At 68.2% G+C, this 57,671-nt stretch carries 34 protein-coding genes (1 of these 34 only partly in view); 24 read left to right on the forward strand and 10 right to left on the reverse strand.

Features of this window, described 5'->3' with window-relative positions; translation table 11 throughout:
- Nucleotides 1–190 precede the first annotated feature (190 nt).
- The 9 genes from ACIRGA_RS19600 to ACIRGA_RS19640 all read left to right on the forward strand — a co-directional run bounded on the left by ACIRGA_RS19600 (nt 191) and on the right by ACIRGA_RS19640 (nt 10,402).
- Entirely contained in the window at nt 191–1,054 is an 864-nt protein-coding gene (locus ACIRGA_RS19600; RefSeq protein WP_400942852.1) for a hypothetical protein, read from the forward strand.
- A gap of 443 nt (nt 1,055–1,497) precedes the next feature.
- A complete protein-coding gene (locus tag ACIRGA_RS19605; RefSeq protein WP_005166545.1) occupies nt 1,498–1,764 on the forward strand; it encodes a hypothetical protein in 267 nt (88 codons plus the stop codon).
- A gap of 9 nt (nt 1,765–1,773) precedes the next feature.
- Entirely contained in the window at nt 1,774–2,250 is a 477-nt protein-coding gene (locus ACIRGA_RS19610) for a hypothetical protein (RefSeq protein WP_125680352.1), read from the forward strand.
- A gap of 3 nt (nt 2,251–2,253) precedes the next feature.
- Entirely contained in the window at nt 2,254–5,220 is a 2,967-nt protein-coding gene (locus tag ACIRGA_RS19615; RefSeq protein WP_400942855.1) for an ATP-binding protein, read from the forward strand.
- Complete coding sequence (locus tag ACIRGA_RS19620; RefSeq protein WP_400942857.1) at nt 5,217–7,382, forward strand: magnesium transporter; 2,166 nt, start codon at nt 5,217–5,219, stop codon at nt 7,380–7,382. The genes ACIRGA_RS19615 and ACIRGA_RS19620 overlap by 4 nt, the downstream gene beginning before the upstream one ends.
- 3 nt (nt 7,383–7,385) lie before the next feature.
- Nucleotides 7,386–7,982 (forward strand): hypothetical protein, encoded by a 597-nt coding sequence (locus tag ACIRGA_RS19625; protein ID WP_400942859.1) that lies wholly within the window; start codon nt 7,386–7,388, stop codon nt 7,980–7,982.
- A gap of 4 nt (nt 7,983–7,986) precedes the next feature.
- Nucleotides 7,987–8,985 carry a C40 family peptidase gene (locus tag ACIRGA_RS19630; protein ID WP_400942860.1) on the forward strand — a complete coding sequence of 333 codons (999 nt, stop codon included), beginning with the start codon at nt 7,987–7,989 and terminating at the stop codon, nt 8,983–8,985.
- 102 nt (nt 8,986–9,087) lie between these two features.
- Nucleotides 9,088–10,170, forward strand: a complete 1,083-nt coding sequence (locus tag ACIRGA_RS19635) for a hypothetical protein (protein ID WP_400942862.1) — start codon at nt 9,088–9,090, stop codon at nt 10,168–10,170.
- 34 nt (nt 10,171–10,204) lie between these two features.
- Entirely contained in the window at nt 10,205–10,402 is a 198-nt protein-coding gene (locus ACIRGA_RS19640; protein ID WP_007035345.1) for a hypothetical protein, read from the forward strand.
- A 428-nt stretch (nt 10,403–10,830) separates the two neighbouring features.
- Here the strand turns inward: ACIRGA_RS19640 and ACIRGA_RS19645 are convergent, their stop codons facing one another.
- Nucleotides 10,831–11,796, reverse strand: coding sequence for an AAA family ATPase (locus ACIRGA_RS19645; protein ID WP_400942864.1), 966 nt, complete (start codon nt 11,794–11,796; stop codon nt 10,831–10,833).
- Between the two features lie 134 nt (nt 11,797–11,930).
- On the opposite strand from ACIRGA_RS19645, the gene ACIRGA_RS19650 reads away from it, so the two are divergent.
- Both ACIRGA_RS19650 and ACIRGA_RS19655 read left to right on the forward strand, forming a co-directional pair.
- Nucleotides 11,931–13,337 (forward strand): RNB domain-containing ribonuclease, encoded by a 1,407-nt coding sequence (locus ACIRGA_RS19650; RefSeq protein ID WP_400942921.1) that lies wholly within the window; start codon nt 11,931–11,933, stop codon nt 13,335–13,337.
- On the forward strand, nt 13,334–14,095 hold the full coding sequence (locus ACIRGA_RS19655) for a helical backbone metal receptor (protein ID WP_400942865.1): 762 nt from the start codon (nt 13,334–13,336) through the stop codon (nt 14,093–14,095). Before ACIRGA_RS19650 ends, ACIRGA_RS19655 begins: the two co-directional genes overlap by 4 nt.
- A gap of 39 nt (nt 14,096–14,134) precedes the next feature.
- Here the strand turns inward: ACIRGA_RS19655 and ACIRGA_RS19660 are convergent, their stop codons facing one another.
- On the reverse strand, nt 14,135–15,565 hold the full coding sequence (locus ACIRGA_RS19660) for an aldehyde dehydrogenase family protein (RefSeq protein WP_400942866.1): 1,431 nt from the start codon (nt 15,563–15,565) through the stop codon (nt 14,135–14,137).
- The gene (gene gabT, locus ACIRGA_RS19665; protein ID WP_400942868.1) at nt 15,562–16,893 is read right to left on the reverse strand and encodes a 4-aminobutyrate--2-oxoglutarate transaminase; all 1,332 of its coding nucleotides are present in this window, start codon (nt 16,891–16,893) and stop codon (nt 15,562–15,564) included. The genes ACIRGA_RS19660 and gabT overlap by 4 nt, the downstream gene beginning before the upstream one ends.
- Nucleotides 16,894–17,003: 110 nt before the next feature.
- On the opposite strand from gabT, the gene ACIRGA_RS19670 reads away from it, so the two are divergent.
- On the forward strand, nt 17,004–18,470 hold the full coding sequence (locus ACIRGA_RS19670) for a PucR family transcriptional regulator (protein WP_400942870.1): 1,467 nt from the start codon (nt 17,004–17,006) through the stop codon (nt 18,468–18,470).
- Between the two features lie 69 nt (nt 18,471–18,539).
- Here ACIRGA_RS19670 and ACIRGA_RS19675 read toward each other — a convergent pair whose 3' ends face one another.
- Nucleotides 18,540–19,274 carry a hypothetical protein gene (locus tag ACIRGA_RS19675; RefSeq protein ID WP_400942871.1) on the reverse strand — a complete coding sequence of 245 codons (735 nt, stop codon included), beginning with the start codon at nt 19,272–19,274 and terminating at the stop codon, nt 18,540–18,542.
- A gap of 32 nt (nt 19,275–19,306) precedes the next feature.
- Nucleotides 19,307–20,050, reverse strand: coding sequence for a FadR/GntR family transcriptional regulator (locus ACIRGA_RS19680; protein ID WP_400942873.1), 744 nt, complete (start codon nt 20,048–20,050; stop codon nt 19,307–19,309).
- A 158-nt stretch (nt 20,051–20,208) separates the two neighbouring features.
- On the opposite strand from ACIRGA_RS19680, the gene ACIRGA_RS19685 reads away from it, so the two are divergent.
- The 5 genes from ACIRGA_RS19685 (at nt 20,209) to ACIRGA_RS19705 (ending at nt 25,755) form a co-directional block, all read left to right on the forward strand.
- Nucleotides 20,209–21,630: a gamma-aminobutyraldehyde dehydrogenase gene (locus ACIRGA_RS19685; RefSeq protein WP_400942875.1), complete on the forward strand. Its 1,422-nt coding sequence runs from the start codon at nt 20,209–20,211 to the stop codon at nt 21,628–21,630.
- Between the two features lie 20 nt (nt 21,631–21,650).
- Nucleotides 21,651–22,748: an ABC transporter ATP-binding protein gene (locus tag ACIRGA_RS19690; RefSeq protein WP_400942922.1), complete on the forward strand. Its 1,098-nt coding sequence runs from the start codon at nt 21,651–21,653 to the stop codon at nt 22,746–22,748.
- A 27-nt stretch (nt 22,749–22,775) separates the two neighbouring features.
- Entirely contained in the window at nt 22,776–23,981 is a 1,206-nt protein-coding gene (locus ACIRGA_RS19695; RefSeq protein WP_400942876.1) for an ABC transporter substrate-binding protein, read from the forward strand.
- Nucleotides 23,982–24,054: 73 nt separating this feature from the next.
- The gene (locus tag ACIRGA_RS19700) at nt 24,055–24,939 is read left to right on the forward strand and encodes an ABC transporter permease (RefSeq protein WP_038518829.1); all 885 of its coding nucleotides are present in this window, start codon (nt 24,055–24,057) and stop codon (nt 24,937–24,939) included.
- Between the two features lie 9 nt (nt 24,940–24,948).
- On the forward strand, nt 24,949–25,755 hold the full coding sequence (locus ACIRGA_RS19705) for an ABC transporter permease (RefSeq protein WP_400942877.1): 807 nt from the start codon (nt 24,949–24,951) through the stop codon (nt 25,753–25,755).
- Between the two features lie 49 nt (nt 25,756–25,804).
- On the opposite strand, the gene ACIRGA_RS19710 is transcribed toward ACIRGA_RS19705, so the two are convergent.
- Entirely contained in the window at nt 25,805–28,795 is a 2,991-nt protein-coding gene (locus tag ACIRGA_RS19710; protein ID WP_400942878.1) for a PQQ-dependent sugar dehydrogenase, read from the reverse strand.
- 486 nt (nt 28,796–29,281) lie between these two features.
- On the opposite strand from ACIRGA_RS19710, the gene ACIRGA_RS19715 reads away from it, so the two are divergent.
- Entirely contained in the window at nt 29,282–38,740 is a 9,459-nt protein-coding gene (locus ACIRGA_RS19715; protein WP_400942880.1) for a polymorphic toxin-type HINT domain-containing protein, read from the forward strand.
- A complete protein-coding gene (locus ACIRGA_RS19720) occupies nt 38,722–39,219 on the forward strand; it encodes a hypothetical protein (RefSeq protein WP_400942881.1) in 498 nt (165 codons plus the stop codon). Before ACIRGA_RS19715 ends, ACIRGA_RS19720 begins: the two co-directional genes overlap by 19 nt.
- A 292-nt stretch (nt 39,220–39,511) precedes the next feature.
- On the opposite strand, the gene pip is transcribed toward ACIRGA_RS19720, so the two are convergent.
- From pip to panB, 3 genes are all read right to left on the reverse strand, one after another.
- Nucleotides 39,512–40,471 carry a prolyl aminopeptidase gene (gene pip / locus ACIRGA_RS19725; protein ID WP_400942882.1) on the reverse strand — a complete coding sequence of 320 codons (960 nt, stop codon included), beginning with the start codon at nt 40,469–40,471 and terminating at the stop codon, nt 39,512–39,514.
- A gap of 89 nt (nt 40,472–40,560) precedes the next feature.
- On the reverse strand, nt 40,561–41,535 hold the full coding sequence (locus tag ACIRGA_RS19730; RefSeq protein ID WP_400942883.1) for a hypothetical protein: 975 nt from the start codon (nt 41,533–41,535) through the stop codon (nt 40,561–40,563).
- Nucleotides 41,536–41,891: 356 nt separating this feature from the next.
- Nucleotides 41,892–42,767, reverse strand: coding sequence for a 3-methyl-2-oxobutanoate hydroxymethyltransferase (panB, locus tag ACIRGA_RS19735; RefSeq protein WP_400942885.1), 876 nt, complete (start codon nt 42,765–42,767; stop codon nt 41,892–41,894).
- A gap of 244 nt (nt 42,768–43,011) precedes the next feature.
- Here panB and lysX point away from each other — a divergent pair, with 244 nt between their 5' ends.
- Nucleotides 43,012–46,329, forward strand: coding sequence for a bifunctional lysylphosphatidylglycerol synthetase/lysine--tRNA ligase LysX (gene lysX / locus ACIRGA_RS19740; protein WP_400942886.1), 3,318 nt, complete (start codon nt 43,012–43,014; stop codon nt 46,327–46,329).
- 68 nt (nt 46,330–46,397) lie between these two features.
- Here the strand turns inward: lysX and ACIRGA_RS19745 are convergent, their stop codons facing one another.
- On the reverse strand, nt 46,398–47,633 hold the full coding sequence (locus tag ACIRGA_RS19745) for a cytochrome P450 (protein ID WP_400942887.1): 1,236 nt from the start codon (nt 47,631–47,633) through the stop codon (nt 46,398–46,400).
- A 459-nt stretch (nt 47,634–48,092) separates the two neighbouring features.
- Between ACIRGA_RS19745 and ACIRGA_RS19750 the strand changes: the two genes are divergently transcribed.
- The 4 genes in view from ACIRGA_RS19750 to ACIRGA_RS19765 are tightly spaced (at most 40 nt apart) and all read left to right on the forward strand, a layout consistent with a single transcriptional unit that may run on beyond the window.
- Nucleotides 48,093–49,739 (forward strand): condensation domain-containing protein, encoded by a 1,647-nt coding sequence (locus ACIRGA_RS19750; RefSeq protein ID WP_400942889.1) that lies wholly within the window; start codon nt 48,093–48,095, stop codon nt 49,737–49,739.
- Nucleotides 49,740–49,779: 40 nt separating this feature from the next.
- A complete protein-coding gene (locus ACIRGA_RS19755) occupies nt 49,780–53,130 on the forward strand; it encodes an amino acid adenylation domain-containing protein (RefSeq protein WP_400942890.1) in 3,351 nt (1,116 codons plus the stop codon).
- Complete coding sequence (locus ACIRGA_RS19760) at nt 53,127–56,705, forward strand: type I polyketide synthase (protein WP_400942892.1); 3,579 nt, start codon at nt 53,127–53,129, stop codon at nt 56,703–56,705. Before ACIRGA_RS19755 ends, ACIRGA_RS19760 begins: the two co-directional genes overlap by 4 nt.
- On the forward strand, nt 56,695–57,671 hold the 5' portion of the coding sequence (locus tag ACIRGA_RS19765; protein ID WP_400942894.1) for an MFS transporter. The gene runs 334 nt beyond the window's last position; only the first 977 of its 1,311 coding nucleotides appear in the window; its start codon is at nt 56,695–56,697; its stop codon lies beyond the right edge, outside the window. Before ACIRGA_RS19760 ends, ACIRGA_RS19765 begins: the two co-directional genes overlap by 11 nt.

Here is a 57,671-nt window from a genome sequence, read left to right on the forward strand (position 1 = left end):
GGGGGGTGGGGGGTGGTGCGGCGTTGGTGGTCTACTACCCCGACACCCCCCCCCCCCACCACCGGGACCCCCTCCCGACCTGCGGAAGTGATAGCAAAGGTCCCTTGCTCCCAGCGCGACCTCACCACGGCTCCGCCCGCCGCCCCTTCGGACGCTGCGCCTCCTCGCTACTTGCCGGTAGGGTGCTCCCATGGGCGAAGCGAGTCGGGTCACGGGACGGTTCCGCGGGACGTTCGATGTACTGCATTCCCTTACCTACTTCGCCCCCGAGACGGAAGCCGCGCTCACCGGCGCGGGTCTCCGCCCGGGGCGCATGACGTACTTCGCGGGCCGCGCGGCGCCGATGGGCGCGGTGGGGCCCGGCGTGGTCGCGGCGACGTTCTACAACTTCAACCCCGAGCTGGTCGCCCGCCACATCCCGCGCGCCTGGACGCTGGCCACGCCCGAAAAGATCATCGACGCCCGGTTCGAAGCCGTCGACGCGGCGCTGACCCGGCTGCTCGGCAAGGAGACCATCGGCTCGGATGAAGTCGCCGAAGCGGCCGAACTCGCCCGCGAGGCGATCGGCGGTTGTCAGGCCGACGGCCGCCCGCTCTACGCCGGACATGCCGGCCTCGACTGGCCGAGCGAGCCGCACCTCGCCCTTTGGCACGCCATCACCCTGCTGCGCGAGCACCGCGGAGACGGCCACATCGCCGCGCTCGTCGCCAACGGTGTCGACGGGCTCGCCGCCCTCGTCTCGCACACCGCCACCGGCAAGGGTTTCCTGCCGGACGCGGCCAAGGCCTCCCGCGGCTGGAGCGACGAGCAGTGGGACGGCGCGGTCGCCAAGCTGCGCGAGCAGGGCATCCTCGATGACCAGGGCGGCCTGACGGAGGCCGGCAACGATCTTCGCGAGCGGCTCGAAGTCGCCACGAACGCGGCGTCGGCGGGGCCTTGGGAGCATCTCGGCGAGGAGAAGACCAAACGGCTTCACGAGCTGTGCGGGCCTTTGAGCCGCAAGGCCGTCGAAGCGGGCGCTTTTCCCGCGAATGTGTTCTCGACGGGCCGATAATCACGCTATGTAGTGAAAATGGTGTCCCCGTTTTCGCTTTGGGTAACGGAAGCGTGACTTTCGCTTGATCGGCACTCATGTCTTTTGTCGAATGCGTGCTCACCCAGCGGACTCGCGAGAAGCCACCGAACGAGTCATGTCACACTGGTCGAGGCCGGATTCTCCTCGGCCGACCCGTACTCACAGTGAGCAAGATGCCTCGCAGGCGAGTGAGGCCGTTCGCACACTGCGAAATACGGGTGGCCGGGGTTAATCCTGACGACCCTTGCAACGATGATGGAGACCGAGGATGGTCGTGGTGCTGTGCCTCGCTCTGTGAACTGTAGACAAAACGACATCTACAGAGCGCGCTTTGACCACTACGCCTCGTGACGCCATGATGTTCGAAGCACCACCGAGCCAGAACCGCGCGAACCCCCTCTCCGCGCACCGGGAGTAATGCGATGATGACCTTGACCACCCTCGACACGCTGGCCGCCGGCGAGCTCGGCACCGGCAACGTCCGCACCTGGCTGATCGACAACATCATTCCCCTGGTGCTGCTGGCCGTCGCGCTCCTCCTGCTGTGGCTGGGCGGTGGCAAAGGGGACAACGCGGGTGTCATGCGCCGACTCGCCGGTGTCGTGATCGCGCTGGCGATCATCGGCCTCGCGGTGAGCGGCGCCGGAGTCAACGTGGGCCAGTGGATCGCCGGCCTCTTCACAGGCTGAGGGCTCGCGTTGCGTATCCGCACCGATGACGAGGTTTACCGGGTCGATGCCGTCTGGCTCGGCCCGCCGAAAGCGACTTTTCCCTGGAGAGCCCGCTACGTCGCGTGGCTCGTCGGTATCCCGGTCTTCCTGCTCGTGCTCACCGTCGAACGGTGGGCGGGCTGGAGCTTCGGGTTCTTCTCGACCGCCTGGGCCTTCGTCGCCACAATTGTGATCACCAGATTGATCACGGCCAAGATCAGCCACGAACGTCCGCTGGGCGCCGTGGCCGCGATGGCGGCGAAAGAGCTCAACACACCAAGAGAACGGACCACGGGCACGGGTGGCGCAGCCAGCGCATCCCGCGTCCGGGTACGGGCGAACCGCCCGCTACCGAAGCACCGCAGGAGACGGCAGTACCAGCACCACGGCTACGGCGGCGGCGCCGGAGCTCAGGGAACACCACGAGCGCGTCGGAGCCGTCCTGCGGCTCAGGCCGGGAGGTAGTCGTTGTTCGGTCGCGGCGGAAGCCGAGGAAAACGTGATCGAGATCTGCACCAAGGGGCCTGGAACCCGCCCCAGCAGGTCCGCTCCGCGCAGCCCAAAAAGGCCGGCAAGGGGAGGCGGCTGCCCGGCGAGGCGGCCATACCTACCTATACCCCGTCGATTGCGGCGCGAAGCATCGACGGGCACCTGTTACGCACCGGTTATGAGGTGTACGCCTGGTACCGGCTCGCGCCGCAGCGCTGGTCGTTCCGGTCGGATTCGCAGCGCCGCGACCTGATCGCGGCCATCGCCGGGCAGTACGCGGAGCTCCAGGGCCGCTGGCTGCACCTGCGCGTGACCAACCGGCCGTACCCGATCCGCATGTGGGCCGAGGCCCACGTGCACAACGCCGTCGGCCGTCCTCAGGACGTCCAGGGCGCGTTGTCCTTCGACGACTACCTCATCGGCGAGCAGCAGCAGCTGATGGGCCGCTCGATGGCCGAAAAAGAGGTCTACCTCGGCGTCCAGGTGCAGACCAGGCGGATGATCGACCGCGCGGTCGAGAGCGCCGCCCCGGTGCTGCGCAAGATCCTGCCGGAGGCCGTCGACGCCGAGCTGGCCGCGCTCGACTCCGAGGTCGAGCACCTCGACCAGGTGATCGGCTCCGCCGGGCTCGAAGGCCGTCCGGTGCACGCCGAGGAGATGTCCTGGCTGATGCACCGCTCGTGCTCGCTGGGCCTGCCCGCGCCGCGGAACATGCCCGCGGTCCCGGGCGCCGCCTGGGAGCCCGAGGATCTCGCCAGCTTCACCGACGCGGCGGATTTCCACGCCGAGCCGTACGCGCCGACGGTCACCGTCCGCGGCCGCACCGGCTCGAACGCCGGGGTCTCGCGGCATCTCGCGGTGCTGACCGTCGGCCAGATGCACGGTCTGCAGATCCCCGAGGTCGACGACCCCTGGATCCAGCACGCGGACCGGCTGCCCGCCGCGGTCGAGGTGTCCGCGCGGATCTACGTCCGGCGGCCGGAAGAGGTCGCCGGCGAGCTGCAGCGCCAGATGAACAAGGTGCGTTCGCAGGTCAAGCACTACACCGACGAGCACGAGCTGGAGCCGCCGCAGTCGCTGGCGCGCCAGGCGGGCCGGGTACTGGAGATCGACGACGAGATGACGTCGGGCTTCACCGCGCTGGCCACCCGTGTGCGGTCGTGGTGGCGGCTGGCGGTGTCCGGGCCGACCGAGCGGGACGCGCTGCGCCTGGCCCAGCAGCTTCTCGACCTCTACAAGCCGAAGATCGCCGTCGAGCATCCCGAAGCCCAGTACGCGCTGGCCAGGGAGTTCATCCCCGGCGAGCCGCTGGCCTCGGCGGCGTACATGCGCCGCGGTTCGGTCGTGTGGGCGTCCTCGGCGGTGCCGACGGCGACGGCCGAGGTGGGCGACCGCCGCGGCATCCTGCTCGGCGAGACCGTGACCGCGACCCGGCGCCCGGTGGCCTGGGACCCGTGGATGGCGCAGGAGATCCGCGACGGTTCCGGCCTGACGGCGATGGTCGCCGGTCTCGGTGGCGGCAAGTCGTTCCTCGGTGGCGGCATCGTCTACAAGACGCTCCGCGCGGGCGCGCACTGGACGATCCTCGACCCGTCGGGCCCGCTGTCGCGGCTGTGCGACCTGCCCGAGCTGCGTCCGTACGCGCGGCCGATCAACCTGCTCAACGCGCAGCCCGGCATCCTCAACCCGTACCGGGTGGTCGCCGAGCCGCAGCTCGAGCACTTCATGGACGAGGACGACCCCGAGCGTTCGTGGCGGCGGGAGAAGGCCCTCGCGGGTGCGACGCGCCGCCGTCTCGTGCTCGACGTCCTCACCGGCGTCCTGCCGTACGAGGTCTCGCGGATGGCGCAGACCCGGATCGTGCTGCTGCGCGCCGTCCGCGCGGTCGGCGGCCGGTTCGACGCCGACCCGGGCCAGGTCATCGACGCGTTGCGCCGGGACTCCAGCGAGCACCACGAGCACGCCGTCGTCGTCGCGGACTTCCTCGACGAGATGCGCGAGCGGATGGCGCTGCTCATCCCGGAGACCGACGCGGACCCGTACGCCGAGACCCGCGACGACCGGATGACCGTGCTGACCATGGCGGGGCTGACCCTGCCCAAGGACGGCGTCCCGCGCGAGTACTGGACGGACGCGGAATCGCTCGGCGTCGAGATGCTGAACCTCGCCGCCTGGCTGACGCAGCGGTCGGTGTACGAGAAGCCGAAGGAACTGCGCAAGGGCGTCTGGATCGACGAGGCGTTCTTCCTCTCCGAGGTCCCGACCGGGCGCGTGCTGATGAACCGCTTCGCGCGTGACTCGCGAAAGTGGAACGTCCGGGTGCTGCTGTCCTCGCAGATCCCCGCGGACTTCCTGAAGATCCAGGGTTTCGTGGCGCTGCTGGACTCGGTGTTCGTCGGCCGTCTCGACGACGACGACGCCCAGGCCGACGCGCTGCGCCTGCTGAAGGTCCCGGTCGGCGTCGGCTACGAACAGGTCGTCGCGGCGCTGGGCCGCCGTCCCGGTTCGCAACGCGATCTCCAGCGCGACGTCGAGCCGCGGCAGTTCATCTTCGGCGACGGAGCCGGCGGCGTGGAGCGGATCCGCGTCGACTTCTCCGGCCCGCACCTGGAACACCTGCGCCGGGTCATGGACACCACGCCCGGTTCGCCCGACGCCAAACCGTCGAGGCCGGGCAACGAGATCGCGGTCCCGCAGGAGAAGCAGTTCGTGGCTTCGCCGCCGGAGGAAGACGATTTCGAGCTCGAAGAGGACCTCGAGCTCGCGGCCGAACTCGAGGTCGGCCTCACCGACGAACAGATGCTCGGCGCCCCGGACCCGTTGGCGGCCGAAACAGGAGAAGTGCAAGGCGCTGTCCAAAACGGACACAGTGGCAACGGGAATGGGAGTCAGGGCGAGCAACACGCGCGCGCCGGCAAGGGTGGCACCGGCAGGGACGCCGCATGAACACGGTGATGACACTGGCGTTCGTGCTCGCGTTCGCCGCCGGCTGGCACGCGCTGCGCCGCCGTCTCAAAGAGGGGCCGCGGCCGGGCAAGACCAGACCCAGCCGCCGCGCGACGATGTTCGTCGTCGTGCTCATCCTGGGGCTGCAGGCCGTGGCGACCGCTCCGGCGGCGTCGGCCGCGGCCTGTGGCGAGGCGCCGAACCCGGAACGGCCGGGCGCGGGCATGGTCGGCGCGCTCGACCCGCCCGCCACCGCCCGAGGTGAAGGCGGCAGCCCGTACAACGTCTATGGGTACGCCGGACACGTCTGGGACACCTTCGAAACCGACTGCGGCCCGCTCGCCGGGATCACCTCGCCCAACTCCACGATCGACACCTGGGCGGGCAACCAGCTGTTCAACATCGGCAAGAACATCGTCGGTGCCACGAACTCGCTGCACTACACCGTGTTGCAGGGCAGCCTGCTCAGCCCGCTGTACAACGCCGTCAAGGCCGGGGCCGAGAAGGTCTACAACAACATCTACGCCCAGCTGTTCGGCCTGGCCGCGCTGATCATGTCGATCATGCTGTTCCGCAACATCTGGCGCGGCGATCTCGCCGCGGTCAGCAAACGGGCGCTGTACGGGCTCGCCGCGGTCTGGCTGGCGGCGTCCTCCTTGGCGCTGTTGCGGTTCCTCGATCCGATCGACAACGCGATCGTGCAGACCACGACCAACATCCAGGCCGGGTTCATCGACGAGGCCAAGACCCCGCCGCCGTCCCAGCCGCAACCGCCCGCGGCGCAACCGTGCCAGGCGACCCCGGAGGCCGTCGCGGCGCGCCAGCCGTGGGACCGGGTCCCGACCGAACTGCATTGCCGGGTCGTCTACGACAACTGGCTCCGCGGGGAGTTCGGCAGCCCGGATTCGCCGCAGGCGATCCAGTACGGCCCGCCGCTTTTGGACGCGCGTGCCTTCACCTGGAGCCAGATCCAGCAGGGCGGAGACGCCGATGCCGCGCTGGTGGACTCCAAGAAGGCGGCGTTCAAGGACATCTCCACGAAACTCGGCCCCGCGACCGGGTACTTCACCGGCGAGGACGGCAGCCGCGTCGGCGCCGGTTTCCTTTCGCTCGGCCAGGGAATCGTCTACTCGCTGTTCCAGTTGCTGGCCAAGGCCACGGTGCTGCTCGCGCAGGTGCTGATCAGGATCTTCGTCCTGACGGCTCCGCTGATCGGGCTGATCGCGTTGCTGCAGCCGCAGATCATGCAGCGCATCCTCAAGGTCGTCGGCGCCGTCGCCTTCAACCTCATGGTGCTTTCGGTGCTGGCGGGCGTGCACACGCTCTTGCTGGAAGCGATCTTCACCGCGGGGAACTCGTTGTCCCTGCTGACGAAGATGGTCCTCGCGGGCATCATCACCGTGCTGTTGTTCATGGTCGGCCGCCCCGTGCGGCGGCTGTGGCAGATGGTCGAGATGTCCGTCGGCATGGTCGGCGGCGCGATGCCCTCGCCACGCGGCGGGCTCTTCTCCCGCTTCCGCAAGAAGAACAACGAACCGACACCGCAGGACGCGTTCTGGCAGAACGTCCGTGACACCGACGACGTCGTCGACGGCGACCTCCGCGGTCCCGTCGGCGCGACCGTCGGCGGCGGGCGGTTCCGGCCCGAGGCGACGATCTTCGCCAGCTCCCAGCGGCTCGACAACGGTTCCGGCGCGATCCGGCCCGCGGCGGCCTGGTCGGGAGCGCCGTGGCCCGGCGCTGTCGGCGGTGGCGGCGGCATGCCCGCGCTTCCCGCCGGTGGCGGCGGAGGCGTTCCGGTGTTCGGCCAGTACAACCCGTCCGCCGGCAATCCGGGCGACTCCATGTTCACCTCGGGCGGGCGGAGCCCGATCCAGGTACCGAGCCGCCGGGTCGACACGTCGCCGGTCGCCGACCGGCGCTGGAGCGACGAACCGGAGCCGGTCGTGGTGCCGTCGCGGATGAACTCCGCGGGTGGCGGCTACACCACTCCGGACTACTCGGGCGCGGTACCGGCGCAGGCCGGGCCGTCCACCCCGCGTCCGCGTCGCGTCGACCCCGAAGTCGTCGCGGGCAAGCCGGTCTTCGTGCTGTACCGGCCGTCGCGCGGGCTGGAAGTCCGCGAGGAAGTCCGGGACACAGACCACGCAGTGGGTCGGTGACCCATGCCGATCCGGACCAACCGCGGGCGTACCGCGGTCTACCGCAGACTGTGGGGCTGGCCGCTGCGCTCGCCCCGTCACCTCGTCGGCACGCTGGTGATCCTCGCGGTGGTGCTCACCGCGGTGGGCATCCTGCTGCCCAAGGCCATCGGAAAACCGGGACAGACGGCCGGCGGGCCGGGTTCTTCGGCGACAGCCACCTCACGCCCCGGCGTCGCGGCGCCGGTGACCGTGACGTCGACGTTGCCGCCGAGGCTGACCTCCCAGCCGCCGCCGTCTTCCGCGCCACCAGACCAGGACGGTGTCCGGGTCGCCAAGGAGTGGGTGACGGCATGGGCGAACCATCCCGACGGCACGACGACCGAGCAGTGGCTGAACGGCTTGAAGCCGTACACCACCGAGGAGTACTGGTCCACGGATCTGAAGACGGTGGACCCCGCGAACATCACCGCGACCAGGGTTTCCGGGGAGCCGCAGGTCGCGTCCTCGTTCGCCGGATCGATGGATGTCGACGTCCCCACGGACGGGCCCAAGGTCCGGGTGACCGTCATCAAGACGAACCCGGGATGGCGGGTCACCAAGTTCACCCAAGCGGGCTGACCCGATGAAGATCGGGATCATCGTCGGCGTGCTGATCGCCGCGGTCTTCGCCGCGGTGGTCACCACGGGCACGGTCACCAAGGTGGTGACCGACCACATGGAGGCCCAGTCGGGCAGCGTCGTCAAGACCTCCTGCGACGCGTCGATCGGGCCGACCTTGCCCGGGCAGACCGATCGCGGTTCTTCGGACATCAACAAACTGGACGAAGAACAAAAGGGGATCGTCGCGCTGATCATCTCGATCGGCAAGCAGCGCACGCTGTCCCCGCGCGCGTGGCAGGTGGCGATCCAGGCCGGGATGACCGAGTCCAAGCTGCGGAACCTGACTTACGGCGACCGCGACTCGCTCGGCATCTTCCAGATGCGGCCGTCGATGGGCTGGGGCACCGTCGCGCAGGTCACCGACCCGCCGTACCAGGTCAACAAGTTCTTCGACGTGCTGCTCGCGGTGCCGGACTGGGAGAACATGCGTCCCGGTGACGCCGCCCAGCGGGTCGAGCGGTCCGGGTTCCCCGACCGGTACCACAGCTGGGAGCCGATGGCGGCTCTCCTCGTGCAGAACGAGGGCCAGATCGTCGACGTCGTCGGCTGTGGTTCGAGCGTCGGCAGCGTGGTGCCGCCGAGCCAGGCGGCCGCGCAGGCCATCAAGTTCGCGCTCGCCGAGCAGGGCAAGCCGTACATCTGGGGCGCCACCGGACCGAACAGCTACGACTGTTCCGGGCTGATGCTGCGGGCCTACGAGTCGGCCGGGATCGTCCTGCCGCGTGTTTCCCGGGACCAGTACAAGGCGGGCGCGATGCTGCCGGTGCGTCAGGCGCAACCGGGTGACCTGCTGTTCCTCGCCACCGTGCCGTCGAACCCGGCGACCATCCACCACGTGATGATGTACCTGGGCGACGGCAAGATCGTCGAGGCGCAGCAGACCGGGGTGCCGGTGCACATCCGCGACTTCTCCTTCGACGAGGCCGAAGTGGTCGCGCAGGCGGTCCGTCCTGGCGTTTAGCATGGTGAGAGCGTGGTATCGCGATCGCGGGACCATCGGATTCACCCGAAGTGGCGGCCTGTCCACCGGCGAGCGGCCGCACACTGGCAGAGGATGAAGAACGTGGCACGGAAATTCGGAAGGCGAGGCAAGCCCCCGGCGGCGAGCGGCCCGGAGGTCGATCCGCGCGATCTCTTCGGCACCGCCCAGCCCGCGCGGCAGGCGGCCCGGCCGGCGTCGAGCACGCCGCTGGCCGACCAGCTGAACCAGGGCTGGCCGGGTGTCGATCCCGGTTACGTCGTGCTGCCGCGTTCGCTGGCCGAAGGGATGTCGCTGCCCTGGCAGCAGCAGATGGCCGCGTTGCTGGCGCAGTTCCACCAGGAGAACGGCAGGCTCGCCTGGCCGATCTACCGGGTCGTTCCGTCGCGCTACGAAAAGCTGGTCGATCTCGACGAGGAACAGCTGGCGGAGGCCGGCTACCTGGTCGAGATGGACACCGAAGGCGAGATGATCTACCGCGAGCGCAGCGGCCGGAAGGTCGAGGATCCGGCGAACACCACGGTGCTCGTGTCGTGCCTTGACCCGATCCCGAAGCCTTCGCCGCCCCAGGCGCCTCCGCCGCCTTCGCAGGCCGCGCCGCCCGCGACCGGGCAGCCGCCGCGCGCTCCGGCGCCGATGAACATCGGGCCCGCGCCGGTGTGGCGCACGGTCGCGCCGCCTTCGGGGCCGCCTGCACCGCCGTTGCCGGGGAATCACGGGGCTCCTGCTGGGCCTTCGCCTGCCGCTCCGCAGCCTCCGCTGCCCCAGCCCACTCGGACGCAGCCGCCGCCGGTGAGCGCCCCTCCGGCCACTTCGGAGGTGCAGTCCGCGGCGCCGAGCCAGGCCGAGCCCGAACCGCCGGTGAGGCAGCCGGGCCCGCCACCTGCCACGACTCCGCCGCCCGCCATGTCTCCGCCGCCGTCAGCGATGCCTCCGCCCGCGCCTCCGGTGACCGGGCCGCCTTCGGGGTCACCCGCTTCGCCTCCTCAGGGCGTTCCCGCGGCGCCGGAACCGGCGACCCCGCCGCGCGGTGTTCCGATGAACCGGGGCTGGTTCGACGAACTCGCCGAGAACGCGCCGGAGAGTTCGAAGGTCGACCAGCCCGAGGGCGGCGAGTTCGGCCCGACCGGCGATCCCACGGAGATCCCGTACCGCTATCGCAAGTGATGACAGGACGTCCGGGTGATGTCAGGCTTGACGTATGTCGAGCGACCCGAACCCGGATCAGGGCTGGTACTTCAACACCAAGACGAACCAGGTCGAGCACCTGGAACGAGGCCGGAGCATCGACCTCCTCGGCCCGTACCCGGATGAGGCGACGGCCAGGCGCGCCCTGGAAATCGCCAAGGAACGCACGAAGCAGGCCGACGCCGAAGACGCCAAGTGGAACGGTGACTGACGCGCCCTAGGTCACCCGCGTGAGTGGTTATCGGGCGGGCCCGTCGGTGCCCCCAATGTGACATTGGGGGCGTTGAACGTCTCCAAGGGCACCTTCGGGACATCACGGCGTGAGCGGAAGGGAGCAAGGGACCTTTGCTACCGCTCGGGGCGCTGACCTGCGGAAAGGGAGCGGGGGACCTTTGCTGCCACCGGGGGTGTGTGGAAATAGGGGCGTTGAGTGTGCCTATTTCCACACACCCTGTACTCCGCGTAGTGGTGCGTAGTGACTGTGTGGATTTTGGTGCGTTAGATGACCCGTAATCCACACGGTCGCCGCGCTGACCTGTGGAAAGAGAGCAAGGGACCTTTGCTATCACTTGATTGTTAAGCGTAAGCAATCAAGTGATAGTAAAGGTCCCTTGCTCTCCCCGCGCGTAAAATAGCAGGTCAGGCGTCTTGTCCGGCGAGCGCCGGCCCCAGCACGAACTCCGGGTCCACCTGCGCCGTGAGATCCTCCCCGGCCCGTCCGCTGCCCCAAGCCCGCGCGTTGCGGAGGTGGAACTCGACGCCCTGCCGCTGGTAGCGAGCCCAGTCGCGCCGCTCGCCGTCGACGGTCGCGAGCATCGCGCCCAGCGTCGCGAGGTTGTGCGCCTCGAGTTCGCCGATCGGGCGCGCGCGGCCGCGTTCGGCGGCGCGGACGTGCCGCGAGTTCTCCATCCAGCCCAGCAGGGCGTCGCCGACCTCTTCGCGCAGGAACTCGATGTCCTCGTCCTCGGTCACCTTGTTGCCCACGACGACCAGCCGCACCCCGAAGTCCCGCGCGTAGTCGGCGTACTGCCGGTACACGCCGACGCTGCGCACGGTCGGCTCGCACACCAGGAACGTCACGTCGAACCGCGTGAACAGGCCGGACGCGAACGCGTCGGCACCGGCGGTCATGTCCATGACCACGTATTCACCCGCGTCGTCGATCATGTGGTTCAGCAGCAACTCCGCCGCGCCGACCTTCGAGTGGTAGCACGCGACGCCGAGGTCGTCCTCGTCGAACTGCCCGGTGACGCCGAGCCGCACGCCACCGAACTCGCGGAAGCACGCCTGGAAGATCGGGTTGTCCTCGAACGGCCGGACCAGCCGCGACCCGCGCCCCGGCGGGGTCGTCTTGATCATCGAGGCCGCGTCGGCGATCCGCGGGTTGTCGCCGCGCAGGTACTCCTTGATCAGGCCCATGTTGTCGCCCAGCGTCGGCCACGCGATGGCCTCCTCCTCGCTCGCGCCGAGCGCGACGGCGAGGTGCTGGTTGATGTCCGCGTCGATCGCCAGTACCGGCTTCCCGTCGCCTGCCAGGTACGCGGTGAACAGCGACGCCAGCGTGGTCTTGCCGCTGCCGCCCTTCCCGACGAACGCGATCTTCACGCCACGGCCCTTCCTGTCGTTTTGAAAAGGGTATCGGTTTTCATTTCGGTTCGTAACGTACACCCGACCGGCCCGCGCCCGAACGGGCGATCCACGGCACCGGATCGGGATAGGGTTGGGTGGTGCCTCCACTCGTGATCAGGACACACGCGGCCGGAGGGGACTTCGGTCACCTGCGGGCCGAGTTCGCGCTGCCGGAGTCGTTCGGGCCCGACGTGCTCGCCGAGGCGGAGGCGGCGGTCGTCGACCCGCTCGAGTCGGCGGGCGACCGTGAAGACGCCACCGGTCTGCCCTTCGTCACCATCGACCCGCCCGGCGCCAAGGATCTCGATCAGGCGGTGCTGATCGAACGCGTCGACGGCGGCTTCCGGGTCCACTACGCGATCGCCGACCTGGCCGCGTTCATCCCGCCGGGTGGCGCGCTCGACAAGGAGGCACGCCGCCGCGGGCAAACGCTCTACCTGCCCGACGGGAACGTCCCGCTGCATCCGCCGGTGCTGTCCGAGGGCGCGGCGAGCCTGCTGCCGGGGGAGACCCGGCCCGCCGTGCTGTGGACCATCGACGTCGACGCGAGCGGCGAGCCGACGGCGACCAACGTCCGCCGGGCACTGGTCCGGTCCACCGAACAGTTCGACTACGAGACCGTCCAAGCCTCGATCGACGCGGGCGACCCGCATCCCTCGGTCGCCGCGCTGCCGGAACTGGGCAGGCTGCGGCGCGAACTCGCGATCCGGCGCGGCGCGGTCGAGCTGCAGCTGCCGGAGCAGGAGATCAGCGGCGACCCCGACGGCGGCTGGGCGCTGATCCAGCGGCCGCGCAACGACGTCGACGCGTGGAACGCCGAGATCTCGCTGCTCACCGGAATGGCCGCGGCCAAGATCATGATCGACGCGAAGATCGGGGTCCTGCGCACCCTGCCGCAGCCGGACGCCGAGGCGGTCGAATGGCTGGGCCGGTCCGCGCAGGCACTGAACATCGACTGGCCGGAAGGCAAGAGCGTGTCGGAGTTCCTGGCCGCGCTCGACCCCGGCCAGCCCGCTTCGATGGCGCTTTTCGCCGACACCACCAGGCTTTTGCGCGGTGCCGGGTACACCGCGTTCGACGGCGAACTGCCGGAGCTGACGACCCACGCCGGGATCGGCGGCGCGTACGCCCATGTCACCGCGCCGATCCGGCGGCTGGTCGACCGGTTCGCCACCGAGATCTGTCTCGCCGTGAGCGCCGGCCGCGAAGTCCCCGAGTGGGTGCGCGCGGCGCTTTCGGAGGTGCCGGAACAGATGTCCGCGTCCGACGCGCTGGCGGCCAAGGTCGAACGCGCCTCCATCGACCAGGTCGAGGCCTGGGTGATGGCTGAGCACATCGGCGGCGAGTTCGGCGCGATCGTGCTGCGCGCGGAGGAGACCAAGGCCGAGATCCTGGTCGAGGATCCGCCGGTGATGTCCAAGTGCACGGGCGAAAAGCTGCCCGAAGGCGAGCGGATCCGCGTCCGGCTCACCGCGGTGGACGTCGACAAGCGGAAACTGTCGTTCGAGCGGGCATGATCGACGACCTCGGCGAAGTGGTCCCGCTGCGCGAACCGGCGTCGCGGGTGGTCTCGCTCGTGCCGTCGCTGACCGAGGCCGTCGAGGTGAGCGCGCCGGGACGGCTCGCGGGCGCCACCGACTACTGCACCCATCCGGTGGAGCTGGACGTCCCGCGCGTGGGCGGCTCGAAGTACCCGAACGTGGACAAGGTGCTCGAACTCGAGCCGGATCTGGTGCTGGCCAACTCCGAGGAGAACCGGCCGGAGGACGTGGAACGGTTACGCGCCAACGGGATCCCGGTCTGGGTGATGGAGGCGTCGGCGACCGTGCCCGGCGCGCTCGCCTCGATCCGGCGGATCCTGACGCAGGCCTACGACCTCGCCGAACCGGAGTGGCTGGTCGAGGCGGAAGAGATCTGGCGGGAGACGCTGCCGGAGCGATTCCGCGCGGTCGTGCCGGTCTGGCGGAAGCCGTGGATAGTGCTCGGCAGGGACACCTTCGGCGGCGACGTCCTGCATCGCGTCGGAATCGGCAACGTCTACGCGGACGACGAAGAGCGCTACCCGCGGCCGAAGCTCGACGAGCTCCAAGCGCGCTTCGCGACCGGAGACGCGAACCTGCTCGTGTTGCCCGACGAGCCGTACGAGTTCACTGCCGACGACGGCCCCGAAGCGTTTCCCGGCGCGAAGCACGTCCTGGTCTCCGGGCGCTATCTGACCTGGTACGGCCCTTCGCTCGTCGAAGCCCACTCCCACCTCACGCGTTTAGTCCTCTGAATGCGGTAGTAGCGCATCCAGAGGACTAAACGCGGGTGGTCAGAGGGTCAGGCCGGTGAGGACGGTGACGCGCTCCTCGGTGAAGTCCGCCATCGCCGACGCGGGGCCCTCGCGGCCGACGCCGGAGTCCTTCACCCCGCCGTAGGGCATCTGGTCGGCCCGGAAGCTCGGCACGTCGCCGACGAGCACGCCGCCGACACGCAGCTTCGCGGACACGTCGAACGCCGTCGGCAGGTCACGCGTGAACACGCCCGCCTGCAGCCCGAAGCGCGAGTCGTTGATCCGGCGCACGCCGTCTTCCACCGACTCGACCCGCGTGATCGACACGACCGGCCCGAAGACCTCGTCGGCCATCACCGACGCGTCCTCCGGCACGTTCGCGAGCACCGTCGGCTCGACGGTGGCGCCGTCACGCTTTCCGCCGGTCAGCAGTTCGCCACCCGCCTCGACCGCCGCCGTGATCCACGATTCCACCCGGGAAGCGGCGGCGGTGTTGATCAGCGGCCCGACGTCCACGCCGTCCGCCCGCGGGTCGCCGGTCCCGAGCGCGCGTACCTGCTCGAGCACCTTCGCCTGAAGCTCCTCGTAGACGTCGGCGTGCGCGTAGACCCGCTGCACCGAGATGCACGACTGGCCGGCCTGGTACATCGCGAACGTCGCGATCCGCTGCGCGGCGAAGTCCAGGTCCGTCCAATCCGGACAGACGAGCACGGCCGCGTTGCCGCCGAGTTCGAGCGCGACGTGCTTGCGCGGCACGCTGTCCCGGATGCCCCAGCCCACCGGCACGGAACCGGTGAACGACACGACCGGCAGGCGCGGATCCGCGACCAGCTTGGCCGATTCCTCGTTGCTCACCGGGAGAATCGACCAGCTTCCGGCGGGCAGGTCGGTCTCGGCGAGGATCTCGCCGAGCAGCAGCGCGGTCAGCGGCGTCGCGGGGGCGGGCTTGAGCACGATCGGCGCGCCGACCGCGATCGCCGGCGCCACCTTGTGCGCCACCAGGTTGAGCGGGAAGTTGAACGGCGTGATGCCCAGCACCGGGCCCTTCGGCACGCGACGTACCAGCGCGAGCCGTCCGGTGCCGCCCGGGTCGGTGTCGAGCCGCTGCAGGTCACCGGAGAACCGGCGGGCCTCCTCGGCGGCCCAGCGGAACGTCGACGCCGCGCGCCCGATCTCGCCACGTGCCCACTTCAGCGGCTTGCCCGACTCTGCGGTGATCAGCTGCGCCAGCTCTTCGGACCGCTCACCCAAAACTCGGGACACGTGGTCCAACGCGCCCGCCCGGACGTGCGCGGGCAGTGTCGCGAACTCGCCGGAGACGTCGTGCGCGGCCTGGATCGCGGCTTCGATGTCCGAAGTGGACGGAACGTGGTGCGAGCCCGCCTCGCTTCCGTCGAAGGAGTGACGGACGACGACGGTCTCGTCGCTGGTGACCGGCTTTCCGGCTACCCAGAAGGGAAAGATGCTCACTTGGAAGCCTCCGTACGGACAGCGTGCTCCAGGACCGACAGGCCCTCTTCGAGCAGTTCGGTGGACAGGGACAGCGGCGGCAGCAGCCGGACGACGTTGCCGTAGGTGCCGCAGGTGAGGACGACGACCCCGGCCTGGTGGCAGGCCTGCGCGACGCGTTTGGTCAGGTCGGCGTCGGGTTCGGTGGTGCCCGGCTTGACGAACTCGGCGGCCAGCATCGCGCCGCGGCCGCGGACGTCGCCGATCACGCCGGTCTCCCCGGCCAGCGCACGCAGGCGCGGAAGAACCGCGTTCTCGATGCGTTTCGCCGACGCCGCGAGGTTCTCCTGGCGCATGATCTCGATCGAGCCGAGCGCCGCGGCGCACGCGATCGGGTTACCGCCGTAGGTGCCGCCGAGGCCGCCCGGCGGGACGGCGTCGAGCAGTTCCGCACGGCCGGTGACGGCGGCGAGCGGCAGCCCGCCCGCGATGCCCTTCGCGGTGGCGATCAGGTCGGGAACGACTTCTTCGTGCGTGGACGCGAACCACTCGCCGGTGCGGCAGAAACCGGTCTGCACCTCGTCGGCGACGAAGACGACGCCGTTTTCGGTGCACCAACGGGAAAGCGCGGGCAGGAAACCGGGGGCGGGCTCGATGAAACCACCCTCACCCTGCACCGGCTCCAGCACGACGGCCGCGACCTGGTCGCCGCCGATCTGCTTCTCGATGCGGTCGATGGCGATGCGGGCGGCTTCGGGGCCGGACAGGCCGTCGCGGTACGGGTACGACCCCGGCACCCGGTATACCTCGGGCGCGAACGGGCCGAAACCGTGCTTGTAGGGGATGGATTTCGCGGTCAGCGCCATCGTCAGGTTGGTGCGGCCGTGGTAGGCGTGGTCGAACACGACGACGGCCTGACGCCCGGTCGCGGCGCGCGCGATCTTCACCGCGTTCTCGACGGCCTCGGCGCCGGAGTTGAACAGCACCGAACGCTTCTCGTGCGTCCCCGGCGTCAGCTTGTCGAGTGCTTCGCACACCTCGACGTACCCCTCGTACGGCGTGACCATGAAACACGTGTGCGTGAACCGGCCCACCTGCTCGCGGACCCGGTCCACGACCGCGGGGGCGGCGTGGCCGACGTTGGTCACCGCGATGCCGGAGCCGAAGTCGATCAGGACGTTGCCGTCGGCGTCGGTGAGCAGGCCACCTTCGGCCGAGGTGACGTAGACGGGCAGCACCGAGCTCACGCCCGCGGCGACGACGGCCGCGCGCCGTTCCTGCAGGGCGCGAGAGGCGGGGCCGGGGATCTCGGTGCGCAGCCTGCGCTGCGTTTCGGTGGTGACGGTCACGGCCAGACTCCTGCGGACGCGAGGGACGGTGGTCGCCCTCCAGGATGAGAGCCGCGCCGGGCGGCGTCAGCTCGACATCTTGTCGATATCGGGGCGTAGAGTTGGACAACATGGCACTGACCCTCGCCGCCCTCGTGGCCGAACGCCCGCTCGGCCTGCGGGTGCGCGCGGCCGAGACGGCGCTCGACCGGGCGATCGGCTGGGTCCATCCCACCGAACTGACCGATCCGCAGGCCTTCCTCGAAGGCGGCGAACTGCTGCTGACCACCGGTCTCGCCCTCGATGAGACCACATCGCCGGGGTACATCCGGCGCCTCGTGGACGCGGGCGTGGCGGGGCTCGGATTCGGTGTCGGGCTCAGCCACGCGAGCATTCCTCAGTCCCTTGTGGACACCGCGGAAGAGATCGGCCTCCCGGTACTGGAAGTCCCGAAGAAGACGCCGTTCATCGCGATCACTCGCGCGGTTTCCCGTGCGGTCGCCGCCGACGAGTACGCCTCGCTCGTGCGCACCGGCAGGGGGCAGCAGGAGCTGACCAGGACCGCCGTCGGCAAAGGCGGTCCCGGCGGAGTGGTGCGCAAACTGGCGAAACTGGTCGACGGCTGGGTGCTCCTGCTCGACTCATCAGGCGCCATCACCGAGGCTTCGCCCTCCGCGCGGCCCTTCGCCGACGAACTCCAGGACGACTTCGCGCGGCTGCGCGCGGGCACGCTCGTGACGGCGGTGGGGGAGTACGAGGTCGTCCTCCAGACGCTCGACACACGCGCGCGGGGCGTACTCGCCGTGGGCACCCGAGAGCCGCTCGACGCCGCGGGGCAACACATCGTCAATACGGCCGTGTCCTTGCTTTCCCTTGCGCTGGAACAGAATCGTGAACACAGCGGCGCTTTTCGGCGGCTGAGGTCGGGGTTGTGCGACCTGCTCGCCGCCGGGCACGGCGAACTCGCCACGCGGACGATGAAGTCGATCTGGGGCGGTGTTCCGGAGGCGCCGTGGTCCGTGCTGGCCGTCGTCGGTCCCGCTGGTGCGCGCCGGTCGCTCGCCGACGCGCTCGACGCCGAAACGGCCGGGGAGACGGTGTTCTTCGGCGAGTCAGGAGCGTTCGTGGTCGCGTTCGGTGACGTGGAGGCCGTCGCCCGGCAGGCGTCTCGGATCGGCGGATTGCACGCCGGGCTGTCCGAACCGGTATCCACAGTGGACTTCCCGGCCGGGCTCCGGCAAGCGAAGCAGGCGGCGGAAGCGGCGAAGGCCGAGCGGTCCCCGCTGGTCCGGTTCGCGGAGCACGCCGGGCGCGGTTTCCTGGAGCTGGTCGATTCCCAAGCGGCACAAGCCTTTTCGGACAGCCTGCTGGCGCCGCTGCGGCAGCATGACGAAACCGGCAGGGGCGAACTGGTCGCTTCACTGACCTGCTGGCTCGAACACCACGGTCACTGGGATCTGGCGTCCGCGCGGCTCGGCGTCCACCGGCACACCTTGCGCAATCGCATGCGCAAGGTCGCCGAACTGACCGGCCGCGACCTCGATTCCCCTGGCGTGCGCGCCGAATTCTGGCTGGCGCTGCAGGTCAGCGGGGGCTGAAGGACGCTTTCCCCGCATGCGACGCGGTGAAGGGCGCTTTCCCCACATCTGATGCGGGTATGGCGTCCTTCAGCGCTCGGACCTGACCAAGGCGATCGGCGAGTCACCGCAGCGCCGCAGATGCGTGCCGGTCTCGGTCGTGACCGGCTCCGCACCGGCGGACCACCACGCCGGGACGTCGATCTCGCGGACCAGCGACCCGGTCGCCTGCCGCGCGTTGTTCGACACGATCACCCGGCCCTGGGCGTTGACCAGCGCCGCGCGGCCGCCGAGCGCGCGCAGTTTCGGTTGCAGCAGACGCTCGACCTCGCGCACGTAGATGTCCGCGCCGACGACACCCGCGAAAGTCCCGTCGCGCTGGACCGGAACCGTGAAGGTCAGCGTGTACTCGTCGGTGCAGAGGTAGTCGACGTACGGGCCGTTGATGTGGCGGCGGCCCGTGTCACGGGGGACGGTGAACCACGACTGCCGGGTGTAGTCGAGGAAGTTCTCGCTGTCCGGATCGAGGCTGATGACCAGTTGCACCGGCTCCGCGTCGCCGGTCTCGGTCCACCATTCGAAGCCGAATTCCTGGTCGGCCAGCGCGTTCGGCGCGCTGATGAACCCGGCGCCGACGACGAGGCCGCCGAGGACCTCGAAGACCTGGGGCCGGAGGCGGGTCAGGTCTTCCGCGGTGGCATCGGCGGAAGCGGCCAGGAGCGCCTCGGCGCCGGCCAATACCGGCTTCAACCGGCCGAAGACGTCCTCGACCAGTGCGGATACCTGTTCGACGACCTCGGAACCGGCGGACGGTGTGTCGTTCACGATGCTCACCTCGGATGCGCGGATGTCGCAGCTTAAGGGGCCAGAAGGTCTAAATGCACGTCCGCCAGCCGGTCTATCGCTTCGAGGATGTGCTCCTCGGTGAGCTTCCTGGCCAGCTCGCCGTCGCCCTCGGCGATGGCGGCGGCGATCGCGCGGTGTTCGGCGTAGGCGTTCTCGCGGGTGCCGTGCGGCTCGAGCGGCAGCCACAGCAAGCCCCCTCGTTCGCTCTGCAACTGCACTTCTTCCCTGGTCAGCCGCGGCGATTGAGCGGCCGCGGCGACTTCGAGATGGAACTGACGCTCGGCGCGCGACGCTTCCGCGCCGGTGGCCGTGCGGATGTCCTCTGTCGCCAGCTCGAGCCGCTCGATGTCTTCGGGCGAACTCCGCTCGGCGGCGAGTTTGGCCGCGGCGCCCGCGATGGCGAGGTAGTGATCGCCGACGTCGCGAAGCTCGGACAGCGAAACCGTGCGAAGGCGCTCTCGCCACGAAGCGGCCGAAGGGTTGGCAGGTGTCTTCACGAAGCTTCCGCCGCCTCGGCCGCGTCGCGTCTCGACAAGGCCCTGCTGCCGCAAGGCCACGAGCGCTTCGCGAACGGTCACGGTGGAGACGCCGAACTGAGCGGCCAGCTCGGCTTCGCTCGGGAGCTGCTCCGAATCGGCCAGCAGCCCGAGCGTGATGGCGTCGACCAGCCGCGCGGTGACCGCTTCCGCCCGGCCGATCTGGTCGAGCGGAGCGAACATCGCTGATCGCGCGCTGTGCGACATCCCCTTACGCATGGTGGCCCTTCGCCCGTACCGCTACCCGATGGAACCAATCTTGCACCATCGTCTTGTCATTTAACCTATGGACTTATATGTTTTAGCTCCCGCGCCGCCCCACAAGGGAGCAAGGGACCTTTGCTATCGCCTCGCGCTCCCAGGCCCCTGGAGGTCTCGTGCAGCAGTTGAAGCACTTCATCGGCGGTGAGTACAGCGGATCCGCGTCAGGCGCGGTCGCCGACATCGTCGATCCCGTCACCGGCCGCCCGTATTGCACCGCCGCCGTCGCCGGCCCCGAAGACGTCGACCGCGCGCTCGAGGTCGCGGCCGCCGCCTTCGAAACCTGGCGTGAGACCACGCCCGCGCAACGCCAGCTCGCGCTGCTGAAGATCGCGGACGCCGTCGAAGCGCGCGCGGACCGCCTCGTCCTCGTCGAATCGGCGAACACCGGCAAGCCGGTCGCGCTCACCGCGGCCGAAGAACTGCCGATGATCGTCGACCAGTTGCGGTTCTTCGCGGGGGCCGCGCGTGTCCTCGAAGGACGGTCGGCGGGCGAGTACATGGAAGGACATACCTCTTTCGTCCGCCGAGAACCGATCGGCGTGTGCGCGCAGGTTACGCCGTGGAACTATCCGCTTCTCATGGCGGTCTGGAAGATCGCGCCCGCGCTCGCGGCGGGGAACACCGTGGTGCTCAAACCGGCCGACACGACGCCCGCGTCGACCCTGCTCCTCGCCGAGATCTGCGCCGAATTCCTGCCGCCCGGCGTGTTCAACGTGATCTGCGGCGACCGTGACACCGGGCGGGCACTCGTCGAGCACGAGATCCCCGCGATGGTGTCCATCACCGGTTCCGTGCGGGCCGGGATCGAAGTAGCCGCTTCGGCCGCGAAGGACGTTAAACGCGTACATCTGGAACTCGGTGGTAAAGCGCCCGTAGTGGTCTTCGCCGACGCAGACATCGAAGCGGCCGCCGAAGGCATCGCCGCCGCCGGATACTTCAACGCGGGCCAGGACTGTACGGCGGCGACGCGGGTCCTGGTCGCCGACGAAGTCCACGACACGTTCGTCGCCGCCCTCACCCGGCAGGCGCGGGCGACCACCACCGGCAAACCCGACGACACGTCGGTCAGCTACGGACCGCTCAACAACGCCGCCCAGCTCGACCGCGTCGCCGGGTTCGTCGATCGGCTGCCCGCGCACGCGGTGGTCCACTGTGGAGGTAAGCGGCAGGGGGACGAGGGGTACTTCTACGAACCGACGGTGATCTCCGGCGTCCGGCAAGACGACGAGATCAGCCAGACGGAGATCTTCGGCCCGGTCATCACCGTGCAGCGCTTCGCGACCGAAGCCGAAGCGCTCGCCGCGGCCAACGGCGTCGAGTACGCGCTCGCGTCGTCGGTGTGGACCACCGACCACCAGCGGGCGATGCGGCTTGCCGGAAAGCTCGACTTCGGCTGCGTGTGGATCAACACGCATATCCCGCTGGTCGCCGAAATGCCGCACGGCGGCTTCAAGAAATCCGGCTACGGCAAGGACCTCTCGCTCTACGGCCTCGAGGACTACACCCGCGTCAAGCACGTGATGAGCGCGCTGTGACGACCACCGAAAGGCACGCCATGCCTCATCAAGCGCCTACGACCTCCGCCGCGGGGGAGCAAGGGACCTTTGCTATCACTTCCGCAGGTGGAGGCGGGGTTCCGGCCATCCGGCTGCGCGGATTGCGCAAGGAGTTCGGCCAGGTCCACGCGGTCGACGGCGTCGATCTCGACATCCCGCCCGGCGAGTTCTTCTCGATGCTCGGTCCGTCCGGCTCCGGCAAGACGACCGTGCTCCGCATGATCGCCGGCTTCGAACTCCCGACGTCGGGCACGATCGAACTCCACGGCCGCGATGTCAGCCGCCTGGCGCCCTTCGACCGCGACGTCAACACGGTCTTCCAGGACTACGCGCTCTTCCCGCACATGACCGTGCAGCAGAACGTCGAATACGGCCTCCGGGTGAAACGCGTCCCCCGCGCGGAGCGCCGTCAACGCGCGAAGGAAGCTCTCGACACCGTCCGGCTCGGAGAGTTCGGGGAGCGCAAACCCGACCAGCTCTCCGGCGGCCAGCGTCAACGGGTCGCCCTCGCCAGGGCACTGGTCAACCGGCCGAAGGTGCTCCTGCTCGACGAACCGCTCGGCGCGCTCGACCTGAAACTGCGCCACACCATGCAGACCGAGCTGAAGCAGATCCAGCGCGAGGTCGGCATCACCTTCATCTTCGTCACCCACGACCAGGACGAGGCGTTGACGATGAGCGACCGCATCGCGGTGTTCAACGCCGGCCGCATCGAACAGGTCGGCTCACCGGTCGAGGTCTACGAACGGCCCGCGTCGGCGTTCGTCGCCGGTTTCGTCGGCACCTCGAACCTGCTCAGCGGCGGCGGCGCCGAGAACATCATCGGCAAACCCGGTGTGTTCAGCATCCGCCCCGAGAAGATCCGCATCGACGCCGATCTCTCGAAATCCGCCGAAGTCGGCGAGACCAGCGCCACCGGCACCGTCACCAACACCGTCTACGCGGGCGCGACCGTGCGCTACGAGGTCACGCTCGACGCCGGTGGCCAGCTCTCCGTGGTCCGGCAGAACACCGCCGAACCCGCGGACTTCGAAGGCGGCCGTGTCCGCCTGAGCTGGCGGCACGAACACAGCTTCCGCGTCCCCGAAGCCGGTTAGTTCTCCCCTGTACCGAAAGGTTGTTCAATGAAGAACAGGAAACTCGCGCTCGCCGGCCTGCTCGGCGCCGGCCTGCTCGTGGCCGCCTGCGGAACGTCCGGGTCCAGTTCGACCGCCGCCGCGCCCGGTGGACAGGGCTTCACCCCGCCGAAGCTCGACGCGCTCGCGCAGCTCGGCCAGCCGGAAGGCCAGGTCAACGTGCTCGCCTGGCCCGGCTACGCGGAGAACGGCTCCAACGACCCGGCCGTCGACTGGGTCACCGGGTTCGAGAAGGAGACCGGTTGCAAGGTCAACGTCAAGGCGTTCGGCACCTCCGACGAGGCCGTGAGCCTGATGAAGACCGGACAGTACGACGTCATCTCCGCCTCCGGTGACGCTTCGCTGCGGCTCATCGCGTCCGGCGACGTCGAACCGGTGAACACCGCGCTCGTCCCGAACTACGCCGACGTCTTCGACTTCCTCAAGAACCGCCCGTGGAACAGCGTCAACAACGTCTCCTACGGCGTGCCGCACGGGTGGGGCGCGAACCTGCTCACCTGGCGCACCGACAAGGTGAACCCGGCGCCGACGTCGTGGTCGGTCATGTTCGACGCGAACAGCCCGTACAAGGGCAAGATCTCGGCCTACGACTCGCCGATCTACATCGCCGACGCCGCGCTGTACCTGCAGACGCACAAGCCCGAACTCGGGATCAAGAACCCGTATGCCTTGGACGACAAGCAATTCCAGGCCGCCGTCGACCTGCTCAAGCAGCAGCGCCCGATGGTGGGGGAGTACTGGTCGGACTACCTGAAGGAAAGCCAGGCGCTCAAGAGCGGCGACGCCGTCGTCGGCACCGCGTGGCAGGTGACGGTGAATCTGACCAAGAGCGAAGGCGCCCCCGTCGAGTCCGTGCTGCCGTCCGAAGGCGCGACCGGCTGGTCTGACACCTGGATGGTGTCGGCGAAGTCGCCGCACAAGACGTGCTCCTACAAGTGGCTGAACCACATCGTCAGCCCGAAGGCGAACGCTCAGGTCGCAGAGTACTTCGGTGAATCGCCCTCGAACCCCAAGGCGTGCGCCGAAACCAAGGACAAGAAGCACTGCGAGACCTACCACGCCGGTGACGCCGCGTACGCCTCGAAGATCCAGTACTGGACGACGCCGATCACGCAGTGCCTCGACGGCCGCACCGACGTCAAGTGCAAGGACTACGGCGAGTGGACCCGCGCCTGGACCGAGATCAAGGGCTGACCTCCCGAACTCCGGGAGCGGCCGGTGGACCCCCCACGCCGGCCGCTCCCGGTCCCATCCCTAGGTGGAAAAGATGACGACCACCCTCGATTCACCGAGGCGGAAAGCCTCCGCCTACCTGTACCGCAAACCCAAGCTGCGCCTGGGAATCCTGCTCTCCGCGCCGATGCTGTGGCTCGGCCTCGCCTACCTCGGCGCGCTGGCCGCGTTGTTCGTGACCGCGTTCTGGAGCACCGACGTCTTCACCGGCCAGGTCGTGACCGAGTGGTCGCTGAACAACTTCGTCACCCTGTTCAGTGACGCGGTGTACCGCACGATCACCCTCCGGACGGTCGGGATCGCCGCGCTGGTCACGGTGGTCACCGCGATCATCGCCTTCCCGATGGCGTTCTACATGGCCAAATTCGCCTCGCCGAGGGCACGGCGGCTCCTGGTGATCGCGGTCATGACGCCGCTGTGGGCGAGCTACCTCGTGAAGGCCTACGCGTGGCGGACCATGTTGTCCGGCAACGGGGTCCTGCACTGGCTGCTGAACCCGTTCGGCCTCGACACCCCCGGCTACGGCGTGCTCGCGACCGTGATCACCCTGTCGTATCTGTGGCTGCCGTACATGATCCTGCCGATCTACGCGGGCCTGGAGCGGCTGCCGAACTCGCTGGTGGACGCCTCGGGCGACCTCGGCGCCCGGCCGTTCCGGACCTTCCGCTCGGTGGTGCTGCCGGTGACCTTCCCGGCCGTCGTCGCCGGCTCGATCTTCACGTTCTCGTTGTCGCTGGGCGATTACATCGCGGTGAAGATCGTCGGCGGTACGTCGCAGATGCTCGGCAACGTCGTCTACGACAACATCGGCGCGGCCAACAACCTGCCGTTCGCGGCGACCGTCGCGACCGTACCCGTGGTGATCATGCTCGCCTACCTCGCCGCCGTGCGCCGCACGGGCGCGCTGGACAACCTGTAGGAGCGCGCGATGCGGCTTTCCCGGACGACCAAATACCTGCTGCTCGCGGCGCTGGTGCTCGGCCTCGGCGTCATCTACTTCCCGCTGCTGGTGGTCCTGCTCAATTCCTTCAACGCGGACACCACCTTCGGCTGGCCGCCGTCCAGCTTCACCCTCGAATGGTGGGGCCGCGCCGCCGAGAACGAAGGCGCGCTGAACGCTCTCGGCACGAGTGTCCAAGCAGGACTCGCGGCCACGGCGATCGCCTTGGTACTCGGCACGATGGCGGCCTTCGCGCTGCAGAAGTACCGCTTCTTCGGCCGCAACCAGGTGTCGCTGATGATCATCCTGCCGATCGCGCTGCCCGGTATCGTCACCGGTATCGCGCTGAACAACGCCTTCCGCACGATCCTCGGCATCGATCTCGGCCTGTTCACCGCGATCGTCGCGCACGCGACGTTCTGCATCGTGGTGGTGTTCAACAACGTCGTCGCGCGCCTGCGGCGCATGGGCGGCAACCTCGAAGAGGCGTCGATGGACCTCGGCGCCGACGGGCTCACGACGTTCCGGCTGGTGACCTTCCCGATGCTACGTTCGGCCTTGCTGGCCGGCGGCCTGCTCGCCTTCGCGCTGTCGTTCGACGAAATCATCGTCACGACGTTCACCCTCGGGACCGGATTGGAGACCCTGCCGATCTGGATTCTGAACAACCTGTTCCGGCCGAACCAGGCACCGATCGTCAACGTCGTCGCGGCGGTGCTGATCCTGGCTTCGACGGTGCCGGTCTATCTGGCACAACGGCTTTCCGGTGACACGACCTCGGGCGGACGGCTTTAGACAGCGAAACGCCGGTGCGACCTTTCGCGGGCCGCACCGGCGTTGTCACTCAGTAGCGGTGGTCTTCGATCGCTCCCGTCGATCCGTTGTAGGTGATGTAGCCGTACTGGAAGTCGCTGCGTTTACCGGTCGGCGTGTTGTACTCGCCGCTCACAGGGAAGCCGAGATACGACGTCTGCCAGCCGAGATCCCGCCAGCGCAGCCGGATCATCCCCTTGACCTCCCAGGCGACGCTCGTTCCCGCCCGCCAGTAGATCGAGTGATCGAAGCCGCCCTGGCGGAAATGGTTGTACTTCCCGGTGTTGCCGGGCGTCCACGTCTCGTCGGTGATGGGGTAGCCGACACCGGTTTGCCAGCCGGTCGCCGCGAAACGTTCACGGATCGAGCCGTGGATCTCGAAGGCGCCGGTAGACGCCGACCAGTAGATCGAACCGTTCCCGCTGAAGTGGTTGTACCGGCCGACGCCGTCCGGTGTGGCCATCTCGTCGGTGGTCGGGTAACCGAAGAACCGCTCCCAGTCGAGCGACCGCCACTTTTGCCAGATACTGCCCATCACGTAGTGGGCGCCGGTCGCCTCGGTCCAATAGATCGAGGCGTTGTTGTTCATGAAGTGGACATAGCGGCCGATCCCGTCCGGCGTGGCCTTCTGGTCGGTGGTCGGAAAGCCGAGCTGTCCGGCCTCACCGTTGGTCGCCTGCCACTTCGCCCGGATCTCGCCGTGGATCGCCATGGCCCCGATGCTCGACGTCCAGTAGATCGAGCCGACACCTGTGGTCGGCCCGCCCGTGAAGTCGTTGTAGCGACCGTTGCCCGCCTTGGCCACCAGCTCGTCGGTGGACGGAGATCCGAGGAACGCGTGCGCCCCGAGCGTGACGTACTTCGTCAGGATCTCCCCGGCGACGGCTTTGACGCTGTGCTGCTCCGTCCAATACAGACGGCCCGTGGCGTACTGCTGCCAATGGCCGTCACCCTCGATGAGTTCCAGTCCCACCGGAGCGCCCATCAGGGTCCGGATGGGCGCCTCGTCCGCGTAACGCTTCTGGATGGGGGTCTGGTAGTCCGCGCGGAGGGTGAGCCCCGCGACGGGCATCTGGACCTGCCGGACCGGCTCGGTGCTCTGGTTGTCCGGCCACTTGACGAAGTTCGCCGCGTCCAGGGATTTGGGAGGCGCGGAGATCTGGACGGAGGAGTTCACGGTCACTAGCCGGTTGGCGCTCTCGTTCACCCCGATCTGGACCCGCGCCGGACGGCTGCCGACGACGGCCAACCGAGCGGTCCGGGGGTTGGCGGTGTACCGCTGACTCGTGATCACGCCGCGGCTGTTCTCCGCCGTCGCGGTGACCACGACACGGGTGTCGGTCTCGTTCGGGAAGGCGAACAAGAAGGTCGGGCCCGTGCCAGTACGCAGCGGGGCGTATTCGCAGGCGTTGTTCTGGGGACAGCGCATCCGCTCGGCCCGCCACTTCACGGTCAGCGGTCCATCGATGGGGTCCTCGGCCGAAGGAACGCCCACGGAGACTGTTTCGCCGCCGGAAAAGACGGTGTTCGGGTCAGGAGCCGCGAGCGAGAGCGTAGGGGTGGATTCACCGGGAACGAAGGTTTGGCTGGTGTTCGTCACCGCACCGTGCGCGTCGCTCACCGTGAGACCGACCGTCACCGCGTCGCCGGTCGAGTACGTGTGTTCCACGACTTGCCCGCTACCGGTGGTGCCGTCCCCGAAGGTCCATTGGTAGTCGAGCGAGTCCAGGTCCGGGTCGCTCGACCCTCCCGCGTCGAATGAGATCTTCTTCGCGGCCGGCGTCACGGTTCCGGTGAACGCCGCGACGGGAGCCCTGTTCGCCGACTTATAGCTCAACCTTCGCAGTTTGGAAGACGCGGAGTCGGCCAGCACGACGTCGCCGTTCGGTGCCGTCAGAACGGAGACCGGATCGCCGATGTCGGAGGCGATCGCGTTGATCGCCTGGGTGACCTTGCCCCCGGCGTCGAACGCGAAAGTCGAAAGCGTGTGACCGCTCTTGTTGGCTACGAAATGAAGTCCCCGATAAGCCTCGGGATACGAAGTCCCGGTGTAGGGAACTCCGCCGACGAGCGTATCCGTCGATCCCTGTGTCGCCTCACTCAGCGGTGCGGAGTTCGCGACGTTGGCGCATTCCGGAAGGTCTCGATAGCCGGGCGCGCGCGTGGTCCCTTCCCAGCATGGCCATTTCAAGTTCTGACCGGGGAAGGCGAGATTCGCTTCGCTGCGGGCCGCCCAGCCGATGTCGGTGACGACGACGCCGCCCCGCGGATCCACCGCGATCCGCGGATCGCGGAGTCCGCTCGTGTAGTTGCGGCTACGCCAGGACGTCGGGGCCCCCGGGTCGTAGAACGGGTTGTCCACCCGCCCTTTGCCGTCCGTGCCGATGCGAAGCACCTTGCCCGTCGGTTGAGCGGGGTCCAGTGCTCGCAGGGCGAACTTGTCCACATTGTCCTTGGTCGCACCGGCCGGAGCCTGAACAGTCGCGTTGTCCCCGACCGCGACCCAGAGGACATCACCGCCGGGATCGACGACGACGTCCTGGATTCCCTTGCTGTCGGCGTTGACCGGAAACTCCAGGACGGGGGTCTCTTCCGAGAGTCCCGTCGGTGCGCCCACACCCTCCGCTCGCCATTTGCTGAGGCGGAACACCTGAGTGGACGTACCGGTCGAGAGCGCCCGAGTGGTATAGACCGTTCGGCTGGTGGTGAAGTCCGGCGCCACCGCGATGCTCGTGAGGCCGAGCGAACCGGTGGTGTACACCGGAAGTGAAGCTATCTGTACCGGCTGGCCGCCTCGCGGTACCAGCTGTACCGACCCTAGGCGGCCGGTGGTCAGCGCACTTCCGTCCGGGAGGTAGGTGGCGTCGGTGAGATCTCCGGCCTGCTGGCCGGTGGGTGTGTCGATCAGGGCGAACCCCGTCGGGAGTGCCGGTGCGGCTTGTGCCGGGGGTGCCGTGGTGACCACGGTGCCGAGCAGCACCGTGGCGGCCGCGGAGACGACCAGGGATCTTCGAGTCCGCATTGGACCTTCCTTCTCCGAATACGGAGAGTGCCATGCGCGGAAAGTGCTCACGAACGCACAAAAAATCGCGACGGTGCGACAGAGTTGCCCATTCTGTAACGCGACGCGACCTTCCGCCCCCAGCGCCCTCGTTTTCTGGCTATGAGCACGCCGGACGCTAGCGGCTGGTCAGAGTGTCGTCATTCGGCCGAAAGTGTGATTACAGCTCCGCTCGTGAAGATTTGTGATCTAGCTCATCTTCGGCTAACACGCAATTCGAATCATCGAACGCCTGATCGATGGTTCGTTCGGTCATTCGCGAGTGCCCATTCGGCCACGGCCATTCGGCCCAAAATCGGTAAAAGGCCTTGCCGGACGTCTCGCCGCCCAGCAATATCGACTCGCCGACCTGCTCTGAAGGAGCCGAGGGCTGTCCTGGTGGGCATCCCAAGGGGGGAAGTCATGAAGCGGATCCGTCGTAGACCTGTCCTGCGCGCAAGACTCCGGGTGACACTCGCGTTGCTGCTGATCGTCGCACTCGTGGCGACACTGGGGCCGGCGGCTTCGCAGCGGTTTCCGTCGTCGGACGAGGCGGGGGCGGCGGCTGTGGCGGACGCCCCGAAGCAGGAGTCGGGATCCGCCGAAGGCGTCGCGGACCGGCCGACCCCCGACAACGCCGCCGCGCCCGCAGTCAATCGGGCGACAGCCACTTCGCTTCAGTCGAAGTACCCGCCGATCTCCTTTCCCGAACCCGCGTCTGACAGGCGCAGCAGCGCCAAGGTCGTACCGCCGCCCGCCGCCTCGGTGCGTGGGTTCGACGCGCAGGCCAGTAAGGAACTGCCGCAGCGGCGCACCACGCACAGCAGCGTTTACGACAACCCCGACGGTACGCAGACCACCGTCTATGGCCAGGAACCGCTGAACTTCCCGTTGCCTGAGGGTGGGTTCGGCCCCGTCGACACCCGCGCCGTCCCTGACCAGGCAGGCGGATGGCGCAAGGCGGGCGATCAGCTTCAGGTCCACATGGGACAGACGAGCGGCTCGATGCGGGTGAACGACGGCGCCGGGCGCGAGGCCGCGTTCAACCTGCTGGGTGCGCGGGCGACGGTCGGCAGCGCGGAAGGCAACGCGGTCGGGTACCCCGACGTTCTGCCGAACGCCGACATGCGGGTGGAGTTCACCGCGGGCGCGGTCAAGGAGTGGTTCGTCCTCAAGAACCCCGACGCTCCCCATGCCTGGGAGTTCGCGCTGGATCTGAAGGGACTCGAGGCGAGGATCGCCGATGGTCACGTGGTCTTCGTCGACCAGGCGGGTGCGGTCGTCCTGCGCGTCCCGGCGGGTTACATGCTCGACTCCAGCCGTCAGGAAAGCGGTGAGCCCGCGACCTCCTATGGCGTCACCTACCGGCTCGGAAGCCGTGATGGCAAGCAGATCCTCCGGGTCGAACTCGACTCCGCCTGGCTGCGGGCCCCGGCCAGGGTCTATCCCGTGCGGGTCGATCCCACCGTGGTCAAGGAGTCGGTCAGCACCGGCAACCTCTTGGTGGAGAACGGCACTCGATACACCAACGCCACCGAGCTGCGCATCGGCCGCAGCGGTGGCAAGACCGCTTCGAGCTATCTGAGGTTCGGCGGCATCGGCGGAGATCTCAAGGACAACCGGATCTTCGGTGCCCAGCTGCAGCTGACCAACTTCTGGTCCGGCTCATGTACGCCGCGGCCGATGAGCGTGCACCCGGTCACCGCGGACTGGGGGTCCTCCGGAACACCCCCGATCGGCGGTGCGCTCGGTGGCGGGGTCTTCTCACACGGATACATGGCCCCGTTGGCGACCAGGTCGAACTGCCCGACCGCCCACGAACTGATCGACCTGGGGGTCGGCGGACGTGACCTTGTCCAGCAGTGGGCGGGCGGTGCTCCGAACCATGGTCTCTCCCTGCAGGCGCCGACGGATCCGGCGGCGTGGAAGCGCTTCACCGGTTTCGGCACGGCCAACCCGCCGCGGCTGTACGTGACGCACTCGCCTTACAACGCCGATTACCGCGTCGATCGCGCCACCCCGGAACCGCCGGTCACGCGCGCGGCTTCGGGCAAGGTGAAGATCACCGTGACCAACCGTGGCGCGCAGGCCTGGTCGCGCAACGACTTCGCCCTGGGGTATCGCGCCTACGACCGGAGCGGCAAACTGATCGCGTCCCAGATCGCCGCCGAGCTCCCCGGTGATGTGGCGCGCGGTGCCTCCGTGACACTCGACGCGGAGATCAAACGGATCGATGTGGGGAGCTATCTTCTCGACTTCAGCATGCTCCGCAAGCCCGGTGACTACTTCACCGATCACCAGGTCGCGCCCGCCCGTATCGGCCTCGACGTGTATGACGTGCCGCCATTCATCAAGCAGCAGTACCCGCCCAACGGCGCCTCCGTCCAGACGCTGACCCCTCAGTTGTGGGCGAGCGGTATCGACGTCGACCCGCCCGCGGGCAGCACCCTGAAGTACCGGTTCGAGGTTTGTGAAAAGGGGGCGGGCGACAACCCCGTCAACTGCTTCAGCTCGGCGTATCAGGCGAGTCCCACTTGGACGGTTCCGGACAAGAAGTTGTTCTGGAACAAGATCTATCTGTGGCGATCGTTCGCGTTCGACGGAAACAGCGAGAGCGAAGCGTTGCCGTTCAGCGCCATCCTGAGCGCCGTTCCGCAGCCGGCGATCACTTCGCATATGGCCATGACGCCGCACAGCGGAACCGATCGTGACTTCGATCCGATGGTCGGCAACTACTACTCCAGCGCGGTCGACGTCCAGATGCCGACGGCCGGCCCCGGCCTGAGTGTCATCCGGACCTACAACACCTTGGATCCCCGCCGCGACCATTGGTTCGGCACGGGGTGGGCGACGAAGTACGACATGCGCGTGGTGCGGGACTACGTCGGGAACGCCCTCGTCACCTATCCCGACGGCCAGCAGTTGCGGTTCGGGTTGAACCCGGACGGAACCTACGCGCCGCCACAGGGCCGGTTCGCCGCGTTCAAGTCCGAGCCGGACGGCGGCTGGGCCCTGACCGACAAGTCGGCGACCACATATCGCTTCGACGCCACGGGCAAGCTGACCGGTTACACCGACGGTGTCGGACGTGGTGTGCGGATCTATTGGGAAGGCGACGCCCTCACCCGTGCCCTCGACCTGGCCAGCGGGCGGCAACTGGTCTTCCGGATCCAGGACCGCAAGGTCGCCGAGGTATTCGCGACCGAGGTCAACGGGCAGATCCGGAACTGGAAGTACTTCTACGAGGGCAACCGGCTGAGCCAGGTCGAAGATCCCTTGGCGAATGTCACCCGATACGACTACGCGGACCAGTCCAGGTTCCGCACGGTCGTGAACGACACGGCACCGGACGGGTACTGGCGACTGGGAGACCAGAGCGGAGAAGTCGCCGTCAGCCAGGTGGCGCTCAACCGGGGCAAGGACAACGGCAAGTACAAGAACGTCGTCCTGGGGGCGGCGGGCGCGCTGCCGGGTTCAGCCGACACCGCGGTGACCTTCAACGGTTCCACGTCGGTGCTGCAACTCCCGGACGGGGCGGTCAAGAAGAGCAGGGATCTCTCCGTCGGGCTCTGGTTCAAGACGAGTGGTGCCGGTGTTCTGCTGGGCTACCAGCAGAACGAGATCTCGGGTTCGCTGCAGAACGCCTACACCCCGGCGTTGTACGTCGGGACGAACGGAAAGCTCTACGGGCAGTTTTCGGACGGCACGACCGCGCCGATGAGCACTTCCGGTGTGGTCAACGACAACAAGTGGCACCACGTGGTGCTTTCCGGATCGCTGGCGACGCAATGGCTCTACCTCGACGGTGTCCAGGTCGCGACCAAGCAGGGCGTGATCGATCACGGCAACCAGACCAAGACGTACGTGGGCGCCGGCTTCGTCTCCGGTAACTGGCCTGCCAAGCCCGGCAACGATCACGGGTACTTCGCCGGAGCGATCGACGAGGTGGCCGTCTACACCAAACCCTTGGGGGACAACGCGGTCCGCGAGCAGTTCCAGGCGGCGCAGCCGTCCGAGGGGCTCAGCAAGATCACCCTGCCCAGCGGCAAGATCGCCGCCGAGGTGGAATACGACACGGTCAGCGAGCGGGTGAAGAGCTACACCGACCGCAACGGCGGGAACTGGCGGCTCGGCGTGCCGGTGATCACCGGTGAAGAGAACAATTTGATCCGCACCGTGCAGTTCACCGATCCGGGGAACCGCAATCACACGTTCGACTACGACCCGGTCCGTGGCCGGATTCTGCGGACGGTCACCCCGCTGGGGCTCGGCGTCCGTCCGGAAGACCAGCCCGGGCAGCCCGCCGGGGAAGTCGGCTACGGGATCCGAACCTACGACTACGACGACGAAGGCAACCAGAACACCATCGTCTCCGAGAACCTCAATGAGGTCACGCTCGGATTCGATCAGCGGGGCAACGTGATCAGCAAGCGGACCTGCCAGCTGCCCGGCCGCTGCCAGACCGAATACTTCGGCTACCACTTCAGCCCGGAAAATCCGCTCGACCCGCGTAACGACAAGGTCGTCTGGAGCCGGGACGGAAGGTCCACGAACGCCGAGGACAACCGGTATCTGACCACGTACCTCTACAACGCCAAGGGCGACCTCATCAACCAGCGGATGCCCGATGGCGGCGAGGTCGTGCACACCTACACCACGGGCACCGAGCAGCCGCTCGACAACGTGGGCGTCCCGGTACCGGCCGACCTGCTGCTGTCGACGGTGAGCGCGACGGGCGAGAACACGAACTTCCGGTACTACAGCACCGGCGATCTCGGCGAGATCCAGCAAGCGTCCGGGATGCGGACACGATTCGTCTACGACACCGCCGGACGGCGGACCTCTTCCACGATCTACGTGGACGCGTACCCCGACGGCATCACGACGACTTATGAATACGACGCGCTTTCGCGGGTGAAGTCCGAGACAGGGCCCGAGACCACGAACGCCGTCACCGGGGTCAAACATCGTGCCCGGACGGTCACGTCCTATGACCAGGACGGGAACATCGAGCGCGAGGAGGTTTCAGACCTCGTCGGCGGCGACCCCAGCCGTGTGAGCACTCGGGGATACGACGACCATGGCCGTCTTGTCCGCCTTGTCAATCCCGAGGGCAAAGAGACAAGTTACGGCTTCGACGTCTTCGGCAACCGGATGTTCGAAATCGACGCGAGCGGGGTGAAGAAGTCCTACGCCTACACGGCCCGCAATGAGGTCGCCGAGGTACGCCTGCACGGCTGGCACGGTGGTGTGGTCGACCCGGCCGACGGGGACGGTCGTCCCGGTGACGGGGAAGGCGACACCGATCCGGGGAACTCCAAGCCGACGGTGCTCGAGTCCTTCCGGTACGACGAGTCCGGACGTCAGATCTTGCATGTCGACGCCATGGGGCGGACGACGCGGAACAACTACTACGCCAACGACCTGGTCGCACAGGTCGTGGCAGAGGGCTACCGGGACCCGGTCACCGGTAATCTCCGGGACCTCGTCCTGGAGAACAACAGCTACGACGGCGCCGGGAACCTGACCAAGCAGACCACGGCCGGAAACCGGACCACGACCTACGACTACGACACGGTCAACAGGCTCACACAGTCGATCGAGGACCCGGGCGGACTCGACCGCAGCACGAGGTTCACCTACGACCGCAGCGGCAATGTGACCCGCACCGAGAAGTCCGGTAACCCGTCGAACACCGGCGGCGGGCAGGTGAACACCGCTGAGATCACCGAATTCGAATACAACGCCTCCGGCCAGCGGACCAAGCAGACTGTCCACAATGGTCAGGAACGGCTGATCACCACCTGGGACTACGACGAACGCGGCATGCCGGTGTCGGTCACCGATCCTCGAGGTAGCCAGTCGTCGTCCCAGTACGCGACGACGATGGCGTATGACCAGCTGGCCAGGCCCATCCGGGCCACCGGTCCGCGAGTTCGCGTGGAGTCGAACGGCGGTGCGCCGGCGGACGCACAAGCGACCATGATCACCGGCTACGACACCTTCGGCTCGGTCACGCACACGAAGGACCCACTCGGCCGGGTGACCACGGCGGAGTACGACAAACTCGGGCAGCTGCTGAAGGCGAGCCTGCCGTCGTACACGCCGCCCGGCGCCACGGCGCCGATCACCCCGACCAAGGAGATCCGTTACGACGCCGTGGGGCGCGTGATCAAGCAGATCGATGCCCGGCAGCACGCGACCGAATTGCGATACGACCAGATGGGAAGGCTGCTGGAGCGGCACGACCCGCAGGACGGCGGCACGGCGGCCGGTGTCTGGAAGTACTCGTACACGATGACCGGCCTGCCCCTGTCCGCGACGTTGCCGACGGGTGCCCGAGTCGAAGCGACCTATGACGAACTGGGCCGCAAGGCCACGTCGACCGCGGTGGAGCGGTTCCCGACGCCGGCCGCGTACACCACGAAGTACCGGTACGACGACGCGGGCAACGTGGTGGCGGTCGAGAACCCGGCCGGCGAGAAGAGCCTGAACACCTACGACAAGCTGAACCAGCTGATCACCGCGGTCGACCCGGCCGGGGTCACCACCAAGCGGGGCTATGACCGGCAGGGACGTCTCGTCCGGGCGAGCGATGGCTCGGGCGCCACGAAGCGGCTGAACTACGACCTGGCGGGCCGCAAGATCTCCGAGTTCGACGTGGACGGCCAGTGGACCGGCTCGCAGCCGATGTTGCGGGAGCGCAAGTTCACCTACGACCCTGCCGGCAACATGCGGACGTCGGAGGACTGGGAGAAGCGGGTCACCACGTTCAGCTACGACGCGGCGAACCGGCTGTCGAGCCAAATCGAGCCCGTCGCGGACGGGAAGACGATCACGACGTCATTCGGCTACGACGCGGCGGGAAACCGCACGAGGTTCACCGATGGCCGGTCGAACAAGACCGTCTTCACCTACAACAGCCTGAATCTGCCGGAATCGGTGATCGAGCCGTCCACGGCCGCGCATCCCGCGGCTGCGGACCGGACCTGGACGCAGTCCTATGACGCGGCGGGCAACGCGACCCGTCTGACCGCACCCGGGAACGTGAACCGCGATCGTACCTTCGACGCGCTGAACCGGATGCTCACGGAGACCGGCTCGGGCGCCGAAACGCAGACCGCCGACAAGACAAGGACCTACGACGCCGACGGTCGTCTGCGGGTGGCGGGGAGCAACGCGTACACCTACAACGACCGTGGTGGTCTTCTGACCGCGACCGGTACTTCCGGTGCATCGTCCTTCGAGTACGACACCGCCGGGCGCGTCATCACCCGGAAGGACGCGGCGGGCACCACTGCTTACGGCTACCTCAAGGGCCGTCTGGACTCGGTGACCGACGGCGCGACCGGCGGCAAGCTGACCTACGGCTACAACGAAGCCGGCAAGGTCAAGACGGTCGACTACGGCGCCGGTCGCCTCCGGACTTACGACTACGACAACCTCGCGCGGCCGAAGTCCGATGTCCTGAAGGAAGCGAACGGCACGGTCCTTTCGTCCATCGCCTACACCTACGACCCGAACGACCGGGTCAAGACGAAGACGACCGCGGGTCTGGCCGGCTCCGGCCAGAACAGCTACTCGTACGACTTCCAGGGGCGCATGCTTTCCTGGACGGACCCGTCGGGCAAGTCGACCGAGTACGGCTGGGACGACTCGGGCAACCGGGTCAAGGCGGGCGACAAAAACGCGACCTACGACGAGCGGAACCGTGTCCTCGCCGACGGTGACTACACGTACGCTTACTCGCCGCGCGGTTCGCTGAGCTCACGCACGTCGTCCGGCATGGAGGAGAAGTACTCCTTCGACGCTTTCGACAGGCTGGTCAAGTTCGGCACGACCGAGTACACCTACGACGACTTCGACCGGCTCGCGACCCGCGGCGGACAGAAGTTCTCGTACGCGGGCATGGAGCGGGACACGGTCAGCGACGGTGTTTCGCGCTTCGGCCGCGGTCCTGACGGCTCATTGGTGTCGCTCTCGCAGGGAGCCGATTCCCGGCTCACGCTGTCCGACCGGCATGGTGACGTCGTCGGTGCCCTGGCGCCCGGGTCGGGTGGCGTCGTCGACTCGACGGCGTATGACCCGTACGGCAAGCGGATCGCGTCGACCGGTGCTTCGCGGACGGTCGGTTTCCAGGGCGACTGGACGGATCCCGACAACGGGAACGTCAACATGGGGGCGCGGTGGTACCAGCCGGGTTCCGGCACCTTCGCCTCGCGCGACAGCATCGAGCTCCCGTCCTCGCCGTCGATCAGCGCCAACCGGTACTCGTACGTCTTGGGTTCGCCGCTGAACTACTTCGACCCGGACGGTCACGGCTGGTTCAGTGACCTGTGGGACAAGGCGGGCGGCATCGTGCACACCGCGCTGGACGTGGCGGGCATGATCCCCGGGATCGGTGAGATCGCCGACCTCGCGAACGCCGCGATCTACGCGGTGGAGGGTGACTGGGAGAACGCCGCCTGGTCGGCCGCCGGTGCGATCCCGTTCGGTGGCAACGCCGCGACCGCGGCGAAGTGGGCTCGAAAGGCGGGCGACTTCATCGGTGGCAGTCGCCGGGCCGGTCGCTACGCCGACGACGCTATCGATCTCGGCCGCCGCTATGGCGATGACGTCGCCGGCGCGGCCCGGCGAACCGCTGGTGATGCCGCCGCGTCCGCCGCACGCAAGGCATCCGCTGTCGCCGCGGCCCGTAAGGCGGCCGCCGCGGCTGCTGCGGCGGCGGCTCGGCGTGCTGCGGCGATCCTGGCGAAGAAGAAGGCTGTCGCGGCTGCTGCGCGGGGTGCTGCGGAGAGGACGGCGAAGCGGAATCCGATTCCGTCGTTGAAGGCGGCGTTGAAGCCGGTGTTCAAGGGGACGGATCTGGTGTCGTCGTCTCCGTTGATGCCGGCTCGGGTGGTGCAGGCGTTCAAGGCGAACGTGCAGGACGCGGGCCGGGTCACCGACTTCTTCAAGAAGCAGGTGGTCGGGGACGGGAACGTTATCCAGAACGTCGCCGAGACGGTGACGGCGGTGTCGGAGATCGCTCAGTCCGGTGCCACCCCTGAAGATGCCCTCGCTGCGCTTGGCGGTTTGGCTGGGCGGAACAAGAGTCGGGGGAAGCATCACGACGAGTCGTCTGGTGGTGCGGATCCGGGCTGTGCCAAGAAGAACAGTTTTGATCCGAACACGCTGGTGGTGATGGGTGACGGGTCTCGTAAGCCGATCAAGGATGTGCAGGTCGGGGACAAGGTTCTGGCGAAGGATCCGACGACGGGACGCACCGCGGTCCGGGTGGTGACGGATACCCGTTCGCATGCGAGTAAGCGGACGTTGGTGGAGGTCGGTGTCGCGAGTGGGGCCGGTCGTGGGTCTGTGGTGGCGACGGATGAGCATCCGTTCTGGGTGGAGTCGGAGAAGCGGTGGTCGCACGCTGTTGATCTGAAGGCTGGTCATCGGTTGGAGACCGGTGATCATCGGGACGCCACGGTTACGGGGACGCGGTCGTGGTCTGAGGTGCGGCGGGTCTACAACCTGACCGTCGACACCGATCACACGTACTTCGTTGTCGCAGGTCAGACACCAGTCCTCACCCACAACGCAGATGAGGAAGTCGAACTTTGCCGAGTGTCTCCGCCGAGCAGAGGGGATCGTGAGCGCGTTAAAGGGCTTGACCCGGATGACTTCCCCGATCTCGGTGAGGATGGGGAAATTTTGAGCGGCGCAGCACACTTCGGAGATGTTGAGAGAACGTCAGACTTTGCCCGCAATAATCAACATCGCGCGGGTGATGGGTTCAAGGTCAGGGTCCCCAAGCAGTGGGTTCGTGACAACATTGAGGTCTGGGATGATTACCTCGGTGGTAATATAGAGTACTTGGTTCCCCGGAGTAAGATTCCGGAGTTCAATAAGTTCAAGCGTGAAGCATGGAGGCCAAAGCGGTGAATTCCCATGGGTGGCCGCTGCGGCGGTATGTCACGGTTGCAGGCGTCGTCAGTAGCCACAAATTCTATGGGCTGCTCCTGCGTCTGGAGAATGGGGATGAGGGACATGTTGATTCCTCTGATGTTGCTGACCATCCAGTTTCGCCCGCTGACTGGCCTCCGGTTGGGAAAAGCGTTAAGGGTGTACTTCTTGGGCCCACTCGAATGGGTCGTGTTCGGTTGAGTCTCCGTGATAGCGATGTCGCGCTCGTGGAAGAGTTGAGGGATCCTGAAGCCGATATTGAACAATGGGCTGCACTCAAGGAAGTCGGAGCAGGTAATGTGAATGCGCGTGACGCTTTCTTTGCGTCCTCGGGTGCTGTTCCATTTCTGCGATGGGCGCTGGTGCGTCCATCATATTCCTCCGATAAGAAGCTGGCGGAAGAATTGCTGATAATGGCGCCAAGAGGTATCAAATCGCGACTTGGCTTGCCGGAGTGATCAGGAGGATCTCGGCTGTTCGCGGCGCTCGAGCCGGTAGACAGTCGGATGGCGGCTGATTTGGAGGCCGGTTGATGTTGGTGTGTGACAGGCTACGACGAGGCGATGTCATGCGTTGGCCAGTACCTGGCTGACCCTGCCAGAGAATTCTTGAGAGGGCGCGGTACACGCACAACGGGGTGCTTGGAGAGAGGTCCGAGAGGTCCTGCTGATGGGGTTCGCGTCCGCAAAGCTTGAGGTAGGCGAGGTCATCGAGAATGCGGCGAGGGCGATTCCGGCTCAGGAGACTTGATCAGGCCGGCCGGAACGAATCCGTCGCTTCTCGAAGCGCCGCCAGCATCCCCGGATCCGTCACCGCGTGCCCCGCCGCCTCCACCAGCTCCAGCTTCGAGTCCGGCCAAGCGCGGTGCAGCTCGTAAGCCGTCGCTGGCGGGCACACCGTGTCGTACCGTCCCTGCACGATCACGCCGGGAATCCCGGTCAGCTTCCCGGCTTCCCGAATCAGCTGTCCTTCCTCAAGCCACGCCCCATGACAGAAGTAGTGCAGCGCCAGCCGTGCGAACGTGACAGCGAAGTCCGGCGACGCGTACTGGTTGTGGAAGGCCGGATCCGGGCGCAGGCAGACGATCGCGCCCTCCCAGGTGCTCCACGCGATGGCCGCACGTTCCCGGATCGCCCGATCGGGGTGATAGACGAGTTCGCGGTACGCCGACAGCGGATCGTCGCGACGATCTTCGGGGATCGGCGCGAGGAAGGCTTCCCACTCTCGGGGGAAGAGGTTCGCGGCGCCGCCGTTGTAGATCCAGTCGAGTTCGCCGCGGCGGACGGTGAAGACGCCGCGCAGGATGATCTCGCTGACGCGGCTCGGGTGGGTTTCGGCGTAGGCGAGGGCGAGGGTCGCGCCCCACGAGCCGCCGAAGAGCTGCCACTGGTCGAGATTCAGCCGTTCGCGCAGCTTTTCCATGTCCGAGACGAGGTGCCAGAGGGTGTTGACCGACAGGTCGACGTCCGGCGAGCCGATGTGCGGCGTGCTGCGGCCGGCGCCGCGCTGGTCGAACAGGATGATCCGGTAGGCCTCGGGGTCGAAGTGCCGCCGTGCCATGGAGGAGATGCCGCTACCAGGGCCTCCGTGCAGGACGACCACCGGTTTGCCGTCCGGGTTCCCGGCCTCTTGGCAGTAGATCCGGTGCCCGTCGCCGACGTCGAGCATGCCCTCGGCGCGCACGTGGATCGGCGGGTACAGGTCATCCATAAGGACACTCTGCCCGAATCGGCGAGTGTCCGAAGGGTGGGGGCCCGCCCCCGCCGCCGGGCTGAGCGGGCCCCCGGTCTTCGGTCGCGTCAGCAGCCCGCCGTGGCGGCCACGTTCGCGAATCCCTTCCCGGCACCGGTCACCTTGTTGCTCGCGCAGACCTTGTTGCCCGTCGCGGCCTTCACGAGATAGAAGCCGTACGCGTAGCTGGACTGCACGTCCGCGGTGTTGCCGGAGAAGGTGTTGCCGCGGCCCCAGCCGTCAAGCTGGACATGGACCTCGAAGCCGCCGTACGTCGCGTCGTGCACGAAGACCTTGCTGCCCCGGTTGTCCGCGACCACGTAGTTGTTGCCCTTCATGTCCACCCAGCTGTCGGCGAAGTGCTCGCCGCTCTGCCCGGTCCCGTCGAAGACGTTGCCGCGCAGTTCGCCGCCGGTGGTGCCTTCCTTGATGTCGATCGACTCGGCCCGCACGTTCGGGCCGATCTTGTTGTTCAGCGCCTTGTTGCGATCGCTCCGGTCGGGCGTGCCGCCGGGCCAGTTGCCCTTCGCGGAGCCGAAGTAGATGCCTTCGCCGTAGCCCGCGTACTCGCGGCCGGTGTCGGTTACCTCGGAGTTCTTCACGACATTGTCGGTGCTCGTGTACTGGAAATGGATGCCTTCGTGACCGACGCCGGCGACCTTGATGCCGTCGACGACGGTGTTCTTGACGCCCGTCGCCATCAGGCCCTTCTGGCCACCGGTGAGGGTGAAGCCGGTCAGGTTCCAGTAGCTGCCGGTCAGTTCGAGCGTGCGCCCCGCCGAGGCTTTGATGACCGCGCTTCGGGGACCTTTCAGCGTGATGCGGCTGCTGGACGTGCCGCTCTTCGCCGCCTTGAAGTTGCCCGTGAAGGTCGTGTCGGCCGCGAGCTCGATGACGGTGCCCGGAGTGACCGAAGCGAGCGCCGCCGCGAGCTGCTCCGAAGTCCCTACGCGGACCGTCGCGGCCTGTGCCTGGTACGCCGCCAACGTCGACAGCAGGGCCGCACCGGCCGCGATGGCCAGAACCCGCTCACGAACACGCATCCGTGGTCCTCCTCGTCGAGGGATCGAAACTCGGTCGTGGCGGCGACGGCTAGACGTTAAGCCTCTTTACGAATGTGAGTCAAGGACATGATTGAAGTTCATATACGTGAACAACTAAAGGAGGGTCGCTCCACAAGGACCACCTGAAAAGAGAGCAAGGGACCTTTGCTACCGCAGGCGGCGGGAGGGGAAGAGAGACCTTGACCCACGTGCTGACTGTGTGGATTTTGGTGCGTTGGATGACCCGAAATCCACACGGTCGGCCGCGAGGGAGAGCAAGGGACCTTTGCTACCGCGCTCCTCAGCGGGAGTGGTAGCAAAGGTCCCTTGCTCTCTTTTTGCAGGTCGGGGGCGGGTCAGTCGTGGAAAGAGTGCTCCGGCGCCGGGAACTCGCCTCGCCGGACGTCCTCCGCGAACGCGGAAGCGGCCCCGGCCAGCACGCCGGCGAGGTCCGCGTACTTCTTCACGAAGCGGGGTGTCTTGCCGCGCCGAAGTCCGGCCATGTCCTGCCAGACGAGCACCTGCGCGTCGCAGTCCGGCCCGGCGCCGATGCCGACGGTCGGGATCTTCAGTTCGTGCGTGATCCGCTTCGCCGCTTCGGCGGGCACCATCTCCATGACGACCGCGAAGGCGCCGGCCTCCTCCAGGGCGAGCGCGTCGGCGAGCAGCGCTTCGGCCGCTTCGCCGCGACCCTGGACGCGGTAGCCGCCCAGATTGTGTTCACTCTGCGGTGTGAATCCGATATGTCCCATCACGGGGACGCCGGCCGACGTCAGCGCCTCGACGTGCGGAGCGAATTTCCGCCCGCCCTCGAGTTTCACCGCGTGCGCGCGGCCCTCCTTCATGAACCGCACCGACGTTTCGAGCGCCTGCTGCGGTGAAAGCTGATACGAGCCGAACGGCAGGTCGGCCACGACCAGTGCCCGCTTCACCGACCGGGTCACCGCCCGGACCAACGGAAGCAGTTCGTCCACGGTCACCGGAAGTGACGTGTCGTAGCCGTAGACGTTGTTCGCCGCGGAATCCCCGACGAGCAGCACGGGGATGCCCACTTCGTCGAACAGCGCGGCGGTGCACATGTCGTAGGCGGTGAGCATCGGCCAGGTTTCGCCGCGCTCCTTCATGTCGCGAAGGTGATGTACGCGGACCTTCTTCCCAGATGTGGCCTGGGGCGCCGCGCCGGTCCCGTACGGAGCTGTGAGCTCGCCGGAATCCTTTTCGGTGGCAGACATCCTTGTCGACCGTCCTTCCCTCGAGGCCTCGAAGAGGTCCCCGGGTCGTGGAGCTGAACAAGACAAAGCGTGGCATGCGGAGATACCGCTCCCAAGGTCCTGCGACCAGCTTCACACCGCGTCCTCACGCCTGCGGATGAAGAAATTCAGACCAGAGGATGATGATCGTTGACAACCACACAGGGTTGTGTGACGTCAAGTAAGTGCAGCTGTCGATCACCTGTGTGAACCGCGAAGGACCAGAATGGCAAACCCAGTGAGCCGAGTCTCGCCGTGGAAGGCGAGGGCGGGCGGGATCGTCGCCACCCTCGTGCAGCTCGCGGCGGTGTTCTCGGTGATCCTCCTGCTCGCCGGCGGCGTGAAGGGGCCGGTGCTCAGGACGGGTGACATCGCCTTCTCGGCACTGAGCATCCCGACGAACGCGAGCCTCGTGATCGTCCTTCTGCTCGTCGTCCTCGGCGCCGCGCTCCGCCGTCGCAAACGCGCGGCCCTCCTCACGCTCCTGCTGTTCCAGGTCGGCGGCCTGGCGGTGACGCTGGCCTTCCAGGCCGCCCTGCTGTGGTCGCCCGAGCTGCTGAAACTGGGGCCGTGGCAGGTCCGGCACATCCCGCATCAGGTGTGGGTGCTGGCCATCGCCGACCTGATCTCGATCGGGATGATCGCGTTCCTTTGGATCCTGCGTCCCGCGTTCCCCGCCCGGCTCGCGCCTGGCGCCTGGCGTGACGGCTTCACGGTACTGTTTGGCGGCCTGGCCGCGGTCATTCTCGTCGGCTGGGGCTTGAGCGAGGCCTTTCCCGGCCGCCTCGCCGACACCTGGGCGCGATTCGCCTGGGTCGTCAACCACACGACCGGGGAGAACATCCAGCTGCGCCGGGTCGGCATCGGCGAAGGCCCCGCCTGGCTCGATCTGTTGCTCGACCTCAGCGCGACGGCCGTCGCGACGGCCGCGTTGTACACGCTCTTCCGCGGGGTACGTAGCCGTCGCTTGAGGACAGATGAGGAAGAACTGCGCGTACGTCGTCTTCTGGCCGAACACGGCGAAGACGACTCTCTGGGCTATTTCGCCACCAGGCGCGAGAAGAGCGTCGTCTTTTCGCCCAACGGCCGTGCCGCCGTCGCCTACCGCGTGCTCGCGGGCACCAGCGTCGCGAGCGCGGATCCCATCGGCGATCCCGACGCCTGGCCCGACGCGGTCCGCGCCTGGCTGAACGAGGCCCGCACCTATGGCTGGACGCCTGGCGTGCTCGGCGCGAGCGAACGCGGCGCGAAGGCCTACGCCGACGCGGGTCTGCGCGCGCTGGAAATCGGTGACGAAGCCGTCCTCGACGTCCGCGACTTCAGCCTCGCCGGGCCGGAACGCCGCTCGGTCCGGCAAGCGGTCAAACGGATCGAACGGGCCGGATACAGCACGAAAGTCCGTCGGCACAGCGAAATCCCGGTCGACGAAATGGCCGGGCTGTTGCTGAACGCACAGCAGTGGCGCGGCGCGGAGACCGAACGCGGGTTCTCGATGGCGCTCGGCAGGCTCGGTGATCCGAGCGACGGCCGCAGCGTGATGGTGGAGGCGTACGACGCCAAGGGTGTGCTTCGCGGCATGCTGTCGTTCGTCCCGTGGGGCCGTCGCGGTCTGTCGCTCGACCTGATGCGGCGCGACCGCGATGCCGAGAACGGGCTCAACGAGTACATGGTCGCCGAGGTCGTGGCGGCGAGCTCACGCCTTGGTGCACAACGGATCTCGCTGAACTTCGCGATGTTCCGCGCGGTTTTCTCCGAGGGGGAGCGGATCGGCGCGGGCCCGGTGCTGCGCGCGTGGCGCGGTGTGCTCAGCATGGCGTCGCGGTTCTTCCAGCTGGAATCGCTCTACCGGTCCAACGCCAAATACGGGCCGGACTGGGAGCCGCGTTTCCTGTGCTATTCGTCGGCTCGGCGGCTGCCGCGGGTCGGCATCGTCGCCGGCGCGCTCGAAGGATTCGTCCCGACGGGCCGATCGGCGCGGGCCCTGAAGCTGGAGACGGTCACCGAGGATTTCGTCGCCGAGGTCCGCCGCATCGAAGCGAACGCGGCCACGCCGGCGCCGAAGCAGGTGCGACGCCCCGACCAGGTCCAGGTGCGGATGGCGAAGCTGGATCGCTTGCGGGAAGCCGGGATCGACCCGTACCCGGTCGGTTTCGCCCGGGAGGATCTGCTCGGCGACGTCGTCTCGAAGTTCGGTGACCTGAGCCCGGATACCCATACCGGTCATCGGGTCCGTGTCGCGGGCCGGGTGCTGGCGATGCGCAACCTCGGCGGGCTCTGCTTCGCGCGGGTCAAGGATTTCAGCGGCGAGATCCAGTTGATGCTCGACGCCTCCGTGCTCGACCTCGGCGGCTGGCGGCGAGGCGTCGACCTCGGTGACCATGTCGGCGTGAGCGGGCAGGTCGTGACGTCACGGCGCGGTGAGCTTTCCGTGCTCGTCGACGAATGGACCGTCACGGCGAAGAGCCTGCATCCGTTGCCGGACAAGCGAAAAGGTCTCACCGACCCGGAGACGCGGGTTCGGCAGCGTTACCTCGACCTCGCGGTGAACCCGGATTCGACGGCGATGCTGCGGATGCGCTCGACCGTGGTGCGCGCGGTGCGGGAGCGGCTGCACCAGGGCGACTACCTCGAGGTCGAGACGCCGATGCTGCAGACCGTGCACGGCGGCGCCAACGCGCGTCCGTTCATCACGCATATCAACGCCTACGACATGCGGATGTACCTGCGGATCGCGCCCGAGCTGTACCTGAAGCGGCTGTGCGTGGCGGGGGTCGAGCGGGTTTTCGAGCTGAACCGGAATTTCCGCAACGAGGGCGTCGACGCGACGCACAACCCCGAATTCACGATGTTGGAGGCATACCAAGCGTATGCCGACTACAACACCATGCGGACCTTGACGCGCGAACTCGTGCAGTGCGCGGCGGAGGCCGCGTACGGCGCGCAGGTGGTTCGCCGTCCCGGGCCGGACGGAAAGGTCGTCGAGTACGACATCTCCGGTGACTGGCCGGTGATCCCGGTCCACGAAGCCGTCTCGGTGGCGCTCGGGGAGAAGATCGACGCGAGCACTTCCGTCGCCGAACTCCAGCGGCTGTGCCGCGCGGCCGGAGTGCCGGTGAACGAGGAGGCCGGACACGGCGATCTCGTGCTGAAGGCGCATGAGCACCTGGTCGAAGGCGCGACCGTACTGCCGACGTTCTACACCGACTACCCGACCGACGTCTCACCGCTGACCCGGCAACACCGCGTCGACCCGCGGCTGGCCGAGCGCTGGGACCTGATCGCGTTCGGCTCCGAGGTCGGCACGGCCTACACGGAGCTGACCGACCCGCTCGAGCAACGGCGGCGGCTGGAGGCCCAGTCGCTGCGCGCGGCGAGCGGGGACGTCGAGGCGATGGAGCTGGACGAGGACTTCCTGCTCGCGCTCGAACACGGCATGCCGCCGACCGGCGGGCTCGGCATCGGCGTCGATCGGCTGCTGATGATGCTGACCGGGGCGTCGATCCGGCAGACGGTGCTGTTCCCGTTCGTCCGGCCGCACGGCTAGCGGGGGAGCAAGGGACCTTTGCTCCCACGCGGGCCGCTGACCTGCGGAAAGAGAGCAAGGGACCTTTGCTACCGCCGGGCCGCGGTGATCGGCACCCGCTTGTACCCGGACACGAAGTTCGACGTGATCCGCTCCGGCTTGCCCGCCGGGGCGAAATCGCGGAACCGGCTGAGCAGCTCCTCGAACAGGATCCGGATGCTCATCCGCGCCACACTGTGCCCGACGCAGTAGTGCGGCCCGATGCCGAACGCGAGGTGTTTGTTCGGTTTGCGCCGGATGTCGAAGGTGCCGGCGTCCGGGAACTGTTCCTCGTCGCGGTTGGCCGAGCCGAGCCACACCACCACCGCGTCGCCGGCGGCGATCTCCGTCCCGCGCAGGACGACGTCCTGGGTGGCGTACCGCAGCATGTGGTTGACCGGCGAAGACCAGCGCAAGGCCTCTTCGACGGCGGTCTGCCCGGTCTCGGGGTGTCGCGTCCAGTCTTCGAGCACGCCGGTCTCGATGAACTCCGCGAACACGAAGTTCGGCGCGTGCGGCGTCGTGACGTTCGCGCCGAGTAGGAGGCTGTAGCAGTTGGCCACGATCTCACTGGGTGACATGTGCCTGCCCTCGAACTCGGTCGAGATCAGCACGCTCAGCAGATCGTCGCTGAGATGGTCGCGCCGGTAGGAGACCAGGTCCTGGAAGTAGACGAACAGTTCCCGGTGCGCGCTGGCCAGTGTCGCCGCCTTGCCGTCCGCGATCTGGAACTCCGGATCGTCGGCGGCGACGCAGGCGCCGGTCAGTTTCGTCAGCCACGGCCAGTCCGCCTCGGGCAGGCCGATCATCCGGCCGGTGACGGCCATCGGCATGGTCATCATGGCCTGCGCGAAATCGAAGACGCCGCCATCACCCAGCGGGGCGATGAGGTCGAGTACCAGTTCCCGGACCATCTCGCGTTGTTTGTCCACCGCGCGGACCGCGAGCGCCTTCTTCAACCGGGCCTGCATGATCGTGTGCCGCGGCGGGTCGGTGACGACGAGTTGCTTGCCGCCCGCCGGATCGTCCATGCCCAGTAGTTCGAGCATCGTGCCGCGTTCGGACGTGAAGAGTTCCGTGGTGCGCATGACGAAGTCGGTGTCGGCGAACTTCACCACCGACCAGAAGCCGCGCTCGGCGTCGACCTGGTGCCAGGTCAGCCCGTCCTGTTCCCGGAGTTCGCGCCATATCGAATGCGCGTCGCCGTCGGCGTACAGGAAAGGGTCGACCAGGTCGGCGCCGCTGAAATGCACCGGACAACCCCTGGTGGTGTCCTCGAGCGTCATGCGCGCGTTCCCTTCATTTCGCGACGGGCCGTCATGATTCGTCCGCACCCGAATGGCATAGTGGCCGTATGCGCTGAATACCCCAGTGGCCACTGCGTCCAATGGACCAATGAATACGGGGAGCGTCGATGCTCGCCGTCTCAACTTTCCTTGCAGCACAACGCATTCACGCCCCTTTGGGCGGGTTTCGTTGCTTCTTCCCCAGATGTCGGCCGAGTCAAGCACGCGTGTTCGAGCAATGTCAAGAGCGTCCGAATCACCACTTTCGTAGTTCAGTCGTGGGAAGTCCACGAATGGACGAGTTGACAGTCGCCGCGGTGCCCTCGTAGCGTCTTGACGGCAAATGGGGGTTCGACTTCTGGGGAATTCAGCCACCGCACTAATTGTGTTTTCGTCTTTTCGTCGTGCATTTTCTTCGCCAAATCAGGCTGTCCACCGACCGGGGGAAGCAGCAGAGGTATGCCATCTGAATCGGCCAGTGTCTGGCATGTCGCCACGCCCACACAGCAGGGCATTTGGATCGTCGACCGGATCGATCGGCTGCGTCCGACGTACCTGATTCCGTCCGTCATCGAGTTCACCGGGCGGATCGACCACGCCGCGCTGGCGGACGCCGTCAGCGCGGCACTGGCGCGGCATCCCGCCCTGCGAGCGCGATTCCGGCTCGAAACCACGCACCGCCGCGTCGAGTACCGGACCGACGGCGAGCCCGCCGAGGCCGGCTTCCTCGACGCCGTCGAAGAGGACTGGACCACTGACGAGCTGAAGCGGCTCGTCGAGGTGCTCTGTTACACCCCCTTCGACCTCGGCGACGAACCGCCGGCGCGGGCGGAGCTCATCCGGGTCGGCCCGGACACCACGTTGTTCGTCCTGACCGTGCACCACATCGTTTTCGACGCCACGTCGAGAAAACTGCTGCTCGACGAGATCGTCCGCTCCTACCGCGGCGCGCTGAGCGGTGAAGAAGTCGTGCTGCCCGAACCGATCCATCCCGCCGAGGTCCAGGCCCCCATTCCCGAAAGCGAGCTGGCGCCCCGGATCGCGGACGCCGTCGAACGTCTGCGGGGCGCGCCCACCACGGTCGACCTGCCCTACGACCGCCGTCCCGACGCCGACCTGTCCATGATCGGCGCCGAAGCCCGCACCGTCTTCGACGAACAGGTCACCGCGCGAGTGCTGGCGGCGTCGGCCGAGGCAGGCTGTACCGCGTTCATGGCAGGTGTCGCGATCCTCGCCGCGACACTCGCCCGCCGCGGCGGGCAACGCGACTTCCTGATCTCGGTGGTCTGGCCCGGCCGCGACGATCCGGTCTCCGCCGGTGTCGTCGGGATGTTCATGTCCACCTTGGTCCTGCGGATCCGGCTCGACGAGACGACGACGTGGCGCGAACTCCTGCGCGAGGCGCGGAATTCCGGCATGGAGACGTTCATCGACGCCGATGTCCCGCTGGACGCGCTCGCCGCCGAACTGGACGACGAACGCGAAGTCGGCAGGCTGCCGCTGACCCCGGTGCTGGTGAATCTCGCCGAGGTACCCGCCCCGTTCGACCTGGCGCCCGGCGTCGTCGGCCGGTTCCGGCCACTGGAACCCCAGTACAGCAAGTGGGATCTCGCGCTGTTCGTGCATGTCGCGGACGGATCCCGCCTGGAGCTCACCCTCGACTATCCCGCCGATCTCTTCACCGACGAAACGATCGACGGTCTGCTTTCCGATCTGCGACGCGGTGTCGCGGATCTCGCCCGATCCCCGGAGGAAGCCGTGCTCAAGCCCGCCACCGAAGCCCTCGACCTCGACGACCCGGCCGTGCGCCTGGACCTCGTCCGCGGTGTCTGGAGCGAGGTGCTCGACAACAAGGAGTTCGGCGACGACGTCAGCTTCTTCGACGCCGGAGGCGATTCGCTGCGCCTCGTGGTGCTCGTGGAGAAGCTGCGCGAAGTGTCCGGCCGAATGGTGAAGACGGTCGACCTGTTCCGGGCGGGCACCGTCCGCGGTCACGCCGATCTGCTGGTCGACGCCGAGAAGAAGCAGGCGGGGGGAGCGCGCGGGAGCCGTGAGCGCCTGCTCGGCGCCGTCCGTGAACGGCGCGCGGTCGAACCCCAGGCCTGACCCTCCGTACGCCAGCCCCTCGTCCCGACCGGAGAGAGCCATGTCGTTCAACGAGTACGCCAGCGCCGTCCTCGGCCAGGACATCGAGGCCGACGCGTTCGCCACCACCAGTTTCGTCGGTCTCGGCGGGGATTCTCTGCGTGCGCTCAGACTCGTCGCGCTCGCCCAGGAGAAGCTCGGTCTGCGGATCCCCGTGGCCGCGTTGCTGAGCGACGCGCCGGTCGCCGACGTCTTCGCGGGCGCCGTCCCCGCCGGGAAGCCGGTCACCGGGCAGGAACCGCTCACCGAATCGGTTTCCCATGCCCAGCGCGGGATGTGGCTGATCGAGCGGGTCACCGGCGGGTCCCCGTACAACCTGGTCTTCACCTGTTTCGCGGAGAACGGGAGGCTGTCGCCGGAGGTGTTCGGACGCGCGGTCGCGCTGACGGTCGCCCGGCACCCCGGGCTCCGCACGATTTATCGCGGCGACACCGGCGATGTCGTGACCGAGGTGCTGGACTCTCATGTCCCGGACGTCGAGATGCACACCTGGGACGGCGAAGCGGGCGAGTTCGAGGAACGTGTCCGGTCCCTCGCGGCCCGGCACGGACGGCGTCCGTTCGATCTCGCGAAAGCGCCGGCGTACCGGTTCCTGCTGGTCGAAGGCGGCACCGGCGGCCAGGCCGTCGTGCTGGTGGCGCACCACATGGTGCTCGACGGCTGGTCGGTCGGCCTGCTGCTGAAGGAACTGTTCGCCCGCTACGCGACGTTGGCCGACGGAGGACCCGAGACCGTGGGGGAGCCCGGTGTCTCGCCCCGGGTTCTCCTGCGCCATCAGGAAGAAGCCCGCGCCACTGGGGAATGGGATCGGCAAGCCGAGTTCTGGACGAAGCACCTCGACGGCGTGCCGACGGTACTGGAACTCCCGTCCGACCGGCAGCGTCCCCCGATCCAGGACGCCGCGGGCGCGCGGGCGCCGATCGGCTTCGGTGTCGCCGCGAGTGCGGCGGTCGCCGAACGTGCCAGGGCGCTGGGCATCACCCCGTTCGCCTTCCTGCTCGGCGCTTTCGGCCTCACACTGAGCCGCTGGACCGGCGCACGTCACCTGCTGGTCGGGGTGCCGCTCACCGGCCGGGGGAGCACCGAACTCGAAGAACTCGTCGCCGTGGCCGGGAACCTGGTCCCGGTCCGGATCGACATCGCCGAAGACGCGGCCGTGGCGACGTATCTCCGCTCGGTGCACCAGTCGCTCGGACAGAGCATGGACGCGGGCGACCTGCCGTTCGACGAGCTGGTCACCCGGCTCGGGATCGCACGCACGCTGGGCTGTCACCCGCTGGTCCAGGTGTCGTTCGGAATGCACGATCAGCTTGTCCCGCAACGGATCGAGACCTCGGCAGCGCGGCTGCGGATCGAAGAGGGCCACGGTGGCGGCGCGCAGTTCGACCTCTCCCTCCTGATCGGCAGGGCCGAGCCCGCACTCGGTGGCCACCTCGAATACGCGTCCGCGGTCTTCGGGCCCGCAGACGCCGAAGGGTTCATAGCGGACTTCCTCGCGGCGGCGGAGCAACTGGCCGCGGCCGGTGACGTCGCGGTCGAAGAGATCCGTTGCCTGTCACCGGAACGGCGGGCGGTGCTCGACGGGATCAACCGGACCCGCCGGGATTTCCCGGCCACGTCGATCGACGCGCTCTTCCGCGAAGTGGTCCTCCGCGACCCGGACGCGATCGCCGTCCGCGAAGACGAAGTCCAGCTGAGCTACGGGGAACTCGCCGCCGCGGCCTCCCGGCAGGCGCGGCTGCTGCGCGAATCCGGTGTCGAGCCCGGCGACCGGGTCCTCGTCGGGCTGGACCGGTCGGTCGCGGAAGCGGTCGCGGTGCTCGGCGTCGTCTGGGCGGGCGCCGCGTACGTCGGTGTCGATCTCAGTGTCCCGCCCGAACATTCCGCCAAGATCGTCCGGTCCGCCGCTCCCGCCGCGGCGCTCGTGCCCGAGGCGTCGGCGGAACACCTTCGCGCACTCGGGATTCCCGTGGTGGCGGCGTGGGATCCGGCCTGGGACGTGCGGGAGGTCGTCGAACCGCCGGTGGATCCGGACCCGGCACGGCTCGCCTATGTCGCCTTCACCTCCGGCTCGACCGGAGAGCCGAAAGGCGTCTGCGTTCCGCACCGCGCCATCGTCCGGCTGGTGCACGAGGCGGATTACGTCCACCTCGGCCCGGACGAACGGGTGCTGCGGCTGTCCCCGCTCGCCTTCGACGCGTCCACCTTGGAGCTTTGGGGCGCGTTCCTGACCGGGGCGACGCTCGAGGTGTACCCGGCCGGCCTGCCGACGCCCACCGAACTCGGCGAGTTCCTGCTGGACAACGAAGTCACCGTCGCCTGGCTTACCGCCGGCCTCTTCCGGCTGGTCGAGGAGTTCGCGGGTGACGCGTTCGCCGGGATGCGGCAACTGCTCACCGGCGGTGACGTCGTCCCGCACGAGCACGTCGCCAGGGTGCTGCGACGCCATCCCGGCCTGATCATCACCAACGGCTACGGGCCGACCGAGAACACCACGTTCACCACCACCTATTCGGTGACCGACGCGGACGAGGTCGACGGTCCGCTGCCGATCGGCACGCCGTTGCCCGGAACGCGGGTGTACGTGCTGGACGCCCGGCATCGGCTCGTGCCGCCGGGCGCGGTCGGCGAGCTGTACACCAGCGGTCTCGGTCTCGCCGACGGCTACCTCGGCGACGAGGCGGAAACGGCGCGCGTGTTCGGCGAGTTCTCCCCGGACGTTCCGGAACGTCTGTACCGCACCGGGGATCTGGTGCGTATCGACACGAAGGGCCGGGTCCGGTACCTCGGACGGCGCGACGACCAGGTCAAGCTGCGCGGCTACCGCGTCGAACTGTCGGCGATCAGCGACGCGCTCGCGGCGGACCCGCGGGTGCAGGACGCCGTCGTCGCGGTCACCGACGGCGACAGCGCGGAGAAGCGGTTGATGGCAGCCGTCGTCCCGGCACCCGGTGCGGCGTTCGGCACGGCGGACCTGCGAGACGCCTTGAACGGCAGGCTGCCGGCGTACATGGTCCCGACGCTGTGGGCGCTGGTCGAGCGGATCCCGGTGACCGGCAACGGAAAGGTCGATCGCCGCGCGCTGGCCGCGGTGGCGGCCCCGGCGGCCGCCGCCCCGGAACCGCAAGACGATCTCGGTCCCGCCCTCGCGATGTTCACCGAGGCGATCGGCGAACCGCCGGTGGAGGTCACCGCCCGGACGGACTTCTTCACCGTCGGCGGGAATTCGATGGCGGCCATCCGGCTGGTGACACTGGCCAAGGAACGGACAGGGGCGATCCTCAAGGTGCGCGACTTCCTGCGCGACCCGACGCCGGAAGGCCTGGGCAAGCTCCTCGCGAGCGCTTCATGACCGCGCAGGAGCCGGTCGCCGTCATCGGGATGGCGTGCCGCTATCCGGGCGCGCCGGACCTCGACCGGTTCTGGTCGTTGTTGCGCGCGGGCGCCGAAGGCATCAGCCGCCTGGACATCGAGGAGGTCCTCGCGGCCGGCGGCGACCCGGAGCTGACGCGGCGTCCTGAATTCGTCCCGGCGATGGGGTTGCTGACCGGCGCCCGCGGTTTCGACTGGACGTATTTCGGCTACAGCCGCGCGGAGGCGGCGAGCATCGATCCTCAGCAGCGGGTGTTCCTGGAATGCGCGGTGGCCGCCCTCGACGACGCCGCACTGGATCCGACCCGGTTCCCCGGCTGGATCGGCGTGTACGGCGGAGCCGACCAGGTCACCGCCGAGCCGGACGGCGACCTCGGCGAACTGGCCCGCTACATCGGGCTCGGCCCCGACTTCCTGGCGACGCGGGTGGCCTACAAACTCGGCCTCCGCGGCCCGGCGGTCACTGTGCAGACGGCGTGCTCGACCTCACTGACGGCGGTGCACATGGCGGCGGCGAGCCTGCGCGGCGGCGAATGCGACGTCGCGCTCGCCGGCGGGGTCGCGGTCATCGGCGACGGCGCACGCGGCTACCTCCACGAACCCGGTGGAATCCTTTCCCCGGACGGGCATTGCCGCACCTTCGACGCACAGGCCGGGGGCACCGTGCCCAGCGAGGGCGTCGGCGTGGTCGTGCTCAAGCGGCTGGCCGACGCGCGGCGTGACGGCGATCGTGTCCTCGCGGTGGTCCGCGGCTCGGCGATCAACAACGACGGCGCCGAGAAGATGGGCTACACCGCTCCCTCGGTCGAGGGGCAGAGCGAACTCATCCGTTACGCGCAGCGGCTGGCCGGGGTCGACCCGCTGGACATCGGGTACGTGGAAGCGCACGGCACCGGCACCCGCATCGGCGACCCGATCGAGGTCCAGGCCCTCACCGACGTCTTCCAGGCGGACACCGACGCCACCGGCTGGTGCCGTCTCGGCGCGGTCAAGAGCAACATCGGCCACACGGGTTCCGCGGCGGGGGTGGCGGGCCTGATCAAGGCGGTACTGATGCTGCGGCACCGGGAGCTGGTGCCGTCGGTGCATTTCACCCGGCCGAATCCCTTGCTGGAGCTGGACTCCACGCCGTTCGTGGTGAGCACCCGCACCGAACCGTGGACCGGACGGGACGGCAGGCTCGCCGGGGTCAGTTCGTTCGGGGTGGGCGGCACCAACGCGCACGTCGTCCTCGAAGAGGCGCCCACCCGGACGGCACCGCCCGCCCGTGCCGGACGTCGCGTGCTGACGCTGTCCGCCGCCGCGCCGGAGGCACTCGGCCGGATGCGCGCCGATCTGGCCGAGCATCTGCGCACGACTCCCGGCGTGTCGTTGCCCGAAGTCGCCGCGACACTGGCGGCCCGCCGGACCTACCGGCACCGGCAGACCCTCGTCGCGGCGGACACCGCCGAAGCCGCGGCACTGCTCGCGGCGCCCGGGGCGTCCGTGCCGGGCACGCTCGACAAGGTCGCATTCGTCTTCCCGGGGCACGGTCTGCTGACCCATCCCGCGGGGGCCGCCGCGCACCGGCTGCTGCCCGGATTCCGGGCCGCCTTCGACGAAGTCCGTGACCTCGTCCGCGATCGGCACGGACTCGACCTCTCGCCGATCGTCACCGAAGACGCCGACCCGGCCTGGTTCTCGCAGCTCGTGTCCCACCAGGTCGGGCTGTTCGCGCTCGGGTACGCGCTGGGCAGGCAACTGCTGGAGCTGGGGATCCGGCCGGTCGCGATGCTCGGCAACAGCATCGGCGAGTTCGCGCCCGCCACCCTGGCCGGGCTCTGGACCCTGCCGGACGCGGTGGACCTGGTCCACCTGCGGGCTTCGGCCATGCTGGCCACCCGGCCGGGCCGGATGGCGGCCGTCGGTACCGGAGCAGGCGAACTCGCGGAACTCTTGGCGGACAAGGGTTTCGACGAGCTCGCACTGGCCGTGCGCGGTCCTGGCCGGGTCGTTGTTTCGGGGCCCGACGAGGTGATGACCCGGCTGCTCGACGGTGATCTCTTGGCCGGTCTCGACGTCCGGGTGCTCGACATCCCGCGCGCCTTCCACAGCACGTTGATGAATCCCGCCGCCGACGAGCTCGCCGGGGCGGTGGCCGCCACGCCGAACTCGGCGCCGCGGATCCGGTTGGTGTCCAACACTTCCGGTGAGTGGGCGGAGCCGGACGCGCTGCGCGGTCCCGGTTACTGGGCGGGGCAGCTGCGCAGCCCGGTGCTGCTGGAGGACTGCGCGGGCACCCTGCTGGGGTCCGGCTGCGACACCTTCCTCGAACTGGGCCCCGGCACGTCCATGCTCGCCACGCTCCGCCGTCACGCGGGCTGGAAGGCGGGCCACGTCACCGTGCCGCTGCTGGGCCGGGCCGAGGACGGCGAGCACGGTGTCCTCCGTGCGCTCGGTTCGCTCTGGGAGCGCGGCGCGGACGTCGTCGCCGAATTGCTGGAGGTGCCAGGCGAACAGCCGGTCACCTGTTCGCTGCCGACTTACCCGTTCGCCGACGAGGTGCCGGAATCCGCCGTCACGCGCCGATCCACTTCGAAGTCCACTGTGGATGATCGTGAAGAGTCCACAGTGGAGCGACTGTGGTGTGCGGCACTCGGTGTCCCCTCGGCGGACGCGGCGGACGATTTCTACGCGCTCGGCGGCGAATCGCTGATGGCGGTGAACCTGATGTCGAAGATCCGCGAGCGGACGGGTGCTTCCGTGTCCGTGGCCGAGTTCGACCAGGAGGCCACCTTCGGCCGGTTGGCGCGGCTGGTCGCGGAGCGCTCCACCGAGCCGAGGCACGCGGTCGACGTCGTGACCTTCCACGAAGACGGCCCCGGCAGACCCCTGCTGCTCATCGCGGATTCCGCGGGCGGCGCGCTCGCCTACCGCGCGCTGGCGGGCGAACTGGCCGGAGCGCGGCCGGTTCACGGACTCGAAATCGTTTCCGATCAAGAAAAAGGTATCGACGCCATCGCCGCCCACTACGCCGACGCGGTGCTCCGGGCGCAACCGGTGGGCCCGTACCTGCTGGGCGGCTGGTCGTTCGGCGCCGTGCTGGCCCACGAGGTCGCGCACCGGCTGACCCGCCGCGGCGCGGTCGTGGACACGGTGGTCGGCCTCGACGGGTTCGTCCAGGGGCGCCGAGGGCTGCCGATGGCCGTCGACCCCGGCTTCCTGGTGAGCCACGGGCGAACCCTCGTCGACGCGGCCTTCGGGTTCGGCGCGGTCGGCCGTGCGGTGCGGCGCAATCCGGCGCTGCGCGCACAACTGCTGGGCAAGGCACGCGCGCTGGTGCCGTACCGGCCCCCATTCGTTCCCGCCGGGGCACTGGTGTTCCGGGCGGGATCGGACCGGCGAGGGGCCGCCCGGCTCCGCGCCCGTCTCGCTCCGCTGTACGGCGGCGGCGTCCAGGTGTTCGCCACTCCGGGCGATCACTGGTCACTGCTCACGCAACCCCATGTGGGCGCCCTCGCCCGCGAATTGAACGGTGCTCTCGCGGGCGCCGAGAGGATGGATCATGTCGGCTGAGTCCACGGCGACGAGTCAACCCACCGCCACGGCGGCGCCGGAACCCCCGGTCCGGGAAAAGCCGCTCTTCCGCAACCGCGATTTCCAGGCCATGTGGATCAGCCAGTTCTTCGCCGCCTTCGGCAAGGAAGCGGCGGAGATCGCGTACCCGCTGCTGATCCTCGCGACCACCGGATCGGCGACCTACGCCGGAGCGGTCGGCGCGGTCCAACTGGTGGTGGCCGGGGTGATGTCGCTGCCCGGCGGCAGCCTGACCGACCGCTTCAACCGCAAGATGATCATGATCGTCTGCGATCTGGCGAGGCTGGTGCTGCTGACGTTGTTCGCCGTGCTCGTGATGAGCGACGGTGTCAACGTCTGGTTCACCTTCGCCATCGTGATCCTGTCCGCGACCTGTCTCGGGGTGTCCAATCCGGCCGGGATGGCGGCGATCAAACAGCTCGTGCCCGCGTCGCAGCTGACCCAGGCGACCGCGCAGAACCAGATCCGGTTCTTCGGCGCCACCGTCGCCGGCCCGCCCGCCGGTGGCGCGCTGTTCGCCCTCGCCAGGGCACTGCCGTTCTTCGCCGCCGCGCTCTCGTTCCTGGCCTCCGCGGTCATCCTGCTGCTGGTCAAGAAGCCGACCCAGGCACCGCGGACCGTCGAAACCAAGACCGCGCCCAAGGGCCGCATGCTCGACGGCTTCAAATTCATCCTGAAGCAGCCGATCATCCTGACCCTGGTGCTGTGGGCGATGGGCTCGAACATGGCCTTCAACCACTCCGGGATGTTCCTCGCCCTGATCGCCACCGCGCAGGACCGGGGCGCGTCGGAAGCCTTGATCGGCACGACGCTCGCCATCGCGGGCGGCGGCGGCCTGACCGGCGCGCTGCTCGCGGGCATCGTGCTGAAATACGTGCGGCCGCCGGTGATCATGGCCTACGCCATCTGGATCGGCCCGGTCGCCGCGGTACTGCTGACCTTCGT

Origin of the sequence: Amycolatopsis sp. NPDC102389 (assembly GCF_044765885.1) — a bacterium.
GTDB lineage: Bacteria > Actinomycetota > Actinomycetes > Mycobacteriales > Pseudonocardiaceae > Amycolatopsis.

Coding starts and splice junctions, on each gene's coding strand:
- ACIRGA_RS19600 (WP_400942852.1), top strand. CDS start 191: ATGGGCGAAGCGAGTCGGGTCACGGGACGGTTCCGCGGGACGTTCGAT.
- ACIRGA_RS19605 (WP_005166545.1), top strand. CDS start 1,498: ATGATGACCTTGACCACCCTCGACACGCTGGCCGCCGGCGAGCTCGGC.
- ACIRGA_RS19620 (WP_400942857.1), top strand. CDS start 5,217: ATGAACACGGTGATGACACTGGCGTTCGTGCTCGCGTTCGCCGCCGGC.
- ACIRGA_RS19625 (WP_400942859.1), top strand. CDS start 7,386: ATGCCGATCCGGACCAACCGCGGGCGTACCGCGGTCTACCGCAGACTG.
- ACIRGA_RS19630 (WP_400942860.1), top strand. CDS start 7,987: ATGAAGATCGGGATCATCGTCGGCGTGCTGATCGCCGCGGTCTTCGCC.
- ACIRGA_RS19640 (WP_007035345.1), top strand. CDS start 10,205: ATGTCGAGCGACCCGAACCCGGATCAGGGCTGGTACTTCAACACCAAG.
- ACIRGA_RS19655 (WP_400942865.1), top strand. CDS start 13,334: ATGATCGACGACCTCGGCGAAGTGGTCCCGCTGCGCGAACCGGCGTCG.
- ACIRGA_RS19670 (WP_400942870.1), top strand. CDS start 17,004: ATGGCACTGACCCTCGCCGCCCTCGTGGCCGAACGCCCGCTCGGCCTG.
- ACIRGA_RS19680 (WP_400942873.1), bottom strand. CDS start 20,050: ATGCGTAAGGGGATGTCGCACAGCGCGCGATCAGCGATGTTCGCTCCG.
- ACIRGA_RS19690 (WP_400942922.1), top strand. CDS start 21,651: ATGCCTCATCAAGCGCCTACGACCTCCGCCGCGGGGGAGCAAGGGACC.
- ACIRGA_RS19695 (WP_400942876.1), top strand. CDS start 22,776: ATGAAGAACAGGAAACTCGCGCTCGCCGGCCTGCTCGGCGCCGGCCTG.
- ACIRGA_RS19700 (WP_038518829.1), top strand. CDS start 24,055: ATGACGACCACCCTCGATTCACCGAGGCGGAAAGCCTCCGCCTACCTG.
- ACIRGA_RS19705 (WP_400942877.1), top strand. CDS start 24,949: ATGCGGCTTTCCCGGACGACCAAATACCTGCTGCTCGCGGCGCTGGTG.
- ACIRGA_RS19710 (WP_400942878.1), bottom strand. CDS start 28,795: ATGCGGACTCGAAGATCCCTGGTCGTCTCCGCGGCCGCCACGGTGCTG.
- ACIRGA_RS19720 (WP_400942881.1), top strand. CDS start 38,722: ATGGAGGCCAAAGCGGTGAATTCCCATGGGTGGCCGCTGCGGCGGTAT.
- pip (WP_400942882.1), bottom strand. CDS start 40,471: ATGGATGACCTGTACCCGCCGATCCACGTGCGCGCCGAGGGCATGCTC.
- ACIRGA_RS19730 (WP_400942883.1), bottom strand. CDS start 41,535: ATGCGTGTTCGTGAGCGGGTTCTGGCCATCGCGGCCGGTGCGGCCCTG.
- panB (WP_400942885.1), bottom strand. CDS start 42,767: ATGTCTGCCACCGAAAAGGATTCCGGCGAGCTCACAGCTCCGTACGGG.
- lysX (WP_400942886.1), top strand. CDS start 43,012: ATGGCAAACCCAGTGAGCCGAGTCTCGCCGTGGAAGGCGAGGGCGGGC.
- ACIRGA_RS19745 (WP_400942887.1), bottom strand. CDS start 47,633: ATGACGCTCGAGGACACCACCAGGGGTTGTCCGGTGCATTTCAGCGGC.
- ACIRGA_RS19750 (WP_400942889.1), top strand. CDS start 48,093: ATGCCATCTGAATCGGCCAGTGTCTGGCATGTCGCCACGCCCACACAG.
- ACIRGA_RS19755 (WP_400942890.1), top strand. CDS start 49,780: ATGTCGTTCAACGAGTACGCCAGCGCCGTCCTCGGCCAGGACATCGAG.
- ACIRGA_RS19760 (WP_400942892.1), top strand. CDS start 53,127: ATGACCGCGCAGGAGCCGGTCGCCGTCATCGGGATGGCGTGCCGCTAT.